At 59.7% G+C, this 52,649-nt stretch carries 38 protein-coding genes and 6 pseudogenes; 25 read left to right on the top strand and 19 right to left on the bottom strand.

Annotated elements, in window-relative coordinates:
• Positions 1-919 precede the first annotated feature (919 nt).
• Positions 920-1,309, bottom strand: a complete 390-nt coding sequence (locus IVA92_RS08580; protein ID WP_247279003.1) for a response regulator — start codon at positions 1,307-1,309, stop codon at positions 920-922.
• 91 nt (positions 1,310-1,400) lie between these two features.
• Positions 1,401-2,084: a response regulator transcription factor gene (locus tag IVA92_RS08575; RefSeq protein ID WP_247279002.1), complete on the bottom strand. Its 684-nt coding sequence runs from the start codon at positions 2,082-2,084 to the stop codon at positions 1,401-1,403.
• Positions 2,085-2,996: 912 nt separating this feature from the next.
• Between IVA92_RS08575 and IVA92_RS08570 the strand changes: the two genes are divergently transcribed.
• Positions 2,997-8,561: an ATP-binding sensor histidine kinase gene (locus tag IVA92_RS08570; RefSeq protein WP_247279001.1), complete on the top strand. Its 5,565-nt coding sequence runs from the start codon at positions 2,997-2,999 to the stop codon at positions 8,559-8,561.
• Between the two features lie 774 nt (positions 8,562-9,335).
• Here IVA92_RS08570 and IVA92_RS08565 read toward each other — a convergent pair.
• Positions 9,336-9,962 (bottom strand): FMN-binding negative transcriptional regulator, encoded by a 627-nt coding sequence (locus tag IVA92_RS08565; RefSeq protein WP_247279000.1) that lies wholly within the window; start codon positions 9,960-9,962, stop codon positions 9,336-9,338.
• Positions 9,963-11,010: 1,048 nt separating this feature from the next.
• Here IVA92_RS08565 and IVA92_RS08560 point away from each other — a divergent pair.
• The 3 genes from IVA92_RS08560 to IVA92_RS08550 all read left to right on the top strand — a co-directional run bounded on the left by IVA92_RS08560 (position 11,011) and on the right by IVA92_RS08550 (position 13,501).
• Positions 11,011-11,487, top strand: coding sequence for a hypothetical protein (locus tag IVA92_RS08560; RefSeq protein WP_247278999.1), 477 nt, complete (start codon positions 11,011-11,013; stop codon positions 11,485-11,487).
• A gap of 5 nt (positions 11,488-11,492) precedes the next feature.
• Entirely contained in the window at positions 11,493-12,005 is a 513-nt protein-coding gene (locus tag IVA92_RS08555; protein WP_247278998.1) for a hypothetical protein, read from the top strand.
• Positions 12,006-12,571: 566 nt separating this feature from the next.
• Entirely contained in the window at positions 12,572-13,501 is a 930-nt protein-coding gene (locus tag IVA92_RS08550; RefSeq protein ID WP_247278997.1) for a TauD/TfdA family dioxygenase, read from the top strand.
• A 773-nt stretch (positions 13,502-14,274) separates the two neighbouring features.
• Here the strand turns inward: IVA92_RS08550 and IVA92_RS08545 are convergent.
• The 4 genes from IVA92_RS08545 to IVA92_RS08530 form a co-directional block, all read right to left on the bottom strand.
• A complete protein-coding gene (locus IVA92_RS08545) occupies positions 14,275-15,828 on the bottom strand; it encodes a carbohydrate porin (RefSeq protein ID WP_247278996.1) in 1,554 nt (517 codons plus the stop codon).
• A gap of 1,247 nt (positions 15,829-17,075) precedes the next feature.
• The gene (locus IVA92_RS08540) at positions 17,076-17,225 is read right to left on the bottom strand and encodes a hypothetical protein (RefSeq protein WP_247278995.1); all 150 of its coding nucleotides are present in this window, start codon (positions 17,223-17,225) and stop codon (positions 17,076-17,078) included.
• Positions 17,226-17,459: 234 nt separating this feature from the next.
• Positions 17,460-18,791 (bottom strand): oxygen-independent coproporphyrinogen III oxidase, encoded by a 1,332-nt coding sequence (gene hemN / locus IVA92_RS08535; protein ID WP_247278994.1) that lies wholly within the window; start codon positions 18,789-18,791, stop codon positions 17,460-17,462.
• Between the two features lie 1,131 nt (positions 18,792-19,922).
• Positions 19,923-20,249: a GcrA family cell cycle regulator gene (locus IVA92_RS08530; protein ID WP_247278993.1), complete on the bottom strand. Its 327-nt coding sequence runs from the start codon at positions 20,247-20,249 to the stop codon at positions 19,923-19,925.
• Positions 20,250-20,812: 563 nt separating this feature from the next.
• Here IVA92_RS08530 and IVA92_RS08525 point away from each other — a divergent pair.
• Entirely contained in the window at positions 20,813-22,051 is a 1,239-nt protein-coding gene (locus tag IVA92_RS08525) for a cytochrome P450 (RefSeq protein ID WP_247278992.1), read from the top strand.
• Positions 22,052-22,597: 546 nt separating this feature from the next.
• Positions 22,598-23,122 (top strand): EAL domain-containing protein, encoded by a 525-nt coding sequence (locus IVA92_RS08520; protein ID WP_346658120.1) that lies wholly within the window; start codon positions 22,598-22,600, stop codon positions 23,120-23,122.
• 457 nt (positions 23,123-23,579) lie between these two features.
• Here IVA92_RS08520 and IVA92_RS08515 read toward each other — a convergent pair.
• The 4 genes and pseudogenes from IVA92_RS08515 to fixL form a co-directional block, all read right to left on the bottom strand.
• Positions 23,580-24,275, bottom strand: a pseudogene (locus IVA92_RS08515) (helix-turn-helix domain-containing protein); the annotation flags it as partial.
• Between the two features lie 103 nt (positions 24,276-24,378).
• On the bottom strand, positions 24,379-24,798 hold the full coding sequence (locus IVA92_RS08510) for a response regulator (RefSeq protein WP_247278990.1): 420 nt from the start codon (positions 24,796-24,798) through the stop codon (positions 24,379-24,381).
• A 44-nt stretch (positions 24,799-24,842) separates the two neighbouring features.
• Positions 24,843-25,460: a response regulator FixJ gene (gene fixJ, locus IVA92_RS08505; protein ID WP_247278989.1), complete on the bottom strand. Its 618-nt coding sequence runs from the start codon at positions 25,458-25,460 to the stop codon at positions 24,843-24,845.
• Between the two features lie 3 nt (positions 25,461-25,463).
• On the bottom strand, positions 25,464-26,981 hold the full coding sequence (gene fixL, locus IVA92_RS08500) for a sensor protein FixL (RefSeq protein WP_247278988.1): 1,518 nt from the start codon (positions 26,979-26,981) through the stop codon (positions 25,464-25,466).
• A gap of 188 nt (positions 26,982-27,169) precedes the next feature.
• Between fixL and IVA92_RS08495 the strand changes: the two genes are divergently transcribed.
• The 11 genes from IVA92_RS08495 (at position 27,170) to ccoS (ending at position 36,562) form a co-directional block, all read left to right on the top strand.
• Positions 27,170-27,514 (top strand): hypothetical protein, encoded by a 345-nt coding sequence (locus tag IVA92_RS08495; protein WP_247278987.1) that lies wholly within the window; start codon positions 27,170-27,172, stop codon positions 27,512-27,514.
• Between the two features lie 48 nt (positions 27,515-27,562).
• Entirely contained in the window at positions 27,563-28,000 is a 438-nt protein-coding gene (locus IVA92_RS08490; protein WP_247278986.1) for a universal stress protein, read from the top strand.
• Positions 28,001-28,037: 37 nt separating this feature from the next.
• Positions 28,038-28,463: a CBS domain-containing protein gene (locus tag IVA92_RS08485; protein WP_247278985.1), complete on the top strand. Its 426-nt coding sequence runs from the start codon at positions 28,038-28,040 to the stop codon at positions 28,461-28,463.
• Positions 28,464-28,659: 196 nt separating this feature from the next.
• Positions 28,660-30,309, top strand: coding sequence for a cytochrome-c oxidase, cbb3-type subunit I (gene ccoN / locus IVA92_RS08480; protein WP_247278984.1), 1,650 nt, complete (start codon positions 28,660-28,662; stop codon positions 30,307-30,309).
• Between the two features lie 10 nt (positions 30,310-30,319).
• Complete coding sequence (ccoO, locus tag IVA92_RS08475; RefSeq protein WP_247278983.1) at positions 30,320-31,054, top strand: cytochrome-c oxidase, cbb3-type subunit II; 735 nt, start codon at positions 30,320-30,322, stop codon at positions 31,052-31,054.
• Positions 31,055-31,067: 13 nt separating this feature from the next.
• The gene (locus IVA92_RS08470) at positions 31,068-31,232 is read left to right on the top strand and encodes a cbb3-type cytochrome c oxidase subunit 3 (RefSeq protein ID WP_247278982.1); all 165 of its coding nucleotides are present in this window, start codon (positions 31,068-31,070) and stop codon (positions 31,230-31,232) included.
• 6 nt (positions 31,233-31,238) lie between these two features.
• Positions 31,239-32,114, top strand: a complete 876-nt coding sequence (gene ccoP / locus IVA92_RS08465) for a cytochrome-c oxidase, cbb3-type subunit III (RefSeq protein ID WP_247278981.1) — start codon at positions 31,239-31,241, stop codon at positions 32,112-32,114.
• 109 nt (positions 32,115-32,223) lie between these two features.
• Positions 32,224-33,690 (top strand): cytochrome c oxidase accessory protein CcoG, encoded by a 1,467-nt coding sequence (gene ccoG, locus IVA92_RS08460; RefSeq protein ID WP_247278980.1) that lies wholly within the window; start codon positions 32,224-32,226, stop codon positions 33,688-33,690.
• 15 nt (positions 33,691-33,705) lie between these two features.
• The gene (locus IVA92_RS08455) at positions 33,706-34,191 is read left to right on the top strand and encodes a FixH family protein (RefSeq protein WP_247278979.1); all 486 of its coding nucleotides are present in this window, start codon (positions 33,706-33,708) and stop codon (positions 34,189-34,191) included.
• Positions 34,192-34,202: 11 nt separating this feature from the next.
• Positions 34,203-36,395 (top strand): cation-translocating P-type ATPase, encoded by a 2,193-nt coding sequence (locus IVA92_RS08450; protein ID WP_247278978.1) that lies wholly within the window; start codon positions 34,203-34,205, stop codon positions 36,393-36,395.
• On the top strand, positions 36,395-36,562 hold the full coding sequence (gene ccoS, locus IVA92_RS08445) for a cbb3-type cytochrome oxidase assembly protein CcoS (RefSeq protein WP_247279006.1): 168 nt from the start codon (positions 36,395-36,397) through the stop codon (positions 36,560-36,562). Before IVA92_RS08450 ends, ccoS begins: the two co-directional genes overlap by 1 nt.
• A 199-nt stretch (positions 36,563-36,761) precedes the next feature.
• Here ccoS and IVA92_RS08440 read toward each other — a convergent pair.
• A pseudogene (locus IVA92_RS08440) lies at positions 36,762-37,136 on the bottom strand (helix-turn-helix domain-containing protein); the annotation flags it as partial.
• Between the two features lie 1,054 nt (positions 37,137-38,190).
• Here IVA92_RS08440 and IVA92_RS08435 point away from each other — a divergent pair.
• Together IVA92_RS08435 and IVA92_RS08430 are read left to right on the top strand one after the other, a co-directional pair.
• Positions 38,191-38,394: pseudogene (locus tag IVA92_RS08435) on the top strand (plasmid stabilization protein); the annotation flags it as partial.
• Positions 38,391-38,564, top strand: a pseudogene (locus tag IVA92_RS08430) (PIN domain-containing protein); the annotation flags it as partial. The pseudogenes IVA92_RS08435 and IVA92_RS08430, both read left to right, overlap by 4 nt.
• A 329-nt stretch (positions 38,565-38,893) precedes the next feature.
• Here IVA92_RS08430 and IVA92_RS08425 read toward each other — a convergent pair.
• Entirely contained in the window at positions 38,894-40,474 is a 1,581-nt protein-coding gene (locus IVA92_RS08425; protein WP_247278977.1) for a Fic family protein, read from the bottom strand.
• Between the two features lie 809 nt (positions 40,475-41,283).
• On the opposite strand from IVA92_RS08425, the gene IVA92_RS08420 reads away from it, so the two are divergent.
• Positions 41,284-41,508 (top strand): hypothetical protein, encoded by a 225-nt coding sequence (locus IVA92_RS08420; protein ID WP_247278976.1) that lies wholly within the window; start codon positions 41,284-41,286, stop codon positions 41,506-41,508.
• A 168-nt stretch (positions 41,509-41,676) separates the two neighbouring features.
• Here IVA92_RS08420 and IVA92_RS08415 read toward each other — a convergent pair whose 3' ends face one another.
• The 3 genes from IVA92_RS08415 to IVA92_RS08405 form a co-directional block, all read right to left on the bottom strand.
• Positions 41,677-42,252: an aminodeoxychorismate/anthranilate synthase component II gene (locus IVA92_RS08415; RefSeq protein ID WP_247279005.1), complete on the bottom strand. Its 576-nt coding sequence runs from the start codon at positions 42,250-42,252 to the stop codon at positions 41,677-41,679.
• Entirely contained in the window at positions 42,134-43,648 is a 1,515-nt protein-coding gene (pabB, locus tag IVA92_RS08410; RefSeq protein ID WP_247278975.1) for an aminodeoxychorismate synthase component I, read from the bottom strand. Before pabB ends, IVA92_RS08415 begins: the two co-directional genes overlap by 119 nt.
• A gap of 96 nt (positions 43,649-43,744) precedes the next feature.
• Positions 43,745-44,071 (bottom strand): Dabb family protein, encoded by a 327-nt coding sequence (locus IVA92_RS08405; protein WP_247279004.1) that lies wholly within the window; start codon positions 44,069-44,071, stop codon positions 43,745-43,747.
• A gap of 906 nt (positions 44,072-44,977) precedes the next feature.
• On the opposite strand from IVA92_RS08405, the gene IVA92_RS08400 reads away from it, so the two are divergent.
• From IVA92_RS08400 to panC, 4 genes are all read left to right on the top strand, one after another.
• Positions 44,978-45,172, top strand: a complete 195-nt coding sequence (locus tag IVA92_RS08400) for a DUF3551 domain-containing protein (RefSeq protein WP_247278974.1) — start codon at positions 44,978-44,980, stop codon at positions 45,170-45,172.
• A gap of 658 nt (positions 45,173-45,830) precedes the next feature.
• Entirely contained in the window at positions 45,831-46,088 is a 258-nt protein-coding gene (locus IVA92_RS08395; protein WP_247278973.1) for a hypothetical protein, read from the top strand.
• A 368-nt stretch (positions 46,089-46,456) separates the two neighbouring features.
• Entirely contained in the window at positions 46,457-47,329 is an 873-nt protein-coding gene (gene panB / locus IVA92_RS08390) for a 3-methyl-2-oxobutanoate hydroxymethyltransferase (RefSeq protein ID WP_247278972.1), read from the top strand.
• A gap of 14 nt (positions 47,330-47,343) precedes the next feature.
• Positions 47,344-48,195, top strand: a complete 852-nt coding sequence (gene panC, locus IVA92_RS08385; protein WP_247278971.1) for a pantoate--beta-alanine ligase — start codon at positions 47,344-47,346, stop codon at positions 48,193-48,195.
• An 815-nt stretch (positions 48,196-49,010) separates the two neighbouring features.
• Here the strand turns inward: panC and IVA92_RS08380 are convergent.
• A complete protein-coding gene (locus tag IVA92_RS08380; protein WP_247534193.1) occupies positions 49,011-49,229 on the bottom strand; it encodes a hypothetical protein in 219 nt (72 codons plus the stop codon).
• 102 nt (positions 49,230-49,331) lie between these two features.
• On the opposite strand from IVA92_RS08380, the gene IVA92_RS08375 reads away from it, so the two are divergent.
• Complete coding sequence (locus IVA92_RS08375) at positions 49,332-50,468, top strand: MFS transporter (protein WP_247278969.1); 1,137 nt, start codon at positions 49,332-49,334, stop codon at positions 50,466-50,468.
• A 1,036-nt stretch (positions 50,469-51,504) separates the two neighbouring features.
• Here IVA92_RS08375 and istB read toward each other — a convergent pair.
• Positions 51,505-52,209 (bottom strand): annotated as a pseudogene (gene istB / locus IVA92_RS08370) (IS21-like element helper ATPase IstB); the annotation flags it as partial.
• 8 nt (positions 52,210-52,217) lie between these two features.
• Positions 52,218-52,649, bottom strand: a pseudogene (locus IVA92_RS08365) (IS21 family transposase); the annotation flags it as partial.

The following is a 52,649-nucleotide window of genomic DNA, read 5'->3' as shown; positions in this document are numbered from 1 at the left end:
TCCATGACTCGATGGAAGCCACTGTGGACCCTTATCCCGGGGTCCCGATTGGATGCCGATCACCCCGAAAACGGGGTCCTTATTCCATGCCGAAACACAGGCAGCCGGAAGCGTGTGTTGGAGGCTCACGCTCACGGTCCCGCGAGTAGAAGGGACACGGCCCCGCAGATCTGGCCCGGCGCGCGGGCTTATCGCGCGTCCAGAGCCCCGCTTTGGGCCTTGCGCGTTTGGCCGGGACCGGCGCGGAGAGTGGTCGGCGTGGATGCGTTCGGCAGCAAAGGCGTGGGGCTTGAAATCGCTTCGACCAGTGGCATTTGTGTTGCCCTGCAGCGGATGCGTAGGTTTCGGGTGCTTCGGCCCGCCGAAGGGTTGCTGGGAGCGAACGCAAGTTCGCGAGTTTGGCGTACACCACCCGATCCTGCGAAAGCCAACGTCGCCAAAATGCGATCTTTGTGGCTTTTGTGAATTCCGCACCGATCGTTTCGACCGACTGCGTGATTTTGGCCGCGATCGCCGCGCCTTTCCTCCCACAAACTCCGGTGCCCGACCTATCTGGAGCGGTCGCACAAGTTTCAGGTGAGTTCTTTGTTCTAACGAGGTACTGCCGGCAAGCCGGTGCCGTGGCACTTTCGCGCTAAGTCAGCAAGGATCGTAGCACTGAACGTAGGGCGCTCCTTCGTTAAAGCGAGGAGGGCCTCGCCTCGTCTGATTGCGCGATCATACCAGAGGCGCTTTGTCAGGAGCCCGACGAAGTGTTTCAACCAGATGCCGAAACTGCAACAACAACGACAGGAATGCGGCAAGATCGAAGGGCGAGGATCGCCACTGGCACGCGGTAGCACGGGTAATCGCGCATTGATCGACATCGTAAGCGCCGCGCGGGTGCGGCTTGGTCCAGACTGCTTCCCCATCCCATCTTTCACGCGTTCGTTCCACCAAGCTGCTCGCTAAGCGCTTCATCGACGCAGGCGATCAACTCCAGACTGGCAAAGGGTTTGGCAAAAAAGCCCGTTACGCCGGCGCTCAACGCGCGGGCTCGCGTGCGATCATCTCCGAAGGCAGTCATCAGGATGAATGGCGCAGCGTGGCCCTGGGCCCGCATCTGTTCCAAAAGTTCAAAGCCGCTCATCATGGGCATCTGCACGTCTGCAATGACACAGGACGTATCGTTCAATTGAGATGACCGCAAGAATTCGTCAGCCGATGCAAACGTACGAACGTTGTGACCCTGCGATTTCAAAAGGTTGTTCAGTGCGGCACGAATCGAAGGATCGTCGTCGACAACGGAAATAGTTGAATACCTAGACAAGACGACCCGTTCTTAGTTGGGCGAAGGCGCTGGCGGAAGCATGACGGCCAGCAGAAGGATGCGCTTGCACGACGAAATTGTAAAACCATACCTAGGTTTGTACCCTGAAGCGGTCGGTCCCAATTCCCAGCCTCTCAGTCATCCTGATCAAATCGGCCAGCGATCGAGCTCCCATCTTCTTCATCACGTGACCGCGATAAATTTTGACTGTAATCTCGGCGAGCCCGAGTTCCGCAGCTACCTGTTTGTTCAATAAGCCGGCGGCGACTAGTTTCAATACATCCTGCTCTCGTGGACTTAGGGCCTCAAACAAGGACTGCAGCCTCCTGACCACCTTGTCTACACCTCGTCTCTTCCGATCCTGTTCGATAGCTGCGACTACGCCATCGAGTAGTTCCTGATCGCGAAACGGCTTGCTGAGAAAATCGATTGCTCCACTCTTCATGGCTTTGACAGTCATCGGAATATCGCCATGAGCGGTGATGAAAATAATAGGAATGTGAAGCTTCAGTTTGGCTAACTCACTCTGGAGCTCAAGGCCGCTCAATCCCGGCAGCCTGATGTCAAGCACAAGGCAGCTAGGAACATCAGGGAGCTCGCTCTGGAGCATTTCCCGGGCCGATCCGTAAGCAACGACATCCAGACCGATCGAACGAAATAGGTTGACCAGCGATTCGCGCATTGAGAGGTCATCGTCGACGAGGAAGACGCGCGGCCTCACCTCCGGCCCTACGACATTTGCGGCTTCCTTCCGCGGTTCAGAGCGCTTGGTCACGATCAGAGCCTCACTTGTACGATTTTCAGTAGAATCGTCGCCCTACTACGACCTTTGATTGACCACGTTGCCTTTCAAGGACTTTCGCACAGTGCAAAGTTTGAGATTTTCCAGGTATGTGACGGGTCAGCCATTCGCGCCAGCGTGATGATACAGGAAAGTCTAGCAAAAACCGCCCGACTGGTCGAGAACTGCCTTTCGCCTCTGTCCGCCGTCGCGTCGGATCGGCCCCGCGGCATCGATCAAACGATCAGCAGCGATCGAGAAGCACCAACTCCAGAACTTGAGGCGCTCGCTTTAGCATGGCGGCGCGTGTCGCCTGGCCCTCGCGAATGAGGCTGCAGCGGACGACCCATTATGCGGCTGAAGGATCAGAATGCCCGGCGCCTTGGTAGTTGAACGCGGGGGCGCGAGCTGAGCGAATTGGCGCTATCGTGCCTGTGCATGCGCCGATCCCGCCCGCGTTGAGATCGGCAAGCGGCGTAGACTATCGCACCCATACTAAGGAAAATAGACATCAGAACGAGTAGCAGCGGCATCAGCACATGAACTTTTCTTTTTCTCAGAGCGCCTGTGAGTTGCTCTTTGCGCGGTTGAGGAAAGCACCTCGCACCGACTTCGTACAACCTGACGCTAGGTGCGATTCAAGTCCTTTCCGTCATGTTTGTCGTAAAGATGCTCGAACTCGAGCTGCTGCAGGGGCGCTCACGTGCGTTCGTTCGGCCGGCGCGCAGGACTGGGCTGGATCGACACGATCGGGCCACGCATTGGGTGTGTAAGTCGCGTCTCGGCGTGCCGCGGTCCACTCTTTGGCGGCCTTAATCGGTACTCGCGCCGTTTTGCGAAGTCCCTTCACAAGCTCGCCCCATATGTGTCAGGTTTCGGCTCAGTCCTTATTGACCGGGCGGGCAAATGCCGCGGGACCCCCTCAGCCGAACTCTGTTCGGCTCAAATGTCGACAGTGACATCCAGCCCCTGTGGGAGGACGGTGATCGCGCGTTCTGCCGTGCGAGGCAAATCCACGGCAGCAGGGCTGTCGTGCTTGTCGTGCGGCCCATCACGGAAGACCCAACGACGCTCGACCGCCTCGCCCATGAGTATGAGCTGAGGGAGGAGCTAGACGAGGCATGGGCGGTGCGGCCGTTGGAACTGATCCGGGAAGCTGGTCGGACTATGCTGGTCCTGGAGGATCCATGCGGCGAGCCACTGCTAAATTTACTCGGGGTGCGTATGGAACCCAAGCGCTTCCTGCGCCTCGCTGTTGGTATCGCCAGGGCCGTGGGCAAGCTTCACCGGCACAGCTTAGTCCACAAGGACCTGAAACCCGCTCACATTCTGGTCAATTGTCCTGACGAACAGGTACGACTCACTGGTTTTGGTCTGGCTTCCCGTCTTTCCCGCGAGCGCGTGCCGCCTGAGCCTGCCGAGTTCATCGCCGGCTCGTTGCCCTACATGGCGCCCGAACAGACCGGACGAATGAATCGCTCGGTCGATTGTCGCAGTGATCTCTATTCACTTGGCGTGACATTCTACCAGATGCTGATCGGCGCGCTGCCGTTCACGGGCTCAGATCCCTTGGAGTGGATCCATTGTCATATTGCAAGAAAAGCAATACCGCCCGTCGAGAAATCACAAAACCTCCCCCTGCCGATATCTCAGATTGTGATGAAACTCCTCGCGAAAACCGCCGAGGAACGCTACCAGACTGCCGCTGGCCTTGAGCACGATCTGCAACACTGTCTCGCAGCATGGGCCACCCACGGTCGCATCGACCCGTTTGAGCTCGGCACAGACGACACACCTGATCGGTTGCTCATCCCCGAGAGGCTCTATGGCAGAGCCCTTCAGATCGAGGCTTTGCTTGCCTCTTTCGATCGCGCGGTGAAGAGCGGCACGCCGAGGTTGGTGCTCGTCGCCGGTTACTCCGGCGTCGGTAAGTCTTCGCTCGTCCAGGAGCTACACAAAGCACTGGTGCCCTCGCGCGGGCAGTTGGTGTCAGGCAAATTCGACCAACTGAAGCGCGACGTTCCCTATGTGACGCTAGTGCAGACGTTTCAGAGTCTTGTCCGTCCTCTTCTCAGCAAAAGTGAGGGCGAACTCGCCACCTGGCGGCAAGCGCTCCGGGAGGCGCTCGGCGCGAATGGACGACTGATGGCCGAATTGATTCCCGATCTGAGCCTGATCATTGGCGAGCAGCCCGCGGTTGCTGAGCTTCCAGCCCGGCAAGCGCAAATTCGTTTCCAGCTGGTGCTTCGTCGCTTTATTGGCGTGTTCGCCCGGCGAACCCATCCTTTGGTGCTCTTCCTCGACGATTTGCAGTGGCATGATGCCGCAACGCTCGACTTGATCGAGGATCTCCTGACCCAGTCGGATCTGCACCTGCTGCTCATTGGAGCTTACCGCGGCAACGAACTTGATGCAGGCCATCCACTCAAACGCAAGCTCGACTCCATCAGGGGAGCCGACGTAAATTTCGAGGAGATCACGCTCTCGCCGCTCACTGCAGACGATGTCGCGCAGTTAGTCGCGGATACCCTTCGCTGCGGACCAAAACGCGCTGCCCCGCTTGCAAAGTTGGTGCATCAGAAGACGATGGGTAATCCGTTCTTCGCCATTCAATTCCTTTCTGAACTGGCCGAAGAGCAGCTGTTGACGTTCGATCACGAGTCGGCGCGCTGGCGATGGGATCTCGAGCGTATTCACGCAAAAGCGTACACCGAGAACGTCGTGGATCTGATGCTCGGCAAGCTCATCCGCCTGCCCGAGGAAACGCAGGACGCGCTGCAACAGCTGGCCTGTTTCGGCAACATCGCCGGGACGGCGGAGCTTGCGATCGTGCTCGAAATTTCGCAGGAGCAGGTGCACGCGACCCTGTGGCCGGCGATCCGGCAGGAACTGATCGCGCGCCACGGAACAGCCTACCGCTTTCTCCACGATCGCGTTCAAGAGGCGGCCTACTTGCTGGTGCCAGAATCCTCGCGCGCTTCTGCCCATCTGCGGATCGGTAGGATGCTGGCGGCACACGTCCCTGCGCACAAACGCGAAGAGGCTATCTTCGACATCGTCAGCCAACTTAATCGAGGTGTCGCGCTAATTGCCTCCGGTCAGGAGCGTGAGCAGCTCGCAGAGCTGAATTTAGTGGCAGGGCAGCGTGCCAGGGCGTCGGCGGCCTACGCCTCGGCACTCACATATTTCACCCTCGGTGCTGCGCTGCTCGCGGAGCACTCTTGGCAAAGGCGCCACGAACTCGCGTTCGCACTGGAGACAAGCCGGGCCGAATGCGAATTCTTGGTAGGCCAGCTGGAAATTGCAGAGAGCCTCCTGTCCGTACTGTCGAAGCGCGCCTTGAACGCGCCCCAGCGAGCAACGGTCGCATGTTTGCGGGTCGATCTTTACTTGACGCTCGGTCAGCACGGGCGGGCAGTGCTCACAGGGCTCGAATATCTTCACGACGTCGGGATCGAGTGGTCGCAGCATCCGACGGACCAGGAAACATTAGCCGAATATCAGCGGATGTGGTCACAACTGCCCGACGCAATCGAGGATCTTGCTAGTTTGCCTGCAATGACAGATCAGACCACGCTTGCCACGCTTGCCGTCTTGACCCGGATTCTTCCGCCCGCAGGTTTCACGGACGCCAATTTATCCGCTTTGGTCATCTGCAGAGCTGTCACCATCAGCCTCGAATACGGCAACACTGATGCTTCTTGCGCCCATTACGCATGGCTAGGCCGAATCTTGGCCGGGCGCTTCGGTGACTACCAAGCAGCTGACAAATTTGGTCGTCTTGCTTGCGACCTGGTTGATCGCGGTGAGTTCTCCCGTTTTCGGGCTCCCGTCTATTTGGCCTTCGGGTGCAACGTCATCCCGTGGACGAAGCCCCTAAGAGGTGGCCGGGTTTTGATTCGGCGAGCGCTCGCAGCTGCGGTCAGCAGCGGCGATGTCATCTATGAGGCGTACAGCTTGCTTCATCTAACCTCAAATATGATCATGGCCGGAGATCCCCTGAAAGAGGTACAGAACGAGATAGAGAAAAGCCTCGCTACGATACGGAATAGAAAGGTTCAGTTTGCTGCTGATACCGTAGCCGCTCAGCTCGCAATCATTAGAAGCATGCGCGGCCTCACGCGCTCATTCGGTTGCTTCGATGACCAACATTTTGACGAGCTAGACGTCGAGCGATCGTTGGCACGGAGTCCGGAGCTGTCACCTAGCGAAACCGTCTACTGGATCCGTAAACTTCAGGCGCGATTCATAGCCGGCGATTATGCTGCGGCTGTTGATGCTCGCTCCAAGGCGAAGCCCAAATTATGGACCATGCCGACAGAGCCGTTGATCGCGGAGTTTCACTTCTATGGTGCGCTGTCTCACTCATGTTATTGCGACAAGCCAGGCGAAAGCGAACAACAGCGACATCGGGATATCATTGATGCCCATTACAGACAGCTGCAGATATGGGCGGCGAATTGCCCCGAAAATTTTGAGAATCGGGCTGCCTTGGTCGGCGCTGAAATTGCAAGGCGGGAATACCGCGATACAGACGCAATGCGACTGTATGAACACTCAATCCAGACCGCAGCACGTGACGGTTTCGCCCACCACGAGGCAATCGCTTGCGAACTTGCAGCGCGCTTTTATGCTGCGCGCGGTTTTGACAGAATCTCCCGGGTTTACCTGCAGGACGCGCGGCGCGGCTACCTTCGTTGGGGAGCAGATGGCAAAGTGCGTCAGCTCGACGAGCTGAATCCCCATCTCAACCATGAGGAGACCACTCCTGCCGCGAATGGAATGAGGATCGGAGCTCCGGCTGAGCATCTTGATCTCGCGACGGTTACAAAAGTGTCGCAGGCGATTTCCGGCGAGATGGTTCTTCAAAAACTAATCGACACGCTTATGCGGACTGCCATTGAGCAGGCCGGCGCCGAACGAGGTTTGTTAATTCTGCTGCATGGAGGCGAGCCGCGGATCGAGGCGGAAGCCGCAGCGGTAGCGGATGCGCTGCTTGTAAAGGTGAATCAACAGCCCGTAACTCCGATGGCACTTCCCGAGTCCGTGCTGCATTTCGTCCTACGTGTCCGCGAAAACGTCATTCTCGAAGATGCTGCCGCCGAGCCTTCATTTGCGGAAGATCCGTATATCCGCGAGCGCAAAGCGCGTTCTATTCTTTGCCTGCCACTGATCACGCAGGGCAAGCTGATCGGCGTACTTTATCTGGAGAATAATCTCGCCGCGCGCATATTCTCGGCTGCCCGCAACTCGGTGCTGAAAATGCTTGCGTCGCAAGCTGCAACTGCGCTGGAAAACAGCCGGTTGTACAGCGAAGTTCAGCAACGGGAGTCAAAAATTCGGCGCTTACTCGACGCTAACATCATCGGAATATTTATCATTCGCGAAGGAGGCGAGATCATCGAGGCAAATCAAACCTTCCTCACGATGGTTGGATACGACCGCGAGGATCTCGTCGCGGGGCGAGTGAACGGTCTCGACCTGACACCGCCAGAATGGCACGAGCGCACACTGGATGCTGGAACAGAAGCAAAACGGACCGGAGCCGTTCAGCAGTTCGAGAAAGAGTATGTCCGCAAGGATGGCAGCCGCGTGCCGGTGCTAATTGGCCTCGCCGTCTTCGATGCGCGAGACGACCAAGGTGTTGGCTTCGTCCTCGACCTGACAGAGCGAAAGAGAGCGGAAGCGGAAGCCCGTGAAAGCGAACGACGGTATCGCGAGACTCTGATGGGGCTGGCACACGCCAATCGGATCACGACAATGGGACAGCTGGCCGCCTCAATCGCCCATGAGGTCAACCAGCCGATTGCCGCGATCAGCAGTAATGCGGGGGCGGGGCTAAATTGGCTCGGTGCTCAGCCGCCAAATCTGGAAGAAGTTCGGCAGACCTTCGGTTTGATCGTCCGTGACAGTATGCGTGCAGGGAACGTGATCCGTCGGATCCGCGCTCTTATGAATAAGGCTCCTATGCAAACGGAGCTTCTCGCAATTGACGAATTGATCTTAGAGGTCCTGGCCCTAGTTCGCGCGGAACTTGCGAAAAATGATGTATGGGTGCAAACGCGACGGACTGAGGCGTTGCCGCTCGTCCGCGCAGATCGCGTCCAAGTCCGGCAGGTGATTCTCAATGTGATCACGAACGCCATCGAGGCCATGAGCGAGATCAACGAAGGTGACCGCGAGTTACTGATCAGTGCGCGGACAGATGACTCGAATAACGTAGTGGTCACTTTTCGGGATACGGGTCCAGGACTTGATCCGAACAGCGCTGACCGCGTGTTCGAGGCGTTTTACACCACCAAGTCCGAAGGGATGGGCATGGGGCTGGCCATTTGCCATTCTATTATTGAGGCGCACGGGGGCCGGATGTGGGCGGGCGCCAATGATCCTCGCGGGGCGGTCTTTCAGTTCAGCATGCCGGTTGCGCCGGAGGGCGTGGATCGGTCGGAACAGGTCGCTTCACCGTCTTAGGCTCGAGTTCGATATCGAGCAGGGCGCTCCGGGAGCCCCGATCATCGTGACACAAGCGAGCGGCGAGACCTCGAGGATTTGAGACATTCGCGTTTCTTACTGCCCATCGAGGAGTGTTGGAGCGAGCGACAGCAACCTCGATCCCGCGGTCTCGCAGATTTTCGCGAATAATCAGAAGATCTACAGTCTGACCGTAACGTCAGATTCAGGACGCTTTGAGGGCTTCCTGCAAGTCTCTTGAGACTTGCAGGGCGTCAAGCGGAATCAGACGAAAGCTGCACACGCAGTGTTCGAGAGAATGACGGCAATAGCATCTTTGTTTGAGTCGGGAGAGCGACATGAGTTACTTTATAATGCATGCAATCGTCGCCTGTGGCTGCGCAGAGTCTCGGTGTGGCTGATCAGTTAGAGCCAATCCCAAGTGCTAAAGTGGTTTAGGAAGGGTTGCTTTGATAACAGTGGAACCAGCGCAGCCCCCTTGAATCCGATCTCAATGCAGAGCATTCCTGTCATGCGCCCCGAAGCAGGCCCCGGATTGCAACCGGTGTACCCCTCTTCTCCGGAGTTGGCCTCAGGGCCTCGCGCCGCTGCTGCCGCTCGCAATTGGCGACGCGCAAGCGATGGCGTCGTATATGGTTTTCTGTGCTCGTAAAAGCGCCTGACCCGAGCAGGAACCGACCGCCGCCGGCGCATCGCTGCGCAAAGGAGAGCAGTCGAGGATATGGAGAAAATGCAGGTGATACCGCGTCGTTCACAATACGTCGTTCGAGTTCGTCATCCTTTCGCAATGAGGTGAGCCACACGACGGTCTTCGTCACGGTCGCTCTTCGATAAGCCTTCGATGACGCCGGCGCGATCCGCCGCATTGCGGTTCTGGCTCATCTTCCGCGTGCCATCGAGCCGTGTAATTTGCAATCGCAGACCGACAATCCCCTTAAGCTCCGTTTTGATGAAATCGGCAGGGGCGTCAGACACCGCCCAGCGGTCTTTGCCCGAGCGCTCATGCACATCGGTTAGCCGCGTGACCACCTTTCGCAGCCGATCGGCATCATGGAAGAATTCGACCGGCCCGTAGGCATGCACAGCGACATAGTTCCACGTCGGTACGGCCTCGCCTCTCTCGTGCTTGGTCACGTACCAGGAGGGGCTGACATAGGCCTCCGCTCCAGCGAAAATGGCCATCGCCTCGCCAGTCGGTGTCAGCTTCGACTGCGGATTCGCACGCGCCACGTGGGCGTAAATCGTGCCCATGGAGCCTTCGCGCTCGTCGAGTACGACGGGCAGCATCGTTCCAACAAGCCCTTCGTGAGTAGCGGTAATCAGTGTCGCCGAGCGTGCCTGGCGCATTGTCCGATGAACGTCGGTGATATCGACAACTTGGAAGGAGGGCGGCGTGTACATCGACGAAGCTCCCCGGCAGCCCGACGGAAAGCCGGGCGACTCATCATTCGGACTGGGTACACCTCATGCTGGATCATAAAAAGGATCAGTTTTGGTGGGTGGTTTCAGTCCTCCGCGCGCGCTAGGCCCTGGGGGCAGTAAACCTATGACGCGTCAAAGGTGCAGGTGCACATCGGAGGGTGAGTTTGCACTCTGGTCAGCCGTTGCCTTCTATGCGCCCGCTTGCAGACGAATTCGGCTCTTCGCGGCGATGACTGCAGCACATGAGCAGCTTCACCTTAGGGCTGTGAGTGGGGACGACCAGAATTGCGGCTGAGCCCTGCTGCATCAGCTCGAAGCGCCGCGAGTCGCAGGTTGGCGGTGACTGGCTGTGCTAGATCCGCCCCTGGCACTGGACAGACAATCAAAAACAAGGAAATCGTAGCCATTCCGGCGGCGTGATGATTGCCGGTCATGAAATCGATAGGAGGCGTCCGTCCGTGTGATGTGTCTGGCACGCGACATACGGGGCCAATCTGGCCCATCTATATCGCAGAAGAAGGGGCCCGACATCCGACGTGCAATCCAGGAAGACGAGGATCCCAGCCGCGCCGCCTATCTGTTTCCCGCGGATGGGAATTATCATGCATCACGCGTTCTGGTGCTGGTCGAGAATGCCGAAGAGCTCAAGCGCCTCCCGCCGGTCCAGCAAAACGTCAGGAGCGACGGCCCATCCTCCCAGGCCAGACGTGTTGCGCGCTACAGTATTCCGCTGACGGGGCCTCGAAGCATCGACCGCTGCTTTCATCGGCCGTGATTGGCTCTATGGCTACCCAGATCCATCACAGCTGGCGCGGAGCCTGCGGCTTGCACACTTCGGCTGTTGCGTCGCATGGTTCCGATCTTCCGATCCTGCCTCATTGAGGACGATCTGATGGCGTTAACGCCGCATGCTGATGACCTATTCCGGTTCAGCATTTCAGTTCGAGAGTTCAAGTCCTCGTGCGGATTTTCCGGGTAAGAGAGAGCATATGCCTATGAAGGACACGATGAGCACATCAAGGGGTCGTTGCGCGTGCTCGGCGGACTTGCTGTCGTCGTCTGCGTCTCTTCCGTGCTCGGATCGAACAATGTGCGATCGGAAGCCCTCAAGGGCTTTGGCTCTGCAGCGACGGGCGGCCTTGGAGGCGAGGTAGTTCAGGTCAGATCAACCAAAGCTCTGAAGTATGAGTTGTGTCGTTCGTACAGCTACGGGCACTGCAATGACAATAGTCCGCGCGAGATCCAGGTAGCCGGAACAATAGACTTTACCGGTACGGAAGGGCAAGGCGAGGGGCAGGGTTGCCAATACGGCCGTGCTTGTTCGGCACCTTACAAGAGTGAGTCCCTTCTCCTTATAGACGGCAACGATGCGCATTGCGATGGCAAGGAGAAGACATTGGTCGGCTTCGACAGGGCCGGCAAGCGCCCGCTGGAGATTGGCTCAAACAAGACGGTGATCGGCGTTGGCCCGATCGCTACAATCAAAGGGAAGGGCTACGCCTAAATGGGGTGAGCAACGTCGTTATTCGCAACCTGACCATCAGCGTTATCAATCAAGGCGTGATATTTGCCGGCGATGCTATTGCAATTGCACGAGCCGACCTGGTTAGGATCGATCACAACCGATTTCACAATATCGGGCGGCAGATGATTGCCGGCGGTTTTGGCCCTACGACGAATATTACGATTTCCTGGAACGACTTCGATGGCAGCGATACCTATTCCTCCTATTGTAACGGGGAGCACCATTGGAATCTCCTGTTTCTTAGTGTCCCGCAGACGATCACCATCGCAAATAACTATTTCCATGAGATGTCAGGGCGGGCGCCGCACATTGACGGTGCGCAGGCTGTTATTCATCTCCTTAGCAATTACTTCCGCAATACGAATGCGCAACAGAGCGGCGGATTCTTCCATGCAGTGGATGCTGGACCATCTGCGCAAGTACTGATCGAGGGCAACTACTTTGACAACGTTGAACACCTATCAAGACTGGTAGTCGACATATCTTTGGCTTGTTGAGCAAACCAGCCGGACCGTGCAGAACATCTGCCTCGCCTTGCTCGGACGTCTGTGCATCGAGAACATCGCGATCCCAGTAAAACGGATCAATGGCTTTCGCCTGGATGAAGCCGTAGTTCATCGTTTGGAGCTCTTCCAAGGTCATCTATTCCTCTTCCATTTCCAGCCGATGGTGTTTCGGCAGTGATCACGGCCAGGGCAGGTCCCGGACACCTTGAGAGCCGGTGATGGCCCTTTCGCAGAGGCGGCTCGAGACTGGCCGACGTCCGCACTGTTAAGCGGAGGGCGCATACTGGACGAGAACAGCACGCACAGCTGGCTGCCCGGCGTTGCACGAGGAGCGTATGGCCGTTCTCTTCGGGTGCCGAGCGGTACATTTCTTATCGATTATGTGCCCTATGCCTTTCCCGCCGACCCATCCTGTACCTGACGGACGTTCACAGCTCCGTTTTCCGACTGGCATGGTGCTTGCTCGAGAGTACCCGTAGCGCGAGGCTCGCCTACGAAACCGAGTCACACGCGCCCTTGCCCGCTTGAAGAATCCGCAAAGCTTGGAAAAATTCGCAATGAAACAAACGGCTTCGACCGAGAGTGTCATTCCACTGACCGACGTCGTCAAGCGCGCAGCGCGCATCGGTGTTGAAATCAGAAATATCACGCTCTCGGGTGATTTACCGAGCCAAACTATCGCTGGGATCAACAGCTTGCTGCTCGAACACAAGGTGATCTTCTTCCGTGATCAGGGGCATCTTGATGACGCGGAGCAGGAGCGCTTTGCTGCTTGTTTGGGAAGGCTGGTGCCGCATCCGACGCTCGGTACGATCAATGGAACGACCTCGATCATCGAGCTTGATTCCGCGCGCGGAGGTAGCCGGGCTGATGTATGGCACGCCGATGGAACCTTTCTCGCGGCGTATCCTAGACTTGCGGTGCTGCGAGCCATTGTGGTCCCATCGTCCGGTGGCGATACGATTTGGTCGAACGCTGTGGCCGCCTATCTGGATCTGCCGCGGCCGCTCCAACGGCTTGCCGACGAACTCTGGACCGTTCACAGCAACGCCTTCGACTACGCCGGGACCTGCCGTGTTCGCGAAATCGACCAGAAGCATTTTGATGAGGTCTTTACCAAAACGATCTATGAGACGGAGCACCCGGTGGTCCGTGTACATCCCGAGACCAGCGAGCGCGCGCTGGTGCTCGGCGATCTGGTGCAAAGGTTTATTGATATCCCAAAACGCGACGGTCAGAAGCTGTTTGATCTATTCCAGTCTCATATCACGGCACCCGAAAACACCGTACGCTGGAGCTGGAAAGAAGGCGATGTCGCGATCTGGGATAACCGCGCAACGCAGCATTATGCGGTCAACGATTACGGTGACCAGCATCGCATCGTTCATCGTGCCACAATCGATGGTGACGCGCCCGTCAGCGTCGACGGTCGATGCAGTGTAACGCGCCTCAAGACGACGAAGCACCCGTCCACGAAGGTTGGCTAGCAAGGCTCGGCAAATTCACCGATCATGCACTGCTCTTATCGCATGTTCGCGCGAATAGATGTTTGAGAAGAGAAGTGAACCCAGCAGAACGCCACGCGCATTGGGTGGGAGGGCTAACGCGCCGCAGACTCGGGAGGCGACCTCCTTTGCTGGAGTAAGATGCTAAAGCTCGTCTCGACCGACGAAAATGAGTCAGCATTCGAGTGGCGCAAGTCATCCGGCCGCGTCCGCGTCGATTTGCCGCCGAAGGGGGGCACATCTCCGCCGACCTCGCGCATCGCGTTTCGGCCAGCGCCACGACCGTCGGACAGATATAGCGATTGCCGTGGTTGGGTAGCTTTGGCACCTGTGTCGCGGTTCCGCTTACCACACCTCTTCGGCGTGAACTAAGCTCCGAGGGCACGATTTCGGCTTGTCATGGGGAGCTCGGACGCGAGTCTGACGAACTGCACCAGCAATCATCCAAAAGCAATGTCGCTGCCGCAAGCTCAGCACTCAATTGAACAAATGAGCATCGGAGATCATTCCGCGGCCGGAGGGTATAGCTCTTGCGCAAGTACGATGTCGGCCTATCGCCCATAGACCGAAGCAGCAGGCTCTAACCTACCATTCCCAACAGCATGCTACGTTGGATATCACGGCTCAATTAGGGGGTACCCGGCTTCGCGTCAGGAGCACAGCGGATACCAAAATCGCCGTGATGGGTGACCCACACCGTTGAAAAGGGCGAGTGGGGATATCGACTACATGACGGTCCGCGCAGTCCTGAGAGCCTAGAAGAATATCGACGTAGATACCAATATATTCAGGGCGTGTCCTGTTTGCGGCGTGTAGGTAATGCTTGTCGGGTGATTGATGTACGTCAGTCCTACGGTTGTATATATCCCGGGCGCCAGATGCGCCGTATACAGTCCCGAAATTGCTGTGCTGTCCCGGTGCGCCAGCTGCTCTTTCCCCAATGCAGCGTCCACCGCGAAATGGCTCCAGATGGTGTTGTTGACAACAAGACTCATCTGATCAGTGGGCCGGCTGTCAAACAGGCCCTTCGCATACAGGCGAAGCTCGTAGTACTGGCTAGCCCTATTTAGGTCAGGCGGAGCGTACATCGCAGAGAACCCGCCATAGATTCCGCGAGATGCCGAGCCATGGACGGCAGACTGCCAGAATTGCCTATCCGCAGCTACATAGTAGACGCTGTTCGCCTTGGCTGTCGGTTGCGTCGGATGCTGTAGGTCCGTGTAGCTGCTGTTGTTAAAGCCCGCGCCAGCCCGCAGCCAAGTCTCGGGTACCCCGGGAGCAGGCTTGTTCTTATAGCAAACTTCATCAAGTAAAAGAATGCCCGCGTCGCGCGTGCTCCAGTTCAAGCCAGTGGGGTTTTCGCTTACATGCGTATATTGACCGGCTGGACTGAGCGAGCGCTGGATTGAGAGCTTGTTATATAAGCGATCGTCAAAATTGTACTTCAGATTAAGAGCCGGCGTTGGCGCCCAATTGTTGCTCATGCCTGCTTGGAACAGCATCTTCGACGAGGGGCCAAACACTTTTTCTCCGGCACCCGCAAACTCATGTTGGTTCCTGAGGTAACCCACTTTGAGTTCGATCTTCCTTTCAAACAACGTTTGATAGTAGGAAACCGCACTGATTCCCAGTCGGTCTGGCCCGGCGCTCTTCCATGTCCAATATTGATGCTCTGCTCCCACGACGATCTGACCGTCGGGAATCCCAAACCGAGCGAGGTCATAGGTGACGATCATAGAGTTGACGGTACTAAATGTCGGATTCTGGCCGACATATTGTTGATTGGCGATGGTGCTTCTGGCGGCATTACCGAGTTGATTGTTGGCAAACGTGTTTAGGGTCCAGCCAGCGAATCCAATCCCGAGATCCGAAAGCTCGGATCTGACAGAAGCTGTATCCTGATCTATGGTGTCCGCAGGACCAGGCCCAGTGAACGCCGCACCTTTTTCGCGGAGCTTCTCGAATTTTGCGAATGGGTCAATCTGCTTTTGACTTCTGCTCTTGGTGGTGACCTCCGCACTGTCGCGCGTTGTGGTAGACCTAGCTGCTTTTGGCAGCGAGTTCCCAGAAAGGCGCGCTGCTCCTTTGGGCCGGCCGCTTCGGAAGGTTACAGCCGGATTCGAAATTGTTTGGCTTCTTGCTCCGGCGAGCTCATCGGGGCTGTGACTTCTAGGGCCAGAGATATCACGAGGTTCTGCCTCCGCCGAACTGCAGGCGAGACTAGCTATCAGGGAAAGGAGAATACGCCCTCTTGACTTCGCACTTGGTCGAGAGATGAAAGCAACTTCGCCAGCCGAGTATGTCCGCATGGATACTGGCGCTATACCGCAACAATGCATCGTGATTTCCACGTCCGTCGATTTGAATAAGGTGCACGTCCACCTGACGGTCTAGACCGGTTCGGGATCCTAGTGCTCAAGGCGGACTAGGTGACGCTTGAGGCCAGGCGGCATCTCTGTGCCAACGAGACCCGCTCAGCCTTCCGCGCTATCACCACTGCTGGCGCAGCTTGGCCAACGTGGTGGTACCCAGCGCGGCGCAACCCAGCCGCTCGATCGCTAATCGAGTGCAAGCATCTGCGTGTCGAGACGGGGAGTGGCCTGCTCGATGTGACGTTCGCCGGCAAGAGATTGGCGGCCAGCGCCGGAGCCCAGGGATTCTCGCGACAAATCCGCTGCCACGAGGATGTTCTTCAACAGAGAGCCGCGCTAGCTGAGCTCGCATAAGAACACGCCGGACCCTAGAAACGCCCGCAGCTCGGTCCATGGGATGAAGCACAGGCGGGCAGAAGGGGCTAACATCTTTTGACGCCCGTAAGCTCGCTGAGGCCGGCACGAGGCCTTGATTGGCTCTCATGGGAAGATGGAGAGCGCGATTGGAGGCGTTTTGATAGCTGCGGGACCAGACAGAACATCCATCAGCTCGATTGGATTTACCGGATCTATATCGCATCGCGACTTCGTCCTTGATGTGGCCCGAGCGAGTTTCACCGGCACTGACTGGCATGTGTCCGTCATCTCCATCAATTGCTAGGTTTGGTAGGTTGACCGGGCGCGGGACGTCGGCCTCGCTGTGCGAATCTGTCGTGCCGCTCGGCGCGAGACCGTCCCGGCGTTCGGGACGAACTCCGGTATGGCAGCATCGAGGGGTGCTATTCGGGAAGGTCGCTTCGATTCCGGTTGCGCGAGGCTCTTACGGGAAACTTGTTTCGATCCCGCGGGATCCGGTTCTAACTGTAGTGCTCGATTATCGTTGGCGCCGTGTCGCGCCGGCGCCGGTCCTTTTGTGCTCTTTGGTCTAGCTCATCGCGTCGACCAGCTGCTGCTCTGGATTGCACGCAGCGATCCGTAGCGATCCTGGTCGAGCGGCGACCATGCACATCAATAGGATCCGTCGTGCATCACCACGAAGCGCTCCTCTTTGCTGGGAGTTCGTATCCAGCGTAGACCCCAGGCTGATTGCGGTATCCCGGGCTGCCAGCGCTTGAGGAGGTCGAAATATCCTCGTACATCCGGACGAGCTCGATCAGGTTTTAGATACCGAAGTCGCTGAACGCCTACATCTCATCTTCTCCGACGCGGTAGACCCAAATGAAGCCGTCCTCGATCGCCATTTTGTTGGCGACGTCCCGCAGCCAGTCGTCGTCCTGGTCGAGGTCCGCGGCCACACGGGCAATGGTGGTGATGTGATGAACTTTGTCGGTCACGCCGCTTGAGCGGACTGCGTTGCAGTCGGGGGGTCCAATTGCCGGCAGCAACTCGCCGAGCTGACTTCGCGGCTAGGGCCGGGTCGGCTCTCGTCGCGCAGCTGCGGACGGCGTCCTTTACGAATTTGGCGCTGTACGTGAGTGCACCAGGTGAGCGAAAATCGTTACCCGGGCTTCTGGGCGCGTAACGGAAGGTAATGCATTCATACGATCAGCGCTCCTTGGCTGGTCTTGTCAGAGCGGCGCGCCAAGATAAGCATCGAATGCGGCGGCCACGGCGCGAGTTAGAAAACGATGCTCCTGCCTCACGCGGATGAATCCCTTTTCCACCTCCACGATCCCATCCTCGGCGAGCATTGCCAAGCGTTCGGGTGAACCGAGGAACGGGACCGGGTCAAATCCATGAGCAATGCAAATTGCCGGCACGTCGACCTCGAAATCGCACATCAGCCGCTCGATGATTGCGGCCCGGACGCGGTCTTCAAGGCTGAGACAGTAGCCCTTTGACGTCGCCAGACGGCCGGCTTTGATTTGGCGGCTGTAAGAACCCGCTGCAACTTCATTCTGGACGTAACCATCGCCAACTCGGCCGATGGCCGACGGGCCGAAACCGATGACTTTATGGCAGGTGTCGGCCGAGTAACCCAGTGAGTTCCGCCGCAGGCGACCGGCTTTCTGCGCCAGCGCGAGCTCATCGTCCGGCAAGGCGAAATGGTCAAGTCCGATTTGGCGGTAGCCCGCAGCAATCAGTGTATTGGCCATTGCCGCGGCCTGTTCTGCACGGGCAGGGCCGTCTGGCAGCGCTGCCTCGTCGATCAGGCGCTGATTCTTCTTAAAGGAAGGAACATGCGCGTAGCCAAATACCGCAAGCCGGTCTGGTCGCATGGCCACCGCCGTAGTCGCGGTCTGAACGCAGGACTGCACCGTCTGATTTGGCAGACCGTAGATGAGGTCGAAGTTGATGCGCATTACTCCATGCTGCCGCAGCATTTCGACAGCGCGCTCTGTTTGTGCCTCACTCTGAACGCGGTTAATGGCCTTTTGAACAATTGGATCGAAGCTCTGGACGCCCAGGCTCGCGCGGTTCACGCCGGCAGCCGCTAACGCTTCGGATGTGGCGAGCGTGAACGTGCGCGGGTCGATCTCAACAGCGATGGCGGCCGTTTTCGAAACCGCAAAGCGGCGGCGCAGAAGTTCCATCAGTGCCCCGAACTGCGCGGGCTCGATGAGGGTCGGCGTTCCACCGCCGAAGTGCACGTCGCTCACAGGCAGCCGTTGCGGCACCTGCGCCGCGACCAACTCGATCTCCTTACGAAGAACCGCCAAATATTCTAGGATGGGTGAATCCCGGCGAGTGATGCTTCGAGCGAAGCCGCAATACCAGCAAATCGATCGACAGAACGGAACGTGGAAATAGAGCGACACGGACTCATTAACCGGCAGGCGCTGCAGCCATTTCTCAGAGGCTTCGGCGCCGACCACCGTGGAGAACTGGGCTACAGTTGGATAGATGGTGTACCAAGGAAGGCGAGCATCGCAATACTTTTCCAGGACCGAGGTCTGCAACGATTGTTCCTATGTTTACGAATTTTGTGGTCGCAAGCGAAGTCTTTTGCATTCCCTTTTGCCGACAGTAGTCGGGAATGTCGCTAGACAATTGGGAGCTTGCGTGACGGCCGATCTGCTGACGAAACGCGGTGTGGGATAGCAAGCCGTTCCTCTCGAAGACAGAGAACAACTGCTGCACGCGAGATACTCGAATCAACACGGCCACGGCGGGGCCCCAGATTCAACTCCGCTTCGCTAATCTCCGACGTTCGCCAACGAGACATCCACCGGGGCCGTTGACGCTGCTAGAGCTCGAACTGCTCCACGAACTGACTCGTGCGAGGTTCATCGATCGAAATTGATACGTCGCCTCGCAATGTTTATCAACTGACAAGGTTTGGTAGTTGACTTCTGCCTGGCGTATTCCCCGTTTACCCAGGGATCCTGCGCCGGCTCGGGGACATCCCGGTACGTAGTCGAACTTCACCAATGCGAGGATCGTCGGTGTCGCGCGGCGCCACGGCTGTTGGCGTGAGTGTGTTCTCGCAGTTGGTATGGAAAAAGTAATGAGCCGGTAGGCGAGGGAGAAGTGATCGATGAACTTGAACAGCCGTTTCAGACTTGCCACCGGTTTTGCACAGATCGTCAAGGCACCTATGGTGGGTGGTGGTCGTCTTCGCGTGTCTGGGCACTGCAGGAGTCTATTTTTGACCGACGTCCGACAATATCTCGAGAGCTCGGCGGTCCGTGAAGTTGCTCCATGGCTGAGCTTGTCACCGACGCCGGGGCGGTACCTGTCGGAGGTTCCATCGGGACAGGCTCACGGTCAAGCGGCTTCACCCGAGCTCGCGTCCTCGTCGGGCACGGCGTGTGCAGAAACTTCCAAACACGGCGCAACCAGGACGTCGGGCCCCGACGACGCATAGCCGAAAACGAGGCTCAAGAACCAGAACGCATTCTTCTTCTAATTCAGTACATCCAGCCTCTTGAGATCGGATGACTTGACCTACGATCGAGCCTCCGCCGCGAACATTCTACTCGACGCCACTGTTCGTCCCATAGCCACAAAGCGCGCAAACCAACAAGCAAATCGTCCGGATGGACCATGTACGGCGCATAGCCCGGGAGATCGCGGCGCGCCTGATAGTTCTACGCGGTATTCCTGACTGCCTCAGCTAGCATCGCGTAAAGCTGCCGCTTGCTCATTTCCTGAGGCTGGCTATCTAGCGCCTTTTGCGACAGCTTCTTTCCGACGCAATCGCGACCAGCCGCCATCGCCGTCGGCCTTCGCTTCGGGGCGGGTCTAATCTTGGGTTTTGCTGTTGGTGGCTTGTGACCTCGAGTTAGGCCCAACCGAGCTAGCCTGCCGCAAACTGCGTTGCGACTGCACTCGAGATGACGCGCGATCTGCGCGGCACTCTGTCCCGCGGCCCAGAGCTTTTCCAGCTGTGCCAATTCTCTTTTATTCCAGCGCATGGACGCTACTTTAGTGCCAGTTGTGAGGTCAGGTTAGTTTACTCTTCGTCCGGCTCGCGCACGATCGCCGCGTTTGGTCTCCTGTTCATTCATTCTACGAAAGCCCGCATCGCGAGTGAAGGAAAAACGAGTGTCCTTGGCAAACCGCGCTCTCTTCTTAGTCCCTACCGTGATTAGGGTCCCATCTGCTCGCGCAATATAAGTAGTCGAGTGGGAACCGGGCGTGCCGCTTGGTGCCATCGCTGCGAGCGCTTGCGTCCTGATGTTGACTAACACAAAAGCGAGTTCGCGCGCCTCCCCAATCTTGATAGGGGAGCTTCGCTCGCCTTTTCACTATTCTTCATCGACCAGGGCCGAACCAAGTTCCCAAGTAACTTCGGCCGTAAGATAATTTTAGAGTTCTGACGATTGTGCGAGCTCTCGCGAAGCCGAGCCATGGACATGCGTCACACATTGTTACTGTAGAGCCCGGCTCGTTGTGTTTCGACCGAGCTTCCATGCGAGTGCAAAATAGCGCATGAGCCGAGCTTTCAAAATTGCACGCCAACGTCCGCGAGACAATCATGACAGACTTATCGGCAGAGAACGCCTGCGAGGAGGCTGACATCCCGCTGAGCCGCCTTGATGTAAGCGAGCCCAAGCGCTTTGAAGATGATACCGTTTGGCCTTGTTTCGAGCGGCTGCGAAGGGAAGATCCCGTCCATTACTGCGAAAACAGCCCGTACGGCCCATATTGGTCGATAACAAAATACCGCGACATCGTAGCCGTGGATTCAAATCACACAATATTCACGTCAGAGCGAAGCGTCACAATTGTGGACCCGCCGCAGAAGTATTGGACTCCCAGTTTTATTAAGATGAGTCCTCCTGTCCATGCTCAGCAGCGTAAGACTGTCAGTCCGATCGCGGCATCGGAGAACCTGGCCAAGCTTGAAGGCTTGATTCGCTCGCGGGTTCAGAAGATCTTGGACGGTTTGCCGCGCAATGATACCTTCAACTGGGTCGATAGAGTCTCCATCGAGTTGACGACCCAAATGCTGGCCACGCTGTTCGACTTTCCATTTCAAGATCGGCGGCTGCTGACCTACTGGTCGGACGTAGCCGCCTTGAGTCCACAAATGGGCCACCAGATCGACAGCTGGGAAAAGCGAAAGGCGGTGCTGTCCGAGTGCTTGGATTATTTCACACGGCTTTGGAGCGAACGGGCAAAATCCGCGCCGCGCGCTGACCTAATCTCTATGATGGCGCATTCACCGGCGACCCGAAACATGGAGCAATGTGAGTTCCTGGGCAACCTCATTCTGCTGATTGTTGGAGGTAACGATACTACGCGCAACTCAATTACCGGTGGCGTCTTGTTCATGAGTCAAAATCCGTCCCAACTGCGAAAACTCCGCGATGATGCTTCGCTAGTGCCGGGGGCGGTATCCGAGATTATACGATACCAAACGCCTATCGCGCATATGCGCCGGACCGCTGTGGACGATTTCACGATAGGGCACAAGCAAATCAGGCGAGGCGATAAAGTTGTGATGTGGTACATCTCTGGCAACCGAGACGACGACGTTATTGCTAGCCCCAACAGCTTCATCATCGATCGAAAACATGGACGGCAACATCTCTCTTTTGGCTTTGGGATTCATCGTTGCATGGGTAGGCATCTTGCAGAGCTGCAGCTGAAAATCCTGTGGCAGGAGATGCTGAAGCGATCTCTGGAGGTAAAGGTGGTCGGCGAACCGGAGCGAGTTCAATCCAATTTTATGCACGGTTATTCCGCACTGCCGGTGCAGATTCCAGGTTAGTCTCGGTTGCGAGCGACATTCAACACTGGTCATATCGTGCAGAACCAGTTAGGACCTCGTGGAGACCAGTTGTCTCGGTAAGTTCACCGGGGTTGCCTTGCGGGCTTCCGGGTGTTTTGACGATTGCCGGCAGGGCCACAGCGTCGCTATCCCGCCGAAGACCTTGGCCGGGCAGTTGCGATATTCATCGCGCCACCCCCTGCTACCACCTTCGACGGCCTCGCTTTCTGTGTCCTGGTTGTGCTCGGCCGAGCGGCCCTCTCGGCTTGTTCTGGGCGAAACGGTCGCTCGCGTTCACCTTGGAGGGATGGTGAGCGGATCGGCTCTCTCCGAGAAGCCCCAAGTGGCGGACCGATCCGTAATGGCTTTGTTTCCATGGGCGATCGCCTGCCGGAACTTTCCACCCCGGTCGCTTGGCTTCAAAAAGCGCGTCCACCCGACAGTTCTGTCATGCGATATCCCCTCGACATGCCTGAGCGGGCAAGGCCTTTTTGGCGGTAGGCTGATCGCGCTTAAGCGGCGTGAGCGGCGGTCTGAGGCTGTTCGATTGCCCAGATTGACGACCGGGTGCTGATGGAAGCTTGCCGTGAGGCCGCGTCGTGGAACCGACTCTTGAGGATCGCCGTCAACGTCTCGGCCGCGCAATTCCGCAGGGAGAACCTCGATGCGCAAGTCCGAAAGGCGCTGGGCGAAAGCGGGCTGTCGCTGGCCGGCCTCGAGCTCGAGATCACCGAAGGCGTGCTGATCGAGGATGTCTTGCGCGCGAAGAAGACGATGCAATCGCTCAAGAGCCTCGGCATCCTGATCGCGCTGGACGACTTCGGGACCGGGTATTCCTCCTTGTCCTACCATCGAGGCCTTCCCTCTCGACTGGATCAAGATCTATCGGGCATTCGTGGGCTCGCTTGGACAGAACGAGCGATCGTTGGCCATCGTTCGCGCTGTCATCGGCTCGCTCAGGGTCTTGGCGTGCCGGTGCTTGCTGAACGGATCGAAACGAAGGTCCAAATGTCGCTCCTTGTCCAGGAGGGCTCTGATGAGATGCAAGGCTACTTGATCGGACGCCCGTAGCGTCTTGCGGCGGAAAGTCGGTCCAAGGCGAGGGTCCCATCTCTCGTCCAGTCGGCCTTGTAGGGGAGATTGCGGCGGGCTCGACAAAGCTGTCTTCAGGATTCGGCATTGAAGGACCCGGACTGAAATCCAGACCGGCGTCACTGGTGCGAGAGCTGCCAGCAGGCCCAGTACCGCGAAAATCAGGATGATCTAGAGGACGTCAACATCCGCGCCGCATTCGCCTGCGCGCACCGTAACGTCAGGCCGGCTGCTAGGCCACAACCTGATGGGAGGTCGAACCGGTTTGGTCGTTTTGGGCTTCAACTCCGCCGCAGCAGTTGGCACACGTTTTGGCAACTCTGATCCTCTTGGCCGGAAACGCAGCCCGCGGCTTGATTGCGGCAAGAAAGGCCCGCCGAAATGCGTTCGGCGGGCCAAGTCGGAGAGGAGAAACGCGGCCGGGTGAAAGCGATCCGGCATCGAGATTGTGCAGGCGCTGGCGGTTGCGCAGTACGATCTGGCGGGCGCCGGAGATGCCGAGTATGCGCTTTGCGTGAAGCTGCGAGAGCGCGCGCGACACGGTCTCGAGCGTGAGGCCGAGATAGTCGCCGATATCGCGCCGACACATCGGCAGTGCCATCATGCCGGCGACGGCGAGGCGGCGATCCATTTCGAGCAGGAAGGTTGCAACACGCTCCATCGCCGTCTTGCGCCCCAGCAGCAACATGTGATCTTCGGCGTGACGCAGCTCGCCCGCCGTCATGACCCAGAGCTTGCGCGCGACCTGTACGTCGGTGCTGGCGGACCTTTCGAGGCTGGCTCGCTCCACGAGGCGTACGCTGGTGGCGATAATCGCTTCGGCCGCAAGGCGATGCGTCTGGCCGGGTTCGAGGCCGAACACGTCACCGGGAAGATGGAACGCGCCGATCTGACGGCGGCCGTCGGAGAGCAGCTTGTAGCTGCGCACCGCGCCGGAGACGACCTGATAGACATATTCGGCGGGCTCGTCCTCGCCATAGATCTCCTCGTCCTTGCGATAAGAGAACTCGGTGGCAACGAGGCCGGCATGTCCGGCGATCGCGCCGAACTGTTCGGAAACGGAAAGCGCGGGAGCGATCTTACCGCCGATTTGGGTCTTAATCGCCTGGGTCTTGAGCGTCTGGGTCAGCATCTGCGCCATCTCCGTTGTGATGGTGCATTGGTACGCGGGATCGCGCGATCCGGAAATTTCGAGCGATATCTTAAGGAGGTTTACCTACGGAGAATCCCGTAGGTCAGTGGCCGCGCCTGTCCTGGATGGCGTGGCGGATGCATTTCGCCAGGTTTTCATCGAGGAGCGGCTTCAAAATCACGTCCGTGATCCCTGCCGCCGCTGCCTTTACCGAGATATTTCCGTCGGGATAGCCGGTGATCAGGATCACGGGCCTGTCGGCGTCGGATTGACGCAGCCGCCAGGCCAACTCGATGCCATTGATGTCAGGCATCTTGTAGTCGATCACGTAGCAGTCCGCGCCGGGCGGGGTCGTCGCATTGAGCAGCGCCGGAGCGCTCCTGAAGGTCCGCACGGCAAAACCCTCGGTTTCCAGCAGGAAGCGCAGGGATCCCAGCACAGCGGCATCGTCGTCGACCACGTAGACGGTGGGCTTTGCCGATGCGCCTGGGGGCCGCTGATGGGGCGAGCCGATCTCGATCATGCCTGCGTGGCTACCACAGGCCCGCACACGTGCCTTGACCTGCCTCAATCCTTCAGCATGCCGGCGCGCATCGCCATCCGGACCAGTTCCGAGAGGCTGTTGGCCTGCATCTTGGTCATCACATTGGCCCGGTAGACCTCGATCGTGCGCGGGCTGATGTCGTATTCGCGGGCGATCAGCTTATTGGAGAGACCTGCGATCAGCCCCTCCATGATCTGGTGCTCGCGCGGGCTCAACGAGGCCACACGGGCGGCCATATCCTGAGCGATAGCCTCGTTCTTGGCGACCGGTTCGGCCCGGCGGATCGCGGCCTCGATCATGGTGACGAGGCGGTCGTCCTCGAACGGCTTTTCCAGGAAGTCGACCGCACCAAGCTTCATCGCTTCGACTGCGAGCGGCACGTCGCCGTGACCGGTCATGATCACGATCGGGAACGGACTGTGCTGCGCCTTCATGCACTTGAGAAGCTCGATTCCGTCAACGCCCGGCATGCGGATGTCCGAGACTACGCAGCCGAAGGCGAGGCCGGGCAGGGCGCCGAGGAAGCCTTGCGCGTTGTCGAATAGGGTGACGCCGAAGCCGCAGGAATCCAGCAGGAAATTCAGCGAGTCCCGCATCGCCTCGTCGTCGTCGATGACGTAGACATGTCCCTTGGTTGTCATGAATCAGTTCTCGTCGGCTGCCGGGAGGGTGAAGCGGAATGTTGCGCCACCCGATGCGTTGCTCTCGGCCCACATGCGGCCGCCGTGAGCCTCGATGATGGAGCGGCTGATGGACAGTCCCACGCCCATGCCGGTCTCCTTGGTGGTGAAGAAGGTCTGAAACAGGTTTGAAATGACGTCGCCCTGGAAGCCGGACCCGCTGTCGGACACCTCCACTTCGATCACATCATCGGCGATGCGGCTGTTGGCAATAACGAGCTCGCGCGGCGGCGACTGCGCCATCGCTTCCAGCGCATTGCGAAACAGATTGACCAGGACTTGCTGGATCTGCACCCGGTCGGCGAGGACGAGATCGGCGTCCGGATCGAGATTGAAGCGGAGCTGCACGTTCTGCTCGCGGGCGCCGGCAAGCCCAAGCGCGCCGGCTTCCTCGATCAGCTTGGACAGGCTCTCGACCCGCTTCTCGGACTCGCCGCGAGACACGAAGTCGCGTAAGCGCCGGATGATCTGGCCGGCGCGCAACGCCTGTTCGGCGGCGCGGTCCAGCGCGCTTTCGATCTTCCGTGTGCTCGGATCGCTGCTGCCGGCGAGCAGCCGTCGCGAGCCCTTCATATAATTGCTGATCGCCGCGAGCGGCTGGTTGAGCTCGTGGGCGAGCGCAGAGGCCATCTCGCCCATCGCGGTCAGCCGCGAGACATGGACGAGCTCGGACTGCAATTCCTGGAGCCGCGCCTGGGTCTGTTGATGCTCGGTGAGGTCGCGGATGAATCCGGTGAAATAAGGCTCGGCGCCCGACTGCATCTCGCCGATCGCCAGATGCATCGGAAAGGTGGTTCCGTCGCGGCGCTTGCCCGTCACGATACGCCCGATGCCGATGATATGCGGATCTCCGGTGGTGCGGTAGCGCGCGATGTAGCCGTCGTGGCGGGTGCAGTCGGGCTCAGGCATCAGGATGCTGACGTTCTGGCCGATGGCCTCCTGCTCGGGCCAGCCGAACAGGCGCTCGGCCGCCGTGCTGAAGAGCTGGATGATGCCGTGGCCGTCGATGACGATCATTGCATCGGGAATGGTCCGGAGGATCGACTGGAGGTGAGTCTCGCGGGTGCGCAGTGCCTCCTCAACCTGTTTCTCCTCGTTGACGTCGAGAAAGATGCCGCTGAGATGGCGGGCGGCACCGGCGTCGTCCCGGATGAGACCTGCCCGGGCGCGAATCCAGCGCCCCAGGCCTGAGGCATTGGCAACTCTGAAGGATACGTCCAAGCCGCCGCCGTGGTCGACGACATGCTCGATCGCGCTCTCCAGGCGCGCGCGGTCCGCGGGACCGAGGCGCGAGAGAAGGAGTTCATAGCTCGCCGGTTGATTCCGTTCGATGCCGAGCAGCATTCTCGCGGTTTCCGACCACTCCAGCTCGCGCATCCTGAGATCGAGATCCCAGGTGCCGACGCCAAAGCCTTCGATCCGAACGCCGAAATGCTCGCCGCGAGCGTCCTCTGGCGGATGCGTTACGCGGCTCAGCGACAAGCTATTGCTCCCATTCTCCCGCGGCGGGGTCCCGTGGCGGCAATTTCGCCCAAGGCCGGACCGGAGGCAAGTTCGGATGTCTGATCGGCGGATTTCTCCCAACTGGGCGCCGAAAATTGATCTACCTCATCCTGCCTTGCGTCGGCGCGGCTAGATTTCCACAGCAACGTACTGCCCGGAGGCTCCCGATGACATATCCGACCGTGGTGGTCAGCCTGGCGCTCGATCAGCCCAACGAGGCACGTCTTCAGGTCGCGGGCGAACTCGCCGAGCGGTTCGAGGCGACCATTGTCGGCGTTGCCGCGGCGCAGTTCGCTCCGCCGCTCTATTTCGCAGATGGCGCCGAGGCCCTAGGGCTGATCGATCGGGAGCAGGCTTCCGTCAGGAACGCCTTGCCGAGCTGGAGGCGCAATCCGCGCCGCGACGAAGGCGCGCGGCGGACACTCGGAATGGCGCAGCGCCCTGGATTTTCCCAGGCGGTTTGTCCTGGCGCAGGTGCGGTGCGCCGACATCGTCGTCAGCGGCGGATATAGCCCGCTTTCTCCGATGCCTTTTCGCTTGCAAGCCTGAAGGATCTGGTAATGCAGGCTGGCCGGCCGCTCCTGATGGTAACCGACGGAGTCAACTGGCTCGATATGCGTAGCGTGCTCATAGTCTGGAAGGACACGCCCGAGGCACGGCGGCCGGTTGTCGATGTATTGCCGAGGCTGCGCAACGCGAAGGACATAACCATCGTCGAGCTTCCGGAATACGCTGGCGACGGCTCGGCCGCGATGGGGCGCGTCACGGACGGTGCCACATGGCTCGCTCGCCACGGCCTCGCTGCGATCGCGCGCATCCCGGAAGCCGCGACAAACCAAACCGCCGCCGCGCAATTAGAGAAGATCGCCTATAACATCGGCGCCGGCTTGATCGTCGCCGGCGCCTACGGTCATTCGCGCTTCCGCGAGCTGATCCTCGGCGGCGCCACGCATCATCTGATGACGCAATCGGCCCGCTGCGTGTTCCTGTCGCACTGACGGCCGGCGAACCCAGACCAATCCAGGAGGACGCGCCGTGTACAAGTCTCTTGAACAGACCGTCGGCGGCTACATGACACGCAACGTACGGACGGCTCAGTGCGATCTCGACCTGCTCGAACTCAGCGAGATGTTCGAGCGCGACGATTTCAACTCCTATCCAGTCGAGGATGACGGGCAGGTGGTCGGCATCGTCAGCAAATTCGACATCCTGAAGTGTTTCGCCTTCACGCCGAGCCAGATGCTGACGCGCTATCCCGACCTGATGAGCCGCAAGATCGGCGACGTCATGACGCCCGAGTTCATCTATGTCAGCCCCGACACAACGCTGACGCGCGTGCTCCAGATCATGGTCGAGCATCGCATCAGGAGCATCATCGTGCTCGACGGCGCAAGGAAGCTGGTCGGCATCATCGCCCGCGAGGACGTCATCGCGGCGCTCAAGGCCACCGCGCGGGACTGATCCCGCGATTTCAAGCTCCGTGATTTTCCGGAGGCAATGCTTCGCGGTGTGCGCCGTGCCGTGCGCAAGCAATTGATACTACTCCCTGATCCGCATCGGTCTCACATCAACGGAAACCCAGCTAGCTTGATTTCAATCAATTCCCCGCGAGGGCGAATGTGGTTTCTGGCGACGTGTTCTTTCAGAGAGAATCCGCATGAGCCAGCCCGCCCTCTCCAAATCCATGACGTCAGGTGAAAGCGGCCTGGCTATCGTGTTCGCAGTCACCGCCTTCTTGTGCGTGATCGCCTCGGCCAAGGCGCTCGACGCGTCCTTCGCCTTCCACGCCGCGCTCAGCGCGGCGGCGAGCCTGGCGGCGGTGTTCTGCATCATCAACCGGTACTTCGATCGCCCGGCGGCATTGCCGCCGGCTGAGATCAACGGCCGCCCCAACTACAACATGGGCCCGATCAAGTTTTCCTCCTTCATGGCGATGTTCTGGGGCATCGCGGGCTTCCTCGTCGGCGTGATCATCGCCTCGCAACTGGCCTGGCCGGCGCTGAACTTCGATCTGCCCTGGATGAGCTTCGGCCGCCTGCGTCCGCTGCACACCTCCGCCGTGATCTTCGCCTTCGGCGGCAACGTGCTGATCGCGACGTCCTTCTACGTCGTCCAGAAGAGCTGCCGCGTGCGCTTGGCCGGCGACCTCGCGCCCTGGTTCGTCGTGATCGGCTACAATTTCTTCATCTTGATCGCCGGCACCGGCTATCTGCTCGGCGTCACCCAGTCGAAGGAATATGCCGAGCCGGAATGGTACGCCGATCTCTGGCTGACGATTGTGTGGGTAGCCTATCTGCTCGTCTTCCTTGCCACCATCATCAAGCGCAAGGAACCGCACATCTTCGTCGCAAACTGGTTCTATCTCGCCTTCATCGTGACGATCGCGGTCCTGCATCTCGGCAACAATCCGGCCCTCCCGGTCTCGGTGTTTGGCTCCAAATCCTACGTCGCCTGGGGCGGCATCCAGGACGCCATGTTCCAGTGGTGGTACGGCCACAACGCGGTCGGCTTCTTCCTGACCGCCGGCTTCCTCGCCATCATGTACTACTTCATCCCGAAGCGCGCCGAGCGGCCGATCTATTCCTATCGGCTGTCGATCATCCACTTCTGGGCGCTGATCTTCCTCTACATCTGGGCAGGTCCCCACCATCTGCACTATACGGCGCTGCCGGACTGGACGCAGACGCTGGGCATGACCTTCTCGATCATGCTGTGGATGCCCTCCTGGGGCGGCATGATCAACGGCCTTATGACGCTGTCGGGCGCCTGGGACAAGCTGCGCACCGACCCTGTGCTGCGCATGCTCGTCGTCTCCGTCGCCTTCTACGGCATGTCGACCTTCGAAGGCCCGATGATGTCGATCAAGGTGGTCAACTCGCTCAGCCATTACACCGACTGGACCATCGGCCACGTGCATTCCGGCGCGCTCGGCTGGGTCGGCTTCGTTTCCTTCGGCGCGCTCTACTGCCTGGTACCATGGGCGTGGAATTGCAAGGGGCTCTACAGCCTGAAACTCGTCAACTGGCACTTCTGGGTCGCAACCCTCGGCATCGTTCTCTACATCTCGGCGATGTGGGTGTCGGGCATCCTCCAGGGTCTGATGTGGCGCGCCTACACCTCGCTCGGCTTCCTCGAATATTCCTTCATTGAGACGGTCGAGGCGATGCATCCCTTCTACATCATCCGCGCCGCCGGCGGCGGCCTGTTCCTGATCGGCGCGCTGATCATGGCCTACAATCTCTGGATGACGGTTCGCGTCGGCGAAGCGGAAGTCCAGAGGCCCCTCGCTCTTCAGCCGGCGGAATGAGGAGTTTTCCATGTCGTTCTGGACACGCCATCAAGTCTTCGAAAAGAACTCGATCATCCTGATCGTCGGCATCCTGCTGGTGATCGCGATCGGCGGTCTCGTCGAGATCACGCCGCTGTTCTACCTCAAGAGCACGATCGAGGCGGTCGACGGTGTCAGGCCCTATACGCCACTGGAGCTCGCAGGCCGCAACGTCTACGTCCGCGAAGGCTGTTATCTCTGCCACTCGCAGATGATCCGCCCCCTGCGCGACGAGGTCGAGCGCTACGGCCACTTCTCGCTCGCCGCCGAGAGCATGTTCGACCACCCGTTCCAGTGGGGCTCCAAGCGCACCGGTCCCGACCTTGCTCGCGTCGGCGCCAAATATTCCGACGACTGGCACGTCACCCATCTGACCAACCCGCGCGCGATCGTGCCGAAGTCGGTGATGCCGGGCTATCCGTTCCTCAGTCAGACGGAGGTCGATCCCGACATGATCGCCGACCACATGCGTACGCTGAGAACCGTCGGGGTGCCCTACACCGACGATCAGATCGCGAGCGCCGGCGCCGATATGAAGGCCCAGGCCGATCCGGACAATTCCGGCAGCGATGCCTTCAGCAAGCGCTACGCCAAGGCCGTCGTGCGCAATTTCGACGGCAAGACCGGCACGCCGACCGAGATGGACGCGCTGATCGCATATTTGCAGATGCTCGGCACGCTGGTCGACTTCAAGATCTACAACGAGAAAGCCAATTTTCGCTGAGAAGGCATCAACGATGAAAGCCATCCTGACACTCGACAATCTTGCGTCCGGTCTCGTGACCACGATCTGGACGCCGGTCTTCATCGCGATCTTTCTCGCGATCATCGCCTACGCATTTTGGCCTCGCAACAAGCCCGCTTTCGACGAAGCGGCACACCTGCCGTTGCGGGAGGAGTGAGAGATCATGACCGATCATCATAGCGACATCGATTCCGTCACCGGCAGGTCCACGACCGGGCACGAGTGGGACGGCATCAAGGAGCTCAACACGCCGCTGCCGCGCTGGTGGGTAGTCACCTTCTACCTCACCATCGTCTGGGCGATCGGCTACTGGCTCGTCTATCCGGCCTGGCCGCTGATCTCCAGCAACACCACGGGCATGTTCGGATACTCGTCCCGCGCCGACGTCGCAGTCGAGCTCGCCAATCTCGAGAAGATCCGCGGCGACAAGATGGTGGCGCTCGGCGCGGCCTCACTCGCCGACATCGAAAAGGATCCGGCCTTGCTGGCGCTTGCCCGCGCCAAGGGGAAAACCGTGTTCGGCGACAATTGCGCACCGTGTCACGGCAGCGGCGGCGCCGGCGCGAAAGGCTATCCGAACCTGAACGACGACGACTGGCTGTGGGGCGGCACGCTCGACCAGATCATGCAGACCATCCAGTTCGGCGCGCGTTCCGGTCACGCCAAGGCGCATGAGGGCCAAATGCTCGCCTTCGGCAAGGACGGCGTGCTGAAGGGCGACGAGATCGTCACGGTCGCCAATCACGTCCGGTCGCTATCGGGCTTGTCGACCCGCAAGGGCTACGACGCGGCGAAGGGCGAAAAGATCTTCGCGGAGAATTGCGTCGCCTGCCATGGCGACGGCGGAAAGGGCAACCCCGAGATGGGCGCGCCGAATCTCACCGACAAGATCTGGCTCTATGGCTCGGACGAGGCGAGCCTGATCGAAACCATCAGCCTGGGCCGCGGCGGCGTCATGCCGGCCTGGGAGGGGCGGCTCGATCCGGCCACCATCAAGGCCATGGCGGTCTATGTCCACTCGCTGGGCGGTGGAAAATAGCCCATTGACGGAAGACGGGGGCGAACAAAACGCCCCCGTTTGCGCTGGATCAATGGACGGCGCCGCGTCGGGTCTAGGTTTAATCGCACCTGTCAAAAAGTACCAGGCGATGAACAAGATCGTGAGCCCGAACGAACTCACATCGGACGACGATTACGGGCCGCTCTACGCTGCCCGGAAGAAGGTCTATCCCCAGAGCGTCTCCGGCACGTTCCGCCGGATCAAATGGGGCCTGATGGCGTTCTGCCTCGGCTTCTACTACTTGCTGCCCTTCGTGCGCTGGAACCGCGGTCTCGGCGCCCCCAGCCAGGCGGTGCTGATCGATCTGCCCAACAGCCGCTTCTACTTCTTCTTCATCGAGCTGTGGCCGCAGGAGGTCTACTACTTCACGGGCCTGTTGATCGTCGCCGCGGTGGCGTTGTTCCTGATGAACTCGGTCGGCGGCCGCATCTGGTGCGGCTATCTCTGTCCGCAGACGGTCTGGACCGACCTGTTCTACGCTGTCGAGCGCCTGATCCAAGGCGATCGGCGCGAGCGGATGAAGAAGGACAAATCGTCCGATCCGATGAGGCTCGAGCGCATCTTGGAGATCGTGCTCAAGCATTCGATCTGCCTCCTGATTGCCTGGTGGACCGGCGGCGCCTGGGTGCTCTACTTCAACGACGCGCCGACGCTGGTGAAGGAGCTCGTCACCTTTCAGGCGCCGATGATCGCCTACGCCTGGATCGGCATCCTCACCGCGACGACCAATGTGCTCGCCGGATTCATGCGCGAGCAGGTGTGCGTCTATATGTGCCCCTGGCCGCGGATCCAGGCGGCGCTCACCGACGAATGGGCGCTCAACGTCACCTACCGCTACGATCGCGGCGAGAAGCGTACCTCGGTCAAGAAGGCCGCCGAGCTGAGTGCGCTCGGCGAGCAGGTCGGAGATTGCATCAACTGCTACCAGTGCGTCGCGGTTTGCCCCACCGGCATCGACATCCGCAACGGACCGCAGATGGAATGCATCCAGTGCGGGCTCTGCATCGACGCCTGCGACAACGTGATGGCCAAGATCGGCCGGCCGAAGCGGCTGATCGGCTACGACAACGACATCAACATCCATCGCCGCCAGGAAGGCAAGGCGCCGGTCTACCGCATCGTCCGGCCCCGCACGGTCGCCTACAGCGCGATCATCGCGGGCGTCGGCGGCATCATGATCTACACCCTCGCGACCCGCAGCCTGCTCGACGTCAACGTGCTGCACGACCGCAATCCGGTCGCGGTCAGGCTCAGCGACGGCTCGATCCGCAACGCCTACACGGTCCGGCTGCTGAACAAGAGCGGCTATGACCGCGTCATCGCCATCGACGCCAACGGCCCGGTCAACGCGACCATTCACGTCATCGGCGTCGACTCCGTGACGCCGGACCGGCCGATGATCGTGATCCCCCGCGACTCCACCAGCGAGCTGCGCATGCTCGTGACCGCGCCGGCGCAGAGCAATCCGGAGAAGTCGATTCTCGTCCGCTTCCACGTCACCGATATCGGGCTCGGCGAGGCCGCATCCGCCACCGACAATTTCGTCGCGCCGTAAGTCCAGGAGACACCCATGGCATCCAAGCCGCTCACCGGGACCAAGGTGTTCCTGATGCTGGTCGCCTTCTTCGGCGTCGTGATCGGCGTCAACGTCACCATGATGAAGCTCGCGATCGCGACGCTGCCCGGCACCGACGTCGACAGCCCCTATGCCGCAGGCCTCACTTATGACCGCGAGATCTCGGCGGCGCAGGATCAAGCCGCGCGCAAATGGCAGGTTAACGCTCATATCGAGCGGCGCGCCGATGGCAATGCCGTGCTCCAGGTCGAAGCGCGCGACGCTGCCGGGCAGCCGGTGAGCGGGTTGAGGTTCGGCGGACGCCTGGAGCGGCCGACCGACAAGCGCGCTGATCTCGCCGTCGAGCTCACCGAGGCGGGCATCGGCCTCTATCGCGGCGATGCCGCGTCCCTCGCGCCGGGCCAGTGGGACCTGGTGATCGCGGGTGAGGCGCGGGGGACGCGCGTCTTCCTGTCACGCAACCGCGTGATTCTGAACTGAAGGATTTCGCCATGCAGATCACGCGGGACTTTTCGTACTACGTCCGGACCGCGGGCGAAGGCGTCCAGCACATCGATCTCGCCGTCGACGGCGTTCACTGCGCCGGATGCATGGCCAGGATCGAGCGCGGACTGTCGGCGATTCCCGACGTCACGCTGGCGCGGGTGAACCTCACCGAGCGGCGCGTCGCGCTGGAATGGAAGCAGGGCACGCTCGACCCAAGCCGTCTCATCGATCGGCTCGAAGAGCTCGGCTACAAGGCCTACCCTTACGAGACCGAGAGCGCGGAGGCGACTGAAGTTGCCGAATCGCGCTTCCTGCTGCGCTGTCTCGGCGTCGCCGCGTTCGCCACCATGAACGTGATGATGCTGTCGATCCCGGTGTGGTCCGGCAATGTCTCGGACATGTTGCCGGAGCAGCGCGACTTCTTCCACTGGCTGTCGGCGCTGATCGCGCTGCCGGCGGCAGCTTATGCCGGCCAGCCGTTCTTCCGTTCGGCCTGGCGCGCGCTGTCGCACAAGACCACCAACATGGACGTGCCGATCTCGATCGGCGTGTGCCTCGCGCTGGGCATGTCCGTGGTCGAGACCATCCACCACGCCGAGCACGCCTATTTCGACGCGGCGATCATGCTGCTCACGTTTCTTTTGGTCGGCCGCTTCCTCGACCAGAACATGCGGCGGCGGACCCGCGCGGTCGCGGGCAATCTCGCCGCGCTGAAGGCGGAGACCGCGGCGAAGTTCGTCGGCCCCGATGAAATTTCGCAGGTGCCGGTGGCGGCGATTCATCCCGGCGATATCTTGCTGTTGCGGCCCGGCGAGCGCTGCGCGGTCGACGGCACCGTGATCGAGGGGCGCTCCGAGATTGACCAGAGCCTGATCACCGGCGAGACGCTCTATGTCACCGCCGAGCAGGGCACGCCGGTCTATGCGGGATCGATGAACATCTCGGGCACGTTGCGGGTGCGGGTCTCGGCGGCCTCAGAGGCGACGCTGCTCGCGGAGATCACGCGGCTGCTCGACAATGCGCTCCAGGCCCGCTCGCGCTACATGCGGCTCGCCGACCGCGCCTCGCGACTTTACGCGCCGGTGGTGCATGCAACTGCGCTCTTCACCATCTTCGGCTGGATCATCGCCGGTGCGGGCTGGCATGATGCGGTCGTGACAGGCGTTGCTGTCTTGATCATCACCTGTCCCTGCGCGCTCGGCCTTGCGATTCCCACGGTGCAGACTGTCGCTTCCGGCGCCATGTTCAAATCCGGCGTGCTGCTCAATTCCGGCGACGTCATCGAGCGGCTGGCCGAAGCCGATCATGTCATCTTCGACAAGACCGGCACGCTCACCCTGCCGGATCTAGAGGTGACGAATGCGGCCGACATCCCCGCGGACATGTTCGACCTCGCCGGTCGACTTGCACTGTCGAGCCATCATCCGGTGGCCGCCGCGGTCGCGCAGGCCGCCGTCGCCAAATCGCCGATCGTGGGTGCAATCGAGGAGGCCGGGCAGGGCGTGCGGGTAACGGTCGACGGCGTCGAGATTCGTCTCGGCCGTCCGTCATTCTGCGGCGCCGATGCCTTGGTCGGCGACGGTGCCGATCTAGATCCGGAAGCCTCCCGCGTGGCTTTCTGCAAGGGGGCCGAAAAATTCATCCTTTCGGTGCGTCAGGGCCTCCGCCCGGATGCGCAAGCCGTGATCGCGGCGCTGAAGGCGCGCAACATCGGCGTCGAAATTCTCTCCGGCGATCGCGAGCCGGCGGTGAGGGCGGCGGCCTATTCTCTCGGCGTTCCCGAGTGGCGCGCCGGCGTCACGCCCGCCGACAAGATCGCGCGGATCGAGGAATTGAAGCGGCGCGGCGCCAAGGTGCTGATGGTCGGCGACGGCATGAACGATGCGCCGTCGCTAGCGGCCGCTCATGTCTCGATGTCGCCGATCTCGGCCGCGCATCTCAGCCAGGCGACCGCCGATCTCATCTTCCTCAGCCGGCCGCTGGCGCCGGTGGTCGCGGCCATCGATTCCGCGCGCAAGGCGCTGCGCCTGATGCGGCAAAACCTCTGGCTCGCGATCGCTTATAATGTCCTGGCGGTGCCGATCGCGATCAGCGGCGTCGTGACGCCCCTGATCGCAGCAGCCGCGATGAGCGGCTCGTCGATCCTGGTCATGCTGAATTCGCTACGGGGGCGTAGCGCGTCGCGGGAGATTGCGTGATGGAAATCCTGGTGATCCTAGTCCCGCTGGCGCTGGCACTCGGAGGTGCAGGCCTCGTCGCCTTCCTCTGGTCACTTCGGAGCGGTCAGTATGACGACTTCGACGGCGCAGCGTGGCGGGCAATTGCCGACGACGAGCCGCCGCAAGAGGCCCCGGCTAAGCCGTAAAGGGGTAGCCTTCCGCACGAGGTGCGGCGGACTTCCAGTGAATGGGAGAGCATCCCTGTCGTCGTTCATAGAGGGTTGACCAGGTTTGTTATGACGGCAGGTTGTGTCACTGCGTGGGGGGCGTTGTTCCCAATCGAAGGCGGCGCAACTGAACGGACCGGCGGCGTGGCGGGAGTCCGACCTTCATGTCCGGCAAATGCTGGCGATTGCGCAGCACGATCTGGCGCGCTCCGGAGAAGCCGAGAAGGCCTTGGGCGTGAAGCTCTGACAGGGCTCGCGAGACCGTCTCCAGGATGAGGCCGAAATAGTCGCCGATGTCACGGTGGCACTCGGACGGCCATCAGGCCGGCGGCCGCGGTGCGGGATGTCCGTCTCGAGCAGGAAGGTCGCGACCCTCCATGGCGTTCTTGCGGCCGAGCAGCAGCATGTGGTCCTCCGCGTGCTTCAGCTCGCCGGCCGTCAGGACCCAGAGCTTGCGCGCGACCTGAATGTCTGTATTGGCCGCCTTGTCCGGGCTCGCCCGGTTTACCAGGCGCACCGTGGTCTTGAGGATCGCTTCGGCCGCGATGCGGTGGGCCCTCGCCGAAGATCTCCTTGTCCTTGCCCGCTTGCCCATTCGCTGGCCACGAGCGCCGGCTGGCCGACCAGCCGCCGAACGCAGCGGACGGCGAGGGCGCGGAGCGCGTCCTGGAAGGCTGCGCTCCGGAAAGGCGTGGCGGATAGAGCCGGCCTCTCGAGCGCGTAGGAGCGTATCGCGTGAGCGACCAAGTTCAGCGCGTCTTCGACGATTTTTTACGCGAGCCCTCTGCGGCCGGCAGAAATTCCCGGTAGCCCTTGACGGCAAGGAAGCGGCGCATCTCGGCGAACGTTTCGCGCGGTCGCCTGTGCAGATCTCGACTTCCTGGGCAAGATCTTTCGCCAGCTCCCGGTCCCAGGTGCTCGAGAGCATTTCTTTCACGGAAGGGTCGCGAGAGTTTTGTGGCAGTCATCGTCCTCAACCTCCGAATGGTCATGCGTCGTGAACAGCACCACCGCGATGCCGACCACAGCACGGTCGCGGATATCGTCGCGACGGTGGACAGAACGCTCATTGCCCTGAGAGCGCCCGTTAGGCCCTCCTAGACCAATTGATAAACGCCACTGCAAAAAGGATCCTCTAATTCAAAGTAGACCAGCATTCGGGAGGTTCGTACTCCAACTGGTGGATCCAGTCCGGCCCTGAACCGCCGGGCAGAGCTCGCCATACACATAATTCGACTAGGCGTCGGGCCGCGATTATGCGAGTCTTGCAGCATTTCGAGGCGTGTCGGACCGGAGGGACCCGATGTGCAGATCGTCTCTTTCGGCGTGGTTGGAATTGGGACGGGTAAAGTCCTGGGACACTCAAAGTGGCATGCGCCAGTGAAAGTACGCTCCACGACTGGACCGTGGGTGAGCGTGTAGTCGTTTGCGAAGCGGCTGGACCGCGTCTGAGCGGCAAGCAAGGAGTCGTTCTCGGGTTCGGTGCTACGCGCAGCAGGCTTCGCGTGTTGCTCGACGGTTCCAGAGGGCCGATCACGTTGCATATCACCTTCGTGGACCCGGTCGTGCAGCACGATCGCGCTTGAGAATGGTGCTGCCACAAGGGGAAAGTCCGCGCGGCGCAGCACAATCGCAGCGCGGAAGCGGAAATGCGCGCCATTCTGGAGGCCGCCGTGCGTCCCGAGGGCCGGCTGCGGCTCTGCACCGCCCTTTCGGAGATGAGCCGGAAGATCGGCCTCACCAATGCCGATGTCGAGGCACTTGAATATGGCCGCGACGCGCGTCCCGCTGAGCCGATGCGCTTCGAATGATCCTGCTCGATACCAATGTGGTCTCCGAGGCGATGAAGCCCGAACCGCATCCATCGGTCCGTGATTGGCTCGACGCCCAGGCGGCCGAGACGCTGTTTTTCTCCAGCGTCACCATCGCCGAACTGTTGTTCGGCATCCGCGCGCTGCCGCGCGGGTCGAGAGAAAGAAAGCCCTTGGTCAGCACCTCGACCTTGCAGCCGAGAACGGCCTCCCACCGTCCGTTCTGAGGCTGACAGAGGAATGGCGTGCTGCTGCTGCTCCTGGACATCGGCATGCTGATGCCGCCGAGGATGATGATCGGAATCACGCCGATCGGGATCGGTGCTGGTCAGCTTGATCGCTGATCATCATCATGTGGTAATCCCGATCATGATCGCGCGCGCTCCGAGGTTAGCCCACGGGTGCCGGTTACGGCGGCATCTCGCCGTGCGATGGCTCGCAACTTGCGCGCGCGATTTGGTGACACTGGCTTTTGCCGGGCCCTCGTCCGGCGCGATCCTCAACCGAGGTCCGCCAGCGCTTGGAGTTCTCCCGGAAGGCTCTGCCGGGGCGGAGGCGGTTCACGACGACAACAGTCTGCCAGGAATGCGGCGAAGGGACCAACATCACCTTGTACGCTCGCGCTCTCGAGTGCCCGCATGTATTCGTCGCGTCTGCCGACGGGAATGATTGTCCAAGGCAGTCCTCCCGATGCCATCATGACATTCATGAGGAAGCGGCCCGTTCGGCCATTGCCGTCTGGAAGAGGGTGTATGAAGGTGAATACGAACTGTCCGAGCACAGCTCTCACGCGCGGATCCTTCTCCTCCTTCAGGCAATCAAGAAAAGCCTCCATGGCGTCAGGTACCGATTCCCAAGCGACCGGTGTGTGTCCCGAGTTCCTGATGAAAACGAAGTGAGTTCGATAGCCGGCGAGGTTTTCGGGCTTGATGATGCCGGCTTGAACTGAGGGCTGAAAGAGGGCCCGGTACCAGTCGAGGTGCTCCCGATCGGCGATCTCGGCGGCGTCCTCGCCGTTGAGCACGCGGGCGACCGCGCCACGGACCAGCTGGAACGCATCCCAGTAGCCCTTCGCGGCCATTGCATCCCTTTGTTTGCGATCTCCATCGCTGCCGTTGGGATCCCATTTCCCGGTCTTGACCTTCTCGATCAGTTCCTCCGTGACCGAGTAGCCTTCGATAGAAAGCGAGTGGTACGCGTCCGAGGTGTACCGTTCGTCGATCGCGGCCAGATATCCGTCATGATCGTTGATACGCCGCGGCTCAAGCTTGAAATTTGCTAACACCTTTTCGCGCATCTCCGCCCACATGAGACGGATTCGCGTCATGATTGGTGGCGTGGCCCGGCTTGGAAGCTGCATCGGTACCGGCGCCTTGAATGGATCGGCATCTTCCCTGACATCGTGCCCGCCCGCCGTCATCGCGGTGACGATATCATCGGCGGCCCGCGTGTTACCCAGCAGTCGGTACGCCCCGGCGATGCGCCCCGCCACGGCCGCATGTCCGCCTTCCAGGAGGACTTTTAGGATTGCACTGGCATTCCTCTGCGAACCGAGCAGGGCGATGACGTCGTTCTTCTGCGTCTGCCAGAAAGCTGGCGCGGCAGCGCAGATCGCCTGCGGCGCCGGAAAGGTCTGAACCCCGGCGGTCTCGACCGGGGTCACCGGCAGTTTGGTCGCCTTGTACAGATAGAGGGAGGTGCCATGGAGGAGGGGCTGGGTTTGGTTATTGGCGGTCGGTGCCGCGATCACGACCTGCTTCGGAACGTTAAGATTTTCTGCAAGTAGCGGGATTGAACTTTCTGCCGAGAGGACCCAGTCACTCTTGAAGCGCTCGTTGCAGTAGGCGCGGCAAAACTCCCAGAACGACGAGTACCAGGACGTGCGGTCGCCCAACCGCTCCTCGGGTCGCGGCATCAGCACCCATCCTTTGATGATCTCCTTCAGGAACCCGGCCTCCACCAGCCGTTCGCGGTGGGTGCGCGAAAGTTCGTCGCTCCGGAAGATTCGTCGCTTTCCGCCGTTGCTGAGGGTCTTCAGCTCGGTGAGGGACTGGGCGAGTTTTTCGTGGAGGGAGGGCATGTTTGATGTCGTGCGAATACAATAGTATAATGCTGTTCAACGTCAATAGTATTATGCTGAGCACCTCACTAAAACTCCGTTAGACCGAGAAGCCGAGCTGCGCCTTCCGGTGGAAGGCCGACGATACGCGCTTGTCCGGCTGAGAATGTGGCCCGCCGATCGGCAAGAAACCCGGTTATGCCTACGCTCGCCCAGGGCCTCCCAAATATGACCTGAGGATCGAGCTCTCCCAAAGCTTCATCGACGAGTCGTTTGCCGAAAACCCGACCAAATTCTTGGTGCCTGGAGAACCCAATTTTCGCTACCTAAATACCTCAAAGTAATAAAATTTGGCCCGCAGTTGGCGCCGGCCGGAAAAGGGGTCTAAGAAAGGATAAGGAAGCCAAAATTGGCCTAAACGGCATGAAAACGGGTTAAAACCCGCGATTTTCCTGATCAGTTGACAAAGTTACTTATTTGGCAAAAATCATGAAGCTTGGTGATAACAATAGGTTTTTGCAGAAATTCTCGTCCGTTTGGGCCCCCGTTGGCCGAAAACCGAACGTGACCAAACGCAACCGAGCGATATCAACCTCGAACGCGGTGGCTTCGCCGGCCGGCATTCCGCCTCAAATCGAAACGAGGCGCTAGGAAGACAGACTTCCACTCGGTAAACGAGTCCTTGAAATGGACGCTGCCCTCACTTGACGAATTCGCAGGGATGGCGATGACGACGGCATGGTCTTTTTCGAGCTGTTGCTTGATCGCGTCGAAGGATCTCGGCCGGACGTAAATGTCGCGGTGCGGCGCCAGCGCGCCAGCGAGCCGCCATGCCGAATGAGCTCTGCGAGCAGGTCGGCCTTGCTCCAGCGTCCGTCGTGCGCGCCCTTGATCCTTTCACGGACGACCTCCCGCAGGTCACGCAGGCAGACGCCGTGTTTGGATTGCGGGACGTGACCGTGGTTCGACAGGAGAGCAGCCAGCCGGACGGCGAGCGGCTGCTCGGTAATGCCCGTCAGGAGCAGGATACGCCGCGCCCGGGATGTCGGCGGTGAGTGACTTTCCCGTCCCAGGAGGTCCCGCTGGTCTTCGACGGTCGCGCCCGGGGGTGGTGAGCGATGGTCGCGCCTGGAACGCAACCAGAAAAAAATCGAGGCCCATCGGGCCGGATCCTGACGGCGGCCGCCGCCACGCTATGGCTGCACCAGTCCTCTACGGCCGCCTTAAGAAAGCCCTGCAAGCCGTAGGAAGTTTGCGAACAGCACGTCCCCTTGTGGGGTGAGTATCGACTCCGGATGGAACTGCACGCCATATGTTGGTTGATCGCGATGGGCGAGGGCCATGACCTCCCCATCATCCGAGAGTGCTGTTACCGTGATGTGACGGGCAGATGACGGATCCAATTCGACGATAAGCGAATGGTAGCGCGCCACACAAAGTGGAGACGGTAGTTCTTTGAACAGCCCGCCGCCTTCATGTGTGACATACGAGGGCCGACCGTGCATAGGACGACGTGCGCGCGTTACGCGTGCGCCGAACACGGTCCCAATGCACTGGTGTCCAAGACAAATGCCGAGAATTGGCACCTGACCCGAAAGTTCACGAACGACGGCTGTCGATATTCCAGCCTCAATTGGAGTGCACGGACCGGGGGAGATGACAACCGCGCGGGGCCTGAGGTCAGCAAGTTCGCTCACATCCATCGCGTCGTTCCGGACGACACATGTTGCTGCACCAAGCTTGCGGAAATATCGCGCAATGTTGAAGACGAAAGAGTCGTAGTTGTCGACAATGACAATCAAGATGCGCACCGGAGTCTTCAGCAATGAATGCGCGAAAAATGCGCTCTGCTTTTGCAAGGCTCTCCTCATATTCGGCGGCCGGATCGGACATTGCCGTTATCCCGGCACCTGCATGGAAGACGGCCTGGCCGTCGTCGATCGTTACGGTGCGAATGGCAATATTTACATCCATATGTCCATTGAAACCTATGTAGCCTATGGCCCCGCAATACACCTCTCGCGCCACACGCTCGATATCCAGGATAATTTCCATCGAGCGAACCTTGGGAGCTCCGGTAACTGAGCCGCCAGGAAAGCAGGCCCTAAGTAGGCCCACGGCATCCTCTCCGTGTGTTAGCTCACCCGTAACGACGGACACGAGATGGTGCACCGAGGCATAGGACTCGAGATTGCATAAGGACGGGACGTGGACTGATTCAGGCGTGCAAACGCGCGAGAGATCATTGCGCAGGAGGTCGACGATCATGGTGTTCTCGGCGCGGTCTTTCTCCGAATCTACCAGCGCCTCAGCGCGACGCCGGTCTTCTTCGCAATCAGCAGAACGCGCCACCGTCCCCTTGATAGGTCGCGTTTCGACCTGTCGCCCGTCAAGCTTTAGGAAACGCTCGGGCGAGCTCGATGCAATGGTGAGCTTGCCATACCGAAGAAGGGCGGCAAAGGGAGCCGGATTCATTTTCCGCAGCTGACAATAGAAGGCTATCGGATCGAACGAGTTCGCCAGGCGAGCGCTGAAGCGCTGCGCAATGTTGACCTGGAAGGCGTCACCCGACAGAATGAGATCAATCACGCGTTGTACCGCCGCGATGTATCCCTGGCGACTGAAGTTTGAATGCCATGAGCCGGCCTGGCCTGATGTAAAATCAGGAGGGGGGGCTGAGACTGTAATCAGCGCAACAAACTCTTCGGCTCTTCGGCGAGCTCTCTCACGCCGGCGAACCGGATCCTGCTCCGGCCACCCGGTAGAAAGGACCCAGCATCTGTCATGGCGGTGATCGAAGCTTATCACGACGTCGTAAAGATGTAGGAGGGCCTGAGGCAAGCGATGCCCCCCGATGCTCGGCACCGGCAATCGCTCCAGCGTCCTGTTCAGCTCGTATCCGAAAAAGCCGGCGGCGCCGCCCTGGAATGCCGGGAGATCGGCGCGATGCATTTGCGGATACTTGGCTAGCATGGCGCGAAGTGCCGCCCACGGATCGCCCACAATGGACTCTCCGTTGCAAATACCTCTCCCGTCCGCGATTATATAAGTGCTGAAGGGATCGCACGTCACATACGAGTACTGCCCGAGCACCGCGTGTCTCGATGCGCTATCCAGGAACGTGAGGTGCCTCCGATGCGAGAGGCGTCGCATGGCTGTGACGGGCTCAATCCACTGCAGTTCCAATACATGCATTAGTCTGTCGCTCAGCGATACATGGCTGATTGTAATTCCGCCCGGGGAAGGCGAGCCTCACGGCACCCAAAAACCCCTACGTGCCTGCCAGGTTAATTACGCCCGCGGGTAGGGCCTGCCAAATGGCTCCGCATCTGTTGACATGCTGTAATCGGCCGCGAGACGTAGCTCTCGGAGCGGTCTGACCTGCCGGATCGACTCCTGATAAAGCTCGTGCGCTTTATAGGCTTCGAGTTCGACTTCGTCGTCGAATTCACCGTAGACGATCACGTCAATGTCGTTGCCAAGCCGGTCACTCTTGCGGTTGCGAGCGACCTCAAGCCGGCGTGCGTGCGGGATCTTGGCGAGAACGGAAAGGCCGTCGACTATTTTGTCGACATGCGCCTTATCTTTTGCGGTGAAGAATACGATATGTCGAATCATAGATGACCGTCGGTAATCGCGAACATTGCGGTTTGACTTCGCCCAAAGCGACAGAAGCCTCATCGCAAAGTCTGCAAGGCTCGGGCAGCCGCTCAGATGCCACTGCACGGCAGCTCCCTGCGCGATCGCTCTGGTGGGTGTTTAGCTCGATTCTTCCTCCGCTATTACGCAAGGTAGACAATCTCTGAGACGAATTTCTGCATCGAAGTAAGGAACCGCCTGATCATCAGTCGCCAGGACAACTTTCAGTAGATGCTTCCGGTCATTAGCTTCGCGCGGATCTCGTGCATGAAACGGTCTCACTTGCAGGATCGCCGCATAAGAACTGCAGCAAAATGCGCTCTTTCGTTGAATACAGGCTGGGTCATAAAACAGAAGGGGGAAGGCCGCCGCCAGCCCCTGGGTTGACATCGACGCGTGACTTCAAGGTTGAATCCGCTCTTCGGCTGATCACCGCAGAGAGATCGATCGTGAAACTCTTTCATCGCGGAACGTGGCGATAGTCTCAGCCATACAGGGCGCCTGGGAGGAGCTTATCGTTTCGGCGCTGCTCGTCGCGAAGCAACGAAGAAAGGTAGTACCTCGTGCACATCTTGCCTGGAGGCGCTTTCAGCGCGCAGCTGCATCGCACCGGAAGGCTGCGCTCCCTTCCGGAAAGTCGCTGAAATGCTGCTCCGCCTTCGCCGAAGTTTTGGCAAAATGGCCGCCTGGGTGTCGCGGTTCTGATCGAGCACTCTTAGACTGCCTTCACTTGAACCGCGTCGCTTGCGTGCGCGTGAAAGCCCAACGCGCTAGTACTTCGGTGGATGCGATCGCCCAGGGAAGCGCGGCTGCCATTTGCTTGATCAACATCAATAGATGTAATTCGATGGTCTTTCCTTAAGCAAAGCCTAGCGGAGGCAAGTCATGCGCAATCTGCTGTTTGTCGCTGCTAGCACTTCCCATGCTAGTTGGCTTTGTCTCGCCTGCGAGTGTACGTCCTGCGACCCGCTTGGCAGGACGCTCATTGTCTGCAAAGACCGTATCTGGGGGTATCCTGGCAACTGCCAGTTCTCGTCATTTTGTCAGTGCATGGCCACTGCATCGGGCACGGACGCCTAGCGGTATCGACCTGACCTACGCATTAGCGCGGCGGGTAGAACGATCGCGCTGACAACCAGTACAAGACGCCACGAAAAGACGCACAAGGGGAATGCGGGGTGTTGTTACGAAAAATCGTGTCTTCGACGAATAGTAGTGGTCTTTGAACGTGTGCAGCAGAAGCTGCTGACCCCGCAATGGCAGCCGCCGCTTAGATTACGACCGCAATACTGCGCCTTAACCCCGCTTAGCCCTTTTGCATCGCATGACTTGGCTGGCCGTGTCAAACCGTCGACTCTTCGATGGCCTGACGCTTGGGCTGCCATGGCTGCTGCGAATTGAGCAGCAAGCGGACGGCAAGCGCACCGGCGCCTCAGGTCAGCGACGCCTCTAAGCGGCTCGCCTGACAAGTCTGTACGCCCGGGTTATCCACACGCCATCGAATTAGCGGGCAGACGCGCGTCTGCATAGCTTTCACGGTCTGCTGCGCTGGAAAGCACTCCCATGCTTGCATCTGACGAAGGCGGGGCGGTCACTCCGAGCTCGTTTGAAGAATTTCATCGCGGAATTACGCGCAGACGCAATTTTCGGCCGACAGGCAGGTGTTCATCGAACCAACCGATCGCGATATGCCGCTACAACAGAGGGTGAGCGCGAGGCCTGTTTCGGGAGCTGGAAAATGCCGAGTATCCTGGAGAAGGGATTGGAGCAGGGCATGGTACGCAATTTCTATCAGCTCCGTATGGGGAAGTATGCCGGAGCGTTGATTCAGCGCAGCAGGTGCGAGCGGCAACAGATCCTCTGGCTGCAGTTGAACTTGATGAGGCTCGGAAACGAACTTGCTCCGGTAGAGTATTGCCTCAGTGGCAAAGCCAGCCAGTCCGACACGCACGAGATGCGGTTAAGACAATGCCGCACGCAAATTGCGTCAGAATGATCCCATCGGCGCGTCCTGACGCCCAGCGTGACGCAAGGCGCTTCCAAATGACAATTTCAATCTGGGGAGTTCTTGCTTGATGGTCGCGCGACCATTGGATTTTTTATGCACGCGCCTGCTACTTTGGAGACGTATGTTTCCGTTTCACGGTTGACAGTTTTCATTCGTCCGCCATAAAAAAAGAGTGGTCCCGCGGGCTCAACGGCTTCGGTCGCAAGAATCGGATTACCGTTCGGCTAGCATATTCGGTGACGCGGGGACTTCGTGAGGGCGGTGGCTTCAAAATCGTAGGCGACACAGGTGAGATCAAATCAGTATCGCTTGAGCTGCGAAATCGACCTGAGGCCATCTGACGGAACGGATCGAAAATGAGCCACGCTTCGGAAGTGTCAGTTGAGCGGATCACGATTCCAATCCTGCAGCGATGGAAGCAGGAGCGGCGGCATGTCGCCATGACCACCGCCTATGATGCGGTTACGGCAGGCATCGCTGACCCCATCGTCGACATCATTCTTGTCGGCGACAGTGTTGGCAATGTCTGCCTCGGTTTCGACAACACGTTGCCAGTCAGCATGGCGATGATGAACCATCATCTCGAAGCTGTTGCGCGCACAAGGCCCCGTGCCCTGCTCGTGGCCGATATGCCGTTTCTTAGCTTTCACCTCAGTCCGGAGGAGACGATACGCAACGCCGGAGGATTCCTGCAGCGAGGCGCAGATGCAGTGAAACTCGAGGGCGGAGCCAAGCGCGTGGAAATCGTGCGTGCCCTGGTCGATTGCGAAATTCCCGTCATGGGCCATCTCGGCCTCACCCCGCAGAGCGTCAATATCATGGGGGGATTCAAGGTGCAGGGCCGAAAAGCCGATGACGCTTTGCGGCTGCTTGATGACGCTCACCGTCTGCAGGAGGCCGGATGCTTCGCGTTGGTGCTTGAAGGCATTCCGGCCGAGCTGGCCCAGCGAGCGACCGAATCGCTGTCGATACCAACTATTGGAATCGGCGCGGGTCCCGGGTGCTCGGGCCAAGTGCTCGTATTCCATGACGTGCTAGGGCTGACCGAAGGTCATCGGCCCAAATTTGTTCGCGCCTATGCAGATGGTTTTCAGCTGTTGCAGGACGCGCTGTCGCGCTGGGCTACCGATGTCCGCAGTGGAGCGTTCCCGGCGCCGCAAGAGTCCTATCGGCTTCCTGAAAGCCTGGGTAACATCATCGCAAACTGGGCTCCTCCCAACCCAACCTGATGTAAGGTGCTACGATGCAGACGATTACGACGGTCGCTGAGCTTCGTCGTGAGCTCGCGAAGGCTTGCAGCGCGGGCAAACGCGTCGGGCTCGTGCCGACAATGGGCTATTTGCACGATGGCCATTTGGCCCTGGTCAAGGCGAGCCGAGCGCAATGCGACGTCACCGTCGTTAGCATCTTCGTCAATCCGACTCAGTTCGGACCAAACGAGGATCTCAGCAGCTATCCTCGCGATTTCCTGCGCGATGAAAAACTGTGCCGCGATGCCGGTGTTGCGATTGTCTTCGCGCCGGGTGCACAGGAAGTCTACCCGGCTCAATTCGAGACCTTCGTCGAGCCGGGCGAATTGGCTAAGCCACTATGCGGGGCTTTCAGGCGTGGGCATTTTCGCGGCGTCGCAACCGTCGTATGCAAGCTGTTCAACATGGTGCATCCGGACGTCGTGTTTTTCGGGCAAAAGGATTTTCAGCAATGCGCGGTCGTGCGTCGCATGGCAACTGATCTCAATCTTCCCATCGAGATCGTCACCGTGCCAACCGTTCGGGAACCGGACGGGCTCGCGATGAGCAGTCGCAATCGGTATCTCAGCGAGGAAGAACGTCGACGAGCCGTTGCCATCAGTCGTGGGCTGTTCGCCGCGGCGGATGAGTTCCGCTCAGGAGTGCGCGAGGTGGACAAGCTGATTGCGATCGCCGAGCGGCATCTTGAGACAGTTGATCGGCTGCAATACCTTGAACTTGTCGATGGTGATACGCTCAAGCGCGCCGCGAGTCCGCTGCGGCTTCCGGCGGCGCTCTGTGCCGCAGCCTACGTCGGTTCGACCCGGCTGATCGACAACGTACTGCTCGCGTTGCCAACTCTGTAGCGCAATTCAGAACCAAATCGATAAACCGTTTTCTTTTTATCCGTTTCGCCCGCGTCGTCGGTGTCTGGGAGTTCCGACGCAGCCGCCCCTCGCGCTTCGCCGCGGCAAGATTTGTCGGCGGGGGAGGGCGAAGTGGTCGAAACTAATGCGCACGTAGCCCGCGTCACCAGGGCTTCCGCAATCAATTCCGACTGAAAATGACGCACGACTTCTGGGGCAGGGCGTATTCGCCGATCTTGCACTGCTGCTTCTTGAAGGAGGGAATATGCGCGTAACCGAACACCGGACAGGCGATCCGGACGGAGTTCGATGCATTTGGCGACCGTGTCTAGCACTACAGTCGCAATTCGGGGTGGTTCTGACTCTATGGGCGACCATGATTCGGCATTTGATGATTGGTGGAGCGTCGGCCGAAGATACGCGACGCCGTGGGCTTCTTTGTTGGAGTCGTCAATGGCGAGCCGTGACGGGGGCGTTGACGAAGACCATGAGTCTAGGAGGCACATAAGCTGCGTGCCTTCCATGATCAAAGTGTTTATGTCGGCGTCTACACCGCGCTGTCGGTTGCCACAACGTTTTGGCAGGCTACGCAAGCCCAGAGTAACCGGGTTGCAAACCCATCGCCTCGCATTGAGACCGATTGCGATCGGCAGATGGAATTTCATCTTGTTGTCAGCTTTGCGACTGAGCCATATTGATTTGTCGCGGATATGACTACGGGAGGCGAGGCCGCGTTGGCGCGCTGAAGGGCGCCACGGCGCAGTCTCGAGGCGCACTCGGGTGGTTCGTGCTCCTTCAGTGCGCGACCGCGCTCATCAATCAGCAAGTAACAAGCTTGTTGAGAGCCCCCAACGCTCCATGCCTAGCCGGCACAGTTGCCCGATCGCATCGAGTTCGGATCGGGACGTCACGTGCGTTTTCGCGGTGGCATCGTATTTGCTATCAAAGATGTCGTCGCGGATCGAACTAGAAGAGTGACGATCGACGCGATCCGATAGCACGCGCTGAACGTCCGGCATGGCGGATTGCGCCAACAAACGATGTCCTCTCGACCGCCGAACCTGCGCACTCTCTGTCGCTCGGGAGTCCGCCGCCGGTACAGCGCCCGCGGGTCGTCTATCAATAAGGTCCCTGTCATGGCGTCTGCTGGTCAACCATCCTCTCGGTTAGCAACGTGTCTTGCATTCTTCGTTCCCGGGGTCGGCTTCGGGGTCTGGGCCCCGCTCGTACCATTTGCAAAAGACCGGCTGGCGGTCGATGACGGCGTGCTTGGCCTGCTACTGCTTTGCCTGGGTGCTGGATCCATCATCGCGATGCTTCTGACCGGTGTTTTGAGCGCCCGCTACGGCGTCAGGCTGATCATTCTTGTGGGTGGGCTTAGTCTCGCGATCGTCCTGCCGTGCCTCACGATAGCTAGCAAGTTGGCGCTCGGCGTCGCGCTATTCGCCTTAGGCGCCTCGATAGGCTCGATTAGCGTGGCCGCGAACATTCATGCGATCGAGGTCGAGCGCACGGCGGAGTGCCCGCTGATGTCCAGCTTCCACGCTCAATTCAGCATCGGGGGACTTGTGGGGTCTGCAGCCATGACCGCTTTTCTCTCGCTGCAGATTGATGCATTTGTTTCGACTGTGGTCTGCTCGGGATTGATAGTGATAGCGATCATGCTGGCGTGGCCGCGATTGGTGCCAACGGCGCAGGCGGATCAGGGACCGTCGTTCGTTCTGCCGCGTTCCATCGTGCTCCTTCTAGCCGCGATTGCGGCGATCGCCTTCCTTATCGAAGGCGCGATGCTCGATTGGGCTGCCTTGTTGGTCGTCGGCGCTGGTCTTGCTCCAAAGACGCAGGGCGGCTTAGCGTATGTACTGTTCTCCATAGCCATGACGGTGGGACGCCTTGCTGGCGACGCCGTCGTCGAACGCGCGGGGGACCGCGCGACACTTATGTTCGGAAGTCTACTGGCCTTGGCCGGTTTCGGAGCTCTGCTGGCCGCACCGGTAGCCATCATCGCCATGGCCGGCTTGCTGCTCATTGGTCTTGGCCTATCGAATGTCGCCCCGATTCTGTTCCGGCGCGCCGGCACGCAGGAGGCGATGCCCGTTGGTCCGGCGATTGCCGCGATCATGACGGTTGGCTATGCCGGAATTCTCATTGGACCGGCTGGTATGGGGTTACTGGCCACGTACGTGGGACTGCCGACCGCATTTGGGGTCCTAGCCGGGCTCATGTGCCTCGTCCTGCTCTTGGCGCCCATCGTGACGGCGAACACACGGTGAATGCGTTTGAAACGTGACAGAGCGGCACCTGGTGCGCAAGAGAAGCTTCGATCGTGGCTTGTCTCTGATCGAGCAGACGGCAGGAGTTGGCTAGCTGATATCTGCCTGGCGCCGATGATCGGCTACTTTTTGCTGGTCCCAAAGCGGTGCGCTTCTCGGGAAGTGCTTGAGGCCCGGCGACTGGTGGTCCGCGCTCTTCCAGAGATCTGCCTTCATGCCTACGATGGGTCGCTTGTTGCGCTTGCTGTTTCGTCCCAGGCTTCTATACCTGAGTGAATGCGCGCTTTCGGCTGTTCGCAAGCTCGAGTTTTCAACCCGATTGCGCAAAGCGGATGTTCGCCGAGCAGGCGTTGATGCCTAAGGGACTTGGAAACACCGGTATCTGGTATCTCGCAGCCCATGGACAGGTTTGTGCGGTGGCCTTAACCTTTCGAATTCTGCAAGCCTAGTCGATTTGACATCCATTCTTTCTCGGGACTCGCCCGACGTTCGAAGCCAAGACAACGCCGCGGGTGCGGGCGGTGCTCGATAACGTCTGCGACAGATGAGAAACCACGAGATCGGCCTTAGTAGCGATATCGCTTGGAAGAGTCTCGAAGTCAGCACCCGATGGAAAGCTCAATGATGGCCGGAACCAGGTTAGCTACTGAGCGCGCAGTGATGCGCTACAGACGCGTACACGATGTGGAGATGAGTTGCAGTTCTTAGTCCGTACGCGTTCTCATGGGCATGGTTGGGTCACTTCGTTCCCTTAGGATGGTGCCGCGCTTATTGCAAACCCTGCAGATGAACCGCTCCTCGCAAGGCGGACGTGTGTCTGGCCACTAGTCGAGCCTAGACCGTGACGAGGTACAGCCGGACATTGCGGCGACGATTTGTCAATCGGCCTGCAAATTTGACCCCTCATCGGCGTCCAATTTTGACCCCTTCGTGCGGCGGGTTTTGCTGGTAGCGCTCGTCTCGTCGGAGCTGGCCGGGATAGCGGAGACGAGACGAGCGCGGGTGGCGTGATCGTCGTCTCGGCTCTTGAACCGCAGCTATCGTTGCCGGTCTCGACAATGTCGCAGTGATGGGTCAATCGGTCGAGCAGCGCGGTGGTCATTTTGGCGTCGCCGAACACGCTCGGCCATTCGCCGAAGGCGAGATTGGTGGTCACGATGACGGAGGCGCGCTCATAGAGCCGGCTGACGAGGTGGAAGAGAAGCTGGCCACCGGACTGGGCGAAGGGCAAATAGCCGAGTTCATCCAGCACGATGAAGTCCATGCGGGTCAGATGCTCGGCGAGTCGTCCTTGCCGTCCATTGCGGGTCTCGGTCTCGAGGCGATTGACGAGGTCGACTACGTTGAAGAAGCGGCCTCGGGCACCGGATCGGATGCAGCTTCTGGCGATGGCAATGGCCAGGTGGGTTTTGCCGGTGCCAGTGCCGCCAACCAGCACGACGTTGCGTTGTTGGGCGATGAAGCCGCCGCCGGCGAGGTCATTGACGAGAGTCTGATTGATCGGCGTGCCGTCGAACTGGAAGTCGGCGATGTCCTTGGCAAGCGGCAGCTTGGCAATGGTGAGCTGGTATTTGATCGACCTGGCTTGCTTCTCGTTGATCTCGGCGTTGAGCAGGTCGCCGACAATGCGCTGAGGTTCGTGCTGGCGCTTGACGGCAGTTGCCATGATCTCGTCGAAGGCAGCCTTCATGCCGTAGAGCTTGAGCTCGCCCATGAGGTCGAAGATTTGGGTTCGTTCCATCAGATGGTCCTCCGGAGGTTGTCGTAGCGGGCACAATCGGCGATCGGCGCATGGCGGAGCGTCAGTGCGGCCGGCGTCATGATGTTGGCCGGTGGGGCGGGTTCACGTTGACGGGCCAGGATATTGAGCACGACATCGGCGGAATGGACGCTGTGACTGAGCGCTTCGGCACAGGCCGCTTCCACCGCGGGCAGACCGTCAGTCAGTACCGCGTTGAGGATGTCGACCATCTGCCGATTGCCATCGTCGGTGCTGGCCAGCTTGCGCCGGATCCGCTCGAGGGCGGCCGGGAGCACCCAGTCTTTGAAGGGAGCACCATTGCGCAACGCGCCGGGTTTGCAGGCGAGCACCGGCACATAATGCCAGGGGTCGTAGACGGTATCGCCGCGGCCAAAGGATCGCGGGTGCTCGGCAACGATGCGTCCATCCTGACGGATCAC

Origin of the sequence: Bradyrhizobium sp. 154, assembly GCF_023073875.1 — a bacterium.
Taxonomy (GTDB): domain Bacteria; phylum Pseudomonadota; class Alphaproteobacteria; order Rhizobiales; family Xanthobacteraceae; genus Bradyrhizobium.
This window is presented reverse-complemented; position numbering and strand designations above follow the sequence as displayed.

Excerpts from the sequence above, each read along its gene's own strand:
- IVA92_RS08570 (WP_247279001.1), top strand. The coding sequence starts at position 2,997 with ATGCCGCGGGACCCCCTCAGCCGAACTCTGTTCGGCTCAAATGTCGAC.
- IVA92_RS08565 (WP_247279000.1), bottom strand. The coding sequence starts at position 9,962 with ATGTACACGCCGCCCTCCTTCCAAGTTGTCGATATCACCGACGTTCAT.
- IVA92_RS08550 (WP_247278997.1), top strand. The coding sequence starts at position 12,572 with ATGAAACAAACGGCTTCGACCGAGAGTGTCATTCCACTGACCGACGTC.
- IVA92_RS08545 (WP_247278996.1), bottom strand. The coding sequence starts at position 15,828 with ATGCGGACATACTCGGCTGGCGAAGTTGCTTTCATCTCTCGACCAAGT.
- IVA92_RS08530 (WP_247278993.1), bottom strand. The coding sequence starts at position 20,249 with ATGCGCTGGAATAAAAGAGAATTGGCACAGCTGGAAAAGCTCTGGGCC.
- IVA92_RS08525 (WP_247278992.1), top strand. The coding sequence starts at position 20,813 with ATGACAGACTTATCGGCAGAGAACGCCTGCGAGGAGGCTGACATCCCG.
- IVA92_RS08510 (WP_247278990.1), bottom strand. The coding sequence starts at position 24,798 with ATGATCGAGATCGGCTCGCCCCATCAGCGGCCCCCAGGCGCATCGGCA.
- fixJ (WP_247278989.1), bottom strand. The coding sequence starts at position 25,460 with ATGACAACCAAGGGACATGTCTACGTCATCGACGACGACGAGGCGATG.
- IVA92_RS08495 (WP_247278987.1), top strand. The coding sequence starts at position 27,170 with ATGACATATCCGACCGTGGTGGTCAGCCTGGCGCTCGATCAGCCCAAC.
- IVA92_RS08490 (WP_247278986.1), top strand. The coding sequence starts at position 27,563 with ATGCAGGCTGGCCGGCCGCTCCTGATGGTAACCGACGGAGTCAACTGG.
- ccoN (WP_247278984.1), top strand. The coding sequence starts at position 28,660 with ATGAGCCAGCCCGCCCTCTCCAAATCCATGACGTCAGGTGAAAGCGGC.
- ccoO (WP_247278983.1), top strand. The coding sequence starts at position 30,320 with ATGTCGTTCTGGACACGCCATCAAGTCTTCGAAAAGAACTCGATCATC.
- IVA92_RS08470 (WP_247278982.1), top strand. The coding sequence starts at position 31,068 with ATGAAAGCCATCCTGACACTCGACAATCTTGCGTCCGGTCTCGTGACC.
- ccoP (WP_247278981.1), top strand. The coding sequence starts at position 31,239 with ATGACCGATCATCATAGCGACATCGATTCCGTCACCGGCAGGTCCACG.
- ccoG (WP_247278980.1), top strand. The coding sequence starts at position 32,224 with ATGAACAAGATCGTGAGCCCGAACGAACTCACATCGGACGACGATTAC.
- IVA92_RS08455 (WP_247278979.1), top strand. The coding sequence starts at position 33,706 with ATGGCATCCAAGCCGCTCACCGGGACCAAGGTGTTCCTGATGCTGGTC.
- IVA92_RS08450 (WP_247278978.1), top strand. The coding sequence starts at position 34,203 with ATGCAGATCACGCGGGACTTTTCGTACTACGTCCGGACCGCGGGCGAA.
- ccoS (WP_247279006.1), top strand. The coding sequence starts at position 36,395 with ATGGAAATCCTGGTGATCCTAGTCCCGCTGGCGCTGGCACTCGGAGGT.
- IVA92_RS08425 (WP_247278977.1), bottom strand. The coding sequence starts at position 40,474 with ATGCCCTCCCTCCACGAAAAACTCGCCCAGTCCCTCACCGAGCTGAAG.
- IVA92_RS08420 (WP_247278976.1), top strand. The coding sequence starts at position 41,284 with ATGCCGAATGAGCTCTGCGAGCAGGTCGGCCTTGCTCCAGCGTCCGTC.
- pabB (WP_247278975.1), bottom strand. The coding sequence starts at position 43,648 with ATGCATGTATTGGAACTGCAGTGGATTGAGCCCGTCACAGCCATGCGA.
- IVA92_RS08405 (WP_247279004.1), bottom strand. The coding sequence starts at position 44,071 with ATGATTCGACATATCGTATTCTTCACCGCAAAAGATAAGGCGCATGTC.
- IVA92_RS08400 (WP_247278974.1), top strand. The coding sequence starts at position 44,978 with ATGCGCAATCTGCTGTTTGTCGCTGCTAGCACTTCCCATGCTAGTTGG.
- IVA92_RS08395 (WP_247278973.1), top strand. The coding sequence starts at position 45,831 with ATGCCGAGTATCCTGGAGAAGGGATTGGAGCAGGGCATGGTACGCAAT.
- panB (WP_247278972.1), top strand. The coding sequence starts at position 46,457 with ATGAGCCACGCTTCGGAAGTGTCAGTTGAGCGGATCACGATTCCAATC.
- panC (WP_247278971.1), top strand. The coding sequence starts at position 47,344 with ATGCAGACGATTACGACGGTCGCTGAGCTTCGTCGTGAGCTCGCGAAG.
- IVA92_RS08375 (WP_247278969.1), top strand. The coding sequence starts at position 49,332 with ATGGCGTCTGCTGGTCAACCATCCTCTCGGTTAGCAACGTGTCTTGCA.